The following is a 45,205-nucleotide window of genomic DNA, read 5'->3' on the forward strand; positions in this document are numbered from 1 at the left end:
AGATCTTCCATGCCGACGCTCATCGGCATCTGACCGAAGCCCTGGGGCCGCATGGCAGGCTTGGCCGCGCCCTTGCGGGCGAGGAGACCGGAGGAGAGGGAAGCGAAAGCTTTGAGTTCAGCCATCTTGCCCTCCCCTTACTGGCCGACCACGCGGCGGCCGAAGCCGCCGGCGGGACGCGGCGCGGAAGGATGGAGCGCCGGCGCGCCGGGAGCGGCGAATACGGTGCGGCGGAAATTCTTTTCGAGCCGATCGGAAATGTAATCCCAAAGCTCGGTCACCTCGGCGGCCGATTTGCCCTTGGGATCGATCTCCATGACCGTCCGGCCGTCGATCATCGAGGCCGCGAAATCGGTGCGGTGGTGGAGCGTCACAGGAGCGACCGTGCCGTGCTGCGAGAGCGCGACGGCGGCTTCATAGGTGATGCGCGCCTTGGGCGTCGCTGCGTTGACGACGAAGATGAGCGGCTTGCCTGCCCGCTCGCAGATATCGACGGTGGCGCCGACGGCGCGAAGATCGTGCGGGCTGGGGCGAGTCGGGATGACGACCAGCTCGGCGACCTGGATGACGCTCTGGATCGCCATGGTGATCGCCGGCGGCGTATCGATCACGGCAAGCTTGAAGCCCTGCTGACGAAGCACCTCGAGGTCCGAGGCGAGCCGGGCCACCGTGGTCTGCGCAAAAGCGGGCATTTCTGCCTCGCGCTCGTTCCACCAGTCGGCGAGCGAGCCCTGCGGATCGATGTCGATGAGGCAGACGGGTCCGGATCCGGCAAGCTGCGCCTGCACGGCCAGATGGCCGGACAGCGTGGTCTTGCCCGAACCACCCTTCTGAGACGACAGTGCCAATACGCGCATGATTTCCCCTCGGTTCGCGTGCCCTTTCCAACGGGATGCACCGGAGGCTGCTAAAATCTGGTTAACTCCGCCGCCCGCCGCACCGCATCGGATCGAACAGGTGCTAAGAGGACGTTAACCTTCATGGCGTAGCGTCTCCGCCGATCCAGACCGGGTTTCAGAGGAATGATGAGCATGCATATTGGTCGGCAAAAGCTTCTCGGTGCGGCGGCCGCATTGGCGGCGTTGATCGCAAGCCCGGTGCTTGCGGACGTGAAGACCGGAGTGGACGCGTGGCAGCGCGGCGATTTCGCAACGGCCGTGAAGGAATGGCGTCCCGCAGCCGACAAGGGCGACCCGGATGCGCAGTTCAACCTCGGCCAGGCCTACCGCCTCGGCCGCGGGGTTCCGGCGAACCTCGGAATCGCCCAGAGCTGGTTCCAGAAGGCCGCCGCGAAGGGCCATGAGCAGGCACAGGGCAATCTCGGCCTTATCCTCTATGAAGCGGGCAAGCGCCGCGAGGCATTACCGTGGATCCGGAAGGCTGCCGATCGCGGCGACGCCCGCGCGCAATATGTCTTGGGGATCGAGCTCACCAACGGCGACCTTATCGCGAAGGACTGGCCACGCGCCTATGCCCTGATGACCCGCGCGGCTGCGCAGGGGCTCCCGGCAGCGGCCCGGAGCCTCGGCCAGATGGAGCAGTTCGTGCCGGCGGACCAAAGAGCAAAAGGCATCGCCCTCGCCCGGCAGATCGAGCGTGGAGGCAGTGCTGCACCCGCCGTGGTGGTGCCGCAAGCCGCGCCGGCGGCGGCCGCCCCGAGGCAGGTCGTTGCGACAAGGGCCCCCCAGCCCGCTCCCGCACCTGTGGTGCAGGCAGCTCCCGGCGGCGGCTGGCGTGCGCAGCTCGGCGCTTATGGCAGCCCCGCCGCCGCTCAGGCGCAATGGGTTTCGCTCAGCAAGCGCATTCCGGCGCTCGGCGGCCTCAGGCCGTCCTATGAAAAGGCCGGCGCTTTCACCCGGCTCCGCGTCGGCCCGCTCGCCAATCGCGCGATGGCGGACAAGGTGTGCGGAGCAGCCAAGGCGGCTGGACAGGCCTGCATCCCCGTCGCGCCCTGAGCGGCGCCGGACGCAAGCTGCTTAACGGTTTTTTTGCCGCCTCTCATTAGGATCGGTCCGACAGACACTTCAGCTCGGGGACGGCAAATGGGTGCACGGCGAAGGATCACAAGCGCAGCGGCCATGGCCTCGCGCTGGCGCCGGCGCCGGATGTGCGTGCTGATCGCCGATCTGCCCGCTCCGGCCGCGCTTCGCGAAATCTCCGCAACGGGGGCGTTTCTCGAGACCAACGCCCGTCCGGAGCTCGGCGCAAGCATCGAGCTTCACCATCCCGAAGCAGGCGCGATCGGCGGCGTCGTCCAGGGCGTGTCCGGCGACGGGATCAGGATCGGCTTCCACTGCAGCGAGCAATCGGTGGCGTTCGCGCTTGCCGCGATCACCGCCGACATGAGTAGCCCCTCCGCCGCCTAGACCGGCTCCCATTCCGCGCGGGCATAGCCCTGTGCGTAGAGCAAACCGCTGAGGTCGCAATATCGGATGCAGGCGTCCGCCGCGGCGGCCGTCTTCGGCTTGGCATGATAGGCGATGCCAAGGCCGGCCGCCTCGATCATCGCGATATCGTTGGCGCCGTCGCCGACCGCGAGCGTATCGGCCAGGTCGATGTCGGCGGCGGCTGCGGCATCGATCAATGCCTGGCGCTTCGCCTCCGCGCCGACGATCGGCCCCACCACATCGCCGCTGAGCTTGCCATCCTCGACCCCCAGCTCGTTGGAGATCGCGCGGCTGAACCCGATCTCGGCTGCGACCCGGCTCGCGAACTGGGAGAAGCCGCCCGAAACGAGCAGGCATTCGGCCCCCGCACTCCGCATCGTCCGGACGAGCGCCTTGGCGCCGGGGGTCACCCGCACCCTTTCGTCATGGCAGCGGCCGATCGCGTCCGCACCAAGGCCCTTGAGGAGTGCGACCCGCTCCCGGAGCGCACCTTCGAACGGAAGTTCGCCGCGCATCGCCCGCTCGGTCACTTCGGCAACCTCGGCCTTCAGCCCGGCATAGTCGGCGAGCTCGTCGATGCATTCGACGGTGATCATGGTCGAATCCATGTCGGCGACGAGCAGCTTCTTGCGCCGGCCCGATTCGCCCTGCACCACCACGTCGACGCCCGGTACCAGCCCTTCGAGCGCCGCCCGCACCGGCTCCGGCGCGGAGGAGAAGAGGATGTCGCAGGCCTTGTCCTCCTGGACCCAGCTGCGCCCCATCAGATAGGTGCCGGCGGCGGCAAGCGCGTCCTCGGCGGCAGAAATATCGCCGCTCGACAGCCGATCCGCTGCTATCAGGGTCGCGATGAACAAAGCCGCCTCTCCGCTGCCGAAGCTGGCGCTTATCGCGGGGCCGACCGCAAGCGGCAAGTCGGCGCTGGCACTTGCGCTTGCCGAGCGGGAGGACGGCATCGTCATCAACGCAGACAGCGCGCAGGTCTATCGGGACCTTCGAATCGTATCAGCCCGGCCCTCTGCCGAGGACGAGGCACGGGCGCCGCACCATCTCTACGGCTACCGGGACGGGGCGGAAGCTTGCTCAGCGGCGGACTGGGCGGCGGATGCCAAGGCGGAGATCGAGGCGGCGCACGGAGGTGGGCGCCTGCCGATCCTCGTGGGAGGCACAGGACTTTACCTGCGCACGCTGCTCGAAGGCATCGCTCCGATACCCGACATCGATCCTGCCATTCGCCGGCAGGTGCGCTCCTTCTCAGTGGAGCAATCCTATGCCGCGTTGAAACGGGAAGACGCCCCGGCTGCCGAGCGGCTCCGCGCCACCGATACCGCCCGCATCGCCCGGGCGCTGGAGGTGATCCGGTCGACGGGACGGCCGCTTGCAGAGTGGCAGCGCGAGAAGGTGGGCGGCATCGGCCGCAGCGTCAGCCTCCGGCCCTTGCTGCTCCTGCCGCCGAGGCAGTGGCTCTACGAGCGGTGCGACGCGAGGTTCGGCGCGATGTTCTCCGAGCCGGGCATTTCCGAGGTGCGGGCGCTCCTGGACCGGGGACTGAACCCGTTGCTGCCGGTGATGAGGGCGATCGGGGTGCGGGAGATTGCCGGCTGTCTCGGGAGGTCGCTGAGCCGGGAGCAAGCGCTTGAAGCCGGCCGCACCGCCACCCGCCAATATGCGAAGCGCCAATATACGTGGTTCTCGCGCCAGCCGCCGGCGGACTGGCCGCGCTGGACCGCGGCGCTCGATTGCGGCGGTCTCGATGATGCCCTAGCGGCGCTGGAGCTTCAGGGGGCGAGATGAAGGTCTATTTCGACGCCGATGCCGATTCCGATTTGATCCGTCAGCGGACGGTGGCGGTGATCGGATACGGCAACCAGGGCCGCGCCCAGGCGCTGAACCTCCGCGACAGCGGGGTGAGAGTCGTCGTCGGCCTCCCGAGGGAGTCCGCCAGCCGCCCCCGCGCTTCGGCCGACGGCCTTGACGTCATGACGGCCTTCGAAGCCGCGGCCGAAGCGGACGTCGCAGTCATGCTTGCCGCGGACGAGGACCAGGCCCGAATCTACGGGGACGAGATCGCGCCCTCTCTTCGCTCCGGCGGAGCGCTCGTCTTCGCGCACGGGCTTAACATACACTTCAAGCTGATCGAGCCGCGAGCCGACCTGGACGTGGTGTTGGTGGCGCCGAAAGGGCCCGGCACCGCGCTCCGCGACGACTTCCTGAAGGGCAGCGGCCTCATCTCGCTGTTTGCGGTCGCACAGAATTCCACCGGTGCGGCTGAGGCTCTCGCCCTCTCCTACGCCTCAGCGATCGGCAGCGGCCGGGTCGGCATCCTTCCAACGAGCTTCGCCGAAGAATGCGAGGCCGACCTGTTCAACGAGCAGGCCGTGCTCTGGGGCGCGATCCCGGAGCTCATCCTCGCCGGCTACGAAACCCTCGTGGAAGCGGGCTTCTCGCCGGAAGTCGCCTATCTCGAATGCCTGACCGAGGTGAAGCTCCTCTCCGACCTCATCTACGCGCGCGGCATCGCCGGCATGCGCGAAGTCATCTCGAACACTGCGGAGTTCGGAGCTTTGAAGGGCGGCACGCGCATCATCAATGCCGATACCCGGACCGAAATGCGCCGGATCCTCCGCGAAGTCCGCAGCGGCTCCTTCGCGCAGGAGCTGCTCGCCGATGCCAGAGCCGGCTATCCTCGGCTCAAGGCAAGCAGGGCGCGAGCGGCTGGCCATCCGATAGAGGAGGTAGGCCGCCGGCTGTGCGGGCTTGTGTCGCGGGATTGACGCCCCCTCACCCGCTCTGGCGGTACCGATAGCCCAGGATCATCATCATCACGCCGATCCCGGCGAGAATGCCGGCAAGGGTGGAATCGAGCAGCAGGCCGATGGCGCCGAACACGAACGCAAGGCTTAAGCCGATCGGGATGCCTCGCTTCGCGATCATGCGTTGGGCGGGGGTTTCGGGTGTCACCTTGGCTGCTCCCTGGGAAATCTAGCAACAGCCTAGCTCCAGTGTATTGATGTGACAATACACTGCAGCCGATTTCTACTTTCTTCCGAACAGCTTCTCGATGTCGCCATGCCCCAGCTTCACCCAGGTGGGGCGGCCGTGGTTGCATTGGCCGGAGTGGGGGGTGACCTCCATCTCCCGGAGCAAGGCATTCATCTCGGCGACCGACAGGATTCGCCCTGCCCTCACCGAGCCGTGGCAGGCCATGGTGGCGGCGACGTGGTCGAGCTTTTCCTTGAGGCTCAACGCCTCGTCGAAGGCGGCGAGCTCATCGGCAAGGTCGGTCACGAGGCCGCGTATGTTGCCGTTGCCGAGCAAGGCGGGGGTCGCGCGAACGAGCATTGCCCGCGCGCCGAACCGTTCGAGCTCGAGGCCCATTTCGGCCAGCTCGGCGGCCCTTCCCTCCAGCCGGTCGCAGGCGGGCTCGTCGAGTTCGACCACTTCGGGAAGGAGAAGCGCCTGACGGTGGACGCCGCCATTCGCCATCGCCTTCCGCATCCGCTCCAGCACCAGCCGTTCGTGCGCGGCATGCTGGTCCACGAGGACCAGCCCGTCCTCGGCTTCAGCAACGATGTAGGTTGCAGCCACCTGGCCGCGCGCGACGCCGAGGGGGAAGGAGGAAGAGGCGGGGATCGCTTCCACAGCCGCTTCGGCACGGGCGGAGGGCGGAGGGGCATAGGCCTGAGCGGTCTCCCAGACGCTTCCCTGCGCCGCCGAGGGGAAGACCGGCCGCTGGAACGACGGCGCGAGCGGCTCGCGCTGCCAGCTTCCGAGCACGGCCGCCGGCTGGTGCGCGCTTCGGTGGCCGGCCTCCTCGAGCGCATTGCGGAGACCGCCGACGATCAGGCCGCGAATGCCGGCGGGATCGCGGAAGCGGACCTCGGTCTTGGCGGGGTGGACGTTCACGTCGACTTCGTCCGCCGGCACCTCGATGAACAAGGAGACGATCGGGTGCCGGTCGCGGGCGAGCAGGTCCTGATAGGCGGCGCGGACGGCGCCGATCAGAAGCCGGTCCTTCACCGGCCGGCCGTTGACGAACAGGAATTGATGGTCGGCGACGCCGCGGTTGAAGGTCGGCAGCCCGGCGACGCCGCCGAGGCGGACGCTGCCCCGGATATAGTCGATCCCGACGCTGTTCTCGGCAAGGCCGTGGTCGGTGAGCGCCGCGACGCGGGCGGGGCGATCCTCTCCCGGCTGGACGGCGAGGCTTCGGCGCCCCTCATGCTCGACGCTGAAGCCGATATCCGGCCGCGCCATTGCGAGCCGCTTTACAGCATCGAGGCAGGCGGCATATTCTGAGCGGGCGGAGCGGAGGAACTTGCGGCGCGCGGGCACGCGGGCGAACAGATCCTCGACGGTGATGCGGGTCCCCGGCGGAAGCGCCGCCGGCCCCTCCTCAACCACCCTGCCATTGTCGACGGTGCGAAGCCAGCCGTCCGCGCCCCTCACCCGGCTCTCCACCCGCAGCCGCGCGACGCTTGCGATCGACGGCAGCGCCTCGCCGCGAAAGCCGAGCGTCGTCACCGCCTCGATCGCATCGTCAGGCAGCTTCGACGTCGCGTGCCGCTCCAGCGCAAGCGCCATTTCCGCCCCGGTCATGCCGCAGCCATCGTCCGCGACCTCGATCCTGGTGGTGCCGCCTTCGGAAAGGCTGATCGCGATCCGGGTCGCCCCCGCGTCGATCGCATTCTCCACCAATTCCTTCAGCGCGCTGGCCGGGCGCTCGACCACCTCGCCTGCGGCGATCCTGTTAACGAGATGTTCGGGGAGGCGTCGTATCGACATCGCAACACCTCTAGACCAAGCGGCGGCATCCGGAAAATGGTTAACTGTCTTCTGGACGGCGGCGGCGGGGCGACCCTATAGAGGAAATATCAAACGGACCGGGGGGTTTCCGGCGACCGCGGCGATAGGAAGCGAGACCAGCTGACATGTCATTTTTGCGTTTCTTCAAGTTCCCGTCACACGACATGGCGATCGACCTCGGAACGGCCAATACGGTGGTCTATGTGCGCGGCCGCGGCGTCGTTCTGAACGAACCGTCGGTGGTTGCGATCGAAACGCTGAACGGCGTCAAGCGCGTCAAGGCGGTCGGCGACGATGCCAAATTGATGATGGGTAAGACCCCGGACCAGATCGAAGCCATCCGCCCCCTTCGCGACGGGGTGATCGCCGACATCGACGTCGCCGAGCAGATGATCAAGCACTTCATCCAGAAGGTCCACGGCAAGCGCCGCTTCCCGCGCTGGCCCGAGATCGTGATCTGCGTGCCTTCGGGCTCCACCTCGGTGGAGCGCCGCGCGATCCGCGATGCCGCTTCCAACGCGGGCGCCTCGCAAGTCTGGCTGATCGAGGAGCCGATGGCGGCCGCGATCGGCGCCGACATGCCTGTCACCGAGCCGGGCGGCTCCATGGTCGTGGACATCGGCGGCGGCACCACCGAAGTCGCGGTGCTGTCGCTCCGCGGCCTTGCCTACACCACTTCGGTGCGGGTCGGCGGCGACAAGATGGACGAGGCGATCTCCTCCTACGTCCGCCGCAACCACAATCTCCTGATCGGCGAAGCGACCGCGGAGCGCATCAAGCAGCAGGTCGGTATCGCCAAGCCGCCGGTGGACGGCGACGGCCTCACCGTTCACATCAAGGGCCGCGACCTCGTGAACGGCGTGCCCAAGGAAATCACGATCAACCAGCGCCAGATCGCCGAAGCGCTTGCCGAGCCGGTCGGTACGATCGTCGAGGGCGTCCGGATCGCGCTCGAGAATACCGCACCGGAGCTTGCCGCCGACATCGTCGACCAGGGCATCGTCCTAACCGGCGGCGGTGCGCTGCTGCAGGGGCTGGACGAGGTGCTTCGCGACGAGACCGGCCTTCCGGTCACCGTCGCGGACGATCCGCTCACCTGCGTCGCGCTTGGTACGGGCCGCGCGCTGGAAGAGGAAATCTTCCGCGGCGTCCTCCAGACAGCGTAAGCAGGGAAGGTCATGGCGCCGCCATCGAAACGGCGCCCGGGATTTTCCCGAAGGGCGCAATACGGACTGTTCCTCGGCTATGTGATTGCCGTGGCGGGCATATTGTTCGCCGTCATGCTGCTCGTCGTCGCCACCATCGATCCGCGTGGATTCGCTGCAATCCGGGGGGCGGCGCTCGATGCGACCACCCCGGTCTCGTCCGGCGGCCGAAGCATCGTGCGCCTGTTCACCGGCGGCGGCGAGAGCATCGGCAATTACTTCAACGCGGCCGCGACCAACGGTCAGCTGAAGCGTGAGCTCGCCGCGACCCGCCGCCGCCTCGTCGAGGCCCGGGCGATCGAATTCGAGAACCGGCGGCTGAAGCGGCTTCTGAAGCTCTCGGAGACGGTCTCCAACCGAGTGACAACCGCCCGCATCGTCGGCTCCAGCTTCGATTCCAGCCGCCGCCTCGCAACGCTTGCCGCCGGCTCCTCCGACGGGGTGCGCGCCGGCCAGCCCGTCCGCGCGCCTGAGGGCCTTATCGGGCGCGTGCTAGAGACCGGCCGCTGGGCCTCCCGGATCCTCCTCATCACCGACGGCGGCAGCAACGTGCCGGTGCAGCTGGTGCGGAACGGAACTCCGGCGATCGCGAGCGGCCGGGGCGACGGCCTCATTGACCTGAAGACGCTGGAGGTCGGCGAAAGCCCGTTCAAACGGGGCGACATCGTCGTCACCTCCGGCATCGGCGGCATCTATCCTCCGCTCGTGCCGGTGGCGATCGTCATCAAGGCCGATCGCGACGCCACGGTCGCGCGCCCGCTTGCCGATCCGGCGCGCATCGACTTCGCTATTGTCGAGACCATCTATCAGCCGGCGGCAAGCGCACCCGTCAACGAGGCGGAAGCGGCCCAGGCCGAGGCTTCGGAATGAGCCGGATCGCCCTCACCCGCGGCGACATGACGCGCAAGCACCTGCGCCGCCAATATGTGCCGATCGGCACCACGATCGGGGCCTCCCTGCTGGTATTGCTGCCGTTCGTGGTCTCCGGGCCGTATGTACCCGATTTCGGCTACCTCGCCTTCATCTCCTGGCGCCTGCTCCGCCCCGAGATGTGGACCGCCAAGACTTCGCTCGGCCTCGGCTTCTTCGACGATCTCGTCTCCGGGCAGCCGCTCGGCCAGTCGATGGCGCTCTGGACGATCACCCTCCTGATCCTCGATTTCATCGAGAGCCGCGCCGTCTTCCGCGACTTCTGGATGGATTGGCTGCTCGCCTCCTTCCTCATCCTGTTCCACACCGCGGGAGCCTGGCTCGTCGGCCTCATGATGGGCAGCTTCGTCCAGTTCCACGTGGTCTGGCCGCAGCTTGCCTTGTCGATCCTGGCCTATCCGGTGATCGCCCGGATCGTCGTGCTGCTCGATCGATGGCGGCTCACCCGATGAAGCGCCGCCGCGGCCCACTCATCACCGAGCAATCGCAAGCCTACACCTTCAGCAGGCGTACGTTCGTGCTGGGCGCCGCCCAGGGCGGCATCGCAGCGCTCCTCGCCGGTCGGATGGCCTATATCTCGATCGCCGAGAACGAGCGCTACCAGCTGCTTTCCGAAAGCAACCGGGTGCAGATGCAGCTCCTGCCGCCGCGGCGCGGCTGGATCGTCGACCGCAACGGGCAGCCGATCGCGATCAACAGAAGCGATTTCCGCGTCGATCTCATCCCCGATCTCCTAAAGGACGAGGATCGGATCCTGGCCGAGCTCACCAGGCTGCTCGAGCTTCCGCCGGAGGAGGTGGACCGGGTCAAGAAGGAGCTCAAGCACGCCGCCGGATACCAGCCGGTGCCCGTCGCCGAGAATCTGCCGTTCGAGAAATATGCGGCAGTGACGATCCGCCTGCCGGACCTTCCCGGCGTCTCCCCGCTCCGCGCTTTCTCCCGATTCTATCCGGAGGGCGCGGCGGTGGGCCACCTCGTCGGCTATGTCGGAACGCCCAACAAGGAAGAATATGAGGCCGAGAACAAGAACCCGCTGCTGATCACGCCCGGATTCAAGATCGGCAAGCAAGGCATTGAAAAGGTGATGGAGGAGCGGCTCCGCGGCCGCCCCGGCGCCAAGCGCGTCGAAGTCACTGCGCGGGGCAAGCTGGTGCGCGAGCTCTCCACCCTTCCCGACCGGAGCGGCAATCCGCTGCCGCTGACCATCGATGCCGGGCTCCAGGCCTATGCGGCACGGAGGCTCGGCAACGAATCGGGCTCCTGCGTCGTGATCGATTGCCTGACCGGCGATATTCTCTGCCTGGCCTCGATGCCGTCCCACGATCCCAACAGCTTTTCGGACGGGATCAGCAGCGTCGAATGGCAGATGCTGTCGGAGGACGAGCGCCGGCCGCAGGTGAACAAGACGCTGAGCGCGCTTTATCCGCCCGGCTCGACGATCAAGCCGAGCGTTGCGATGGCGCTGCTTGGCGCTGGCATCGATCCCGACCAGACGGTGAGCTGCGGCGGCGGCTATCCCCTCGGCAACCGCTTCTTCCGCTGCCTCGGCCGCCACGGCCCGATGAACATGCACCGGGCGATCGCCAAGAGCTGCAACACCTATTTCTACGCAATGGGCCGGCGCGTCGGCATCGATGCGCTCGCCGAGATGGAGAAAAGGCTTGGGCTCGGGCAGAAGTTCGACCTGCCGTTCGTCTCCCAGAGCTACGGCACCATACCGAGCGCTGACTGGAAGCAGAAGAAGTACAAGCAGGAATGGACGCAGTCCGACACGCTCAATGCGGCGATCGGACAGGGCTATGTGATCGTCAATCCGCTGCAGCTCGCCGTCTCCGCTGCCCGGATCGCGTCCGGACGCGAGATCGTGCCGCGCCTGATCGGCAAGGGCGGGAGCCCGAAGAAGCTGCCGATGCCCGACGAGCATTTCCAGACCGTCCGCTCCGGCATGTGGGAGGTCGTCAACGGTAACGGCACGGCCGGCCGCAGCCGGCTGATGCTGCCCGGCATCGAGATGGGCGGCAAGACGGGTACGGCGCAGGTGCGGCGGATCGCGGGCGCCCAACGCGGCCAGAGCGGTGAGTGGAAGTATCGCGACCACGGCCTGTTCATCTGCTTCGCGCCCACCGCGAACCCGCGCTACGCGGCGTCGGTCGTGATCGACCACGGCATGGGCGGAGCCCGTGCGGCCGCGCCGGTCGCCAAGGACGTGCTCACCTATCTGTTCGACAAGAACAAGGCGATGGAGGCCCTGCTCGAGCTCGAAAAGGGCTGGGGCGGCACGATCGCCGAACGAATGGAGCGGCAGACGCAGGTCTTCCTTGCACGCAAGGCCGCGAACGACCGCGCCAAGGCGCAGGCGGAAGCTCGCATCGGGCGAAGCGGCCGGGATCGCCAGGCATGAGCACGAGCTTCGTTCCGGCGCAGGTGTCCAGCCTTCCCTGGCGGATGCTGTGGATCGTGCTTGCGCTCGGCGGCGCCGGCGTCCTTGGCCTTTATTCGGCGGCTGGCGGATCGTTGTTCCCGTGGGCGCTTCCGCACGCGGTGCGCTTCCTCGCCTTCCTCGGCCTCGCCATCGTGCTGTCGCGCTTCCGGCCGCAGACGTTCCACGATCTTGCCTTCCTCGCCTACGGCGGCGGCATCGTTCTCCTGATCCTCACCTTGATGCTGGGCGTGATCGGCGGCGGCGCGCGAAGCTGGCTTGAGCTGGGATTCGTCCGGCTGCAGCCCTCCGAGCTCATGAAGCCGATCCTCGTTCTGGTGCTTGCCCGCTTCTACGCACATGTGCCGCCGAGGGAGATCAGGGCTTTCTCTGCGATCTGGCCGGTCGCGATATTCCTCGGGCCCCCGCTCCTCCTCATCATCCTCCAGCCGGATCTCGGCACCATGATGCTGATCATCCTGAATTCGATCACGATGATGTTCCTGGCCGGGCTTCCGCTGAGGCTGTTCGTCGGCGGCGGCCTCGCGGTCGGGGCCGCGCTTCCGCTCATCTACAATTTCCTGCTGCTTCCGCACCAGCAGAAGCGCGTGCTCATCTTCCTCAACCCCGAAGCCGACCCTCTGGGCTCCGGCTACCATCTCACCCAGTCGAAGATCGCGATCGGATCAGGCGGGCTGTTCGGCAAGGGCTTCCTCAACGGCACCCAGAGCCACCTCCAATATCTGCCAGAGCAGCATACCGACTTCGTCTTTTCCGCGATCGCCGAGGAATGGGGCCTTGCGGGAGGCGTCGTCCTCATCATCCTGTTCTTCCTGCTGGTGCGCTGGGGAACGCAGGTCGCGCTCGATTCCAAGGAGCGTTTCGAGCGGCTCGCAGCAGCCGGCCTGACGCTCACCATCTTCTTCTACATCGCGATCAACCTGATGATGGTGATGGGCCTCGCGCCGGTGGTGGGCATCCCCCTCCCCCTCGTCTCCTACGGCGGTTCGGCCATGCTGACGGTGATGATCTGCATCGGGATGCTGATGGCGATCGACCGCGAAACCCGCCGCAACCGCAGGCGCTGAGGCCCCGGTTCGAGCGCCGGGGCGCGAGCGCTTCGATTAAGGCAGCAGAGCCGTTGCATTCGCCGCCGACCCGCACTAGATGGCGCCTCTGCCCGACAGGCATGGACGCATAGCTCAGTTGGTAGAGCAGCTGACTCTTAATCAGCGGGTCCTAGGTTCGAGCCCTAGTGCGTCCACCACCTTCTTCTCAATGACTTACGCTAGTTGCTTACCACGAGATGGAGCCTCGGAGAGGCCCCATTGTGACCACTTTTGTGACTAGCCGTTTTCTGATTTTCCAAGGCCTTAGGCGAATCCGCCTTTGTGACCGGGAAAATCAGCTGATCGGCATAAGGCTGCAAGTGCTTCGCGGACATGTGTGCATAGCGGCGCACCATTTCTGAAGACTTCCAGCCCCCCAGCTCCTGAAGCACCCAGGTGGGCACGTCATTCTGCCGGAGCCACGTCGCCCAGGTGTGCCGCAGATCGTGCCAGCGGAAGTCCCTGATCCCGCAGGCCTTCAAAGCAGCGCGCCAGGCCCTCGTGTTCGCCGTCCGGAGCGGCTTGCCCCGATAGGTGAACACGTTTCGCCTGTGCTTGCCCTGCTGCCGTTCCAGCACAGCGACCGCGATATCATTGAGGGGAACGCCTAGAGCATCCCCATTCTTGGTATCGTGGCCCTCGATCGTCACGAGGCGCCGCGCCAGATCGACGCGGTCCCATTCCAGATCGAGGATGTTGCGCTGTCGTAGCCCCGTAGAGAGGGCAAACAGCACCACCTCGCGTTGATGCTCCAGCAGCCTCGCCAGAACCGCCTGTGCCTGCTCCGTCGTCAGATACCGCACGCGCACCTTGCCCCCCTCCGCATAGGTCCTGAACGCCGGCATGGTCTCGATCCACTCCCACTCCCGCATCGCCTTCCGGAAGATGGCGCGGATGAGCGCCACCTAGAGATCGTTCGTGCGATCAGAGCGCTTCGCGAGCTGCCTCGAGATCAACCGGTCGATCAGAGCCCGGCTCACCTGGTCAAGCGTCCTGCCCCTCAGGTGCTTCGTGAACCAACGGATCCGAGTCACATCGTCGCGGGACGACTTTTTGTGAGCCTTCTCCTTCAGCCACCTCAGCGCCGCCTCATCCCACGTCCGCTTCGGCTTCTGCTTGAGATATTTGAGATCCCAGAGCTGTGCCTTCAGTCGGTCGTGGGCCTCTTCGGCCTTTTCCCTGTCGGTCGTTCCAAGAGAGCGTCTAACGAGCGTTCCGTCAGGGCCTGTGAGCTTGACGTAATAAATTCCTGCACGTTTCCAGAGTGCCATATTGCCTCCTTCTGGTCGGCACTCAGCTGCACCCGTGCGCCCTGACCGTACTGGAGGCGCAGCCAGGCGACAATGTCAGCCTCCAGAAAGCGCCAGTCCCGACCCACCTTGGCCCCAGGCAGCCTCCCCTCTCTCGCGTGCGCGCGAACGGTGTTCGGATGGACGCTCAGAAGGGCGGCAGCTGCGCGGAGCGTGAGGACGCGCTCTCCGACCAGGGCGGCTGAGCGCCGATCCGTCGAAACGCGGCGAGGCTTCTGATCCAACTCCACCAACCTGCCGCAATGCTGAGTACCCGGGAGAATATTATTTGCACGAAACAGCGCCGGGAATGCAGCGTCCGACGCGCCAACGGCGTCTCTGAAGCATCTCGCCGGCTCGGGCCCGCTGATCCGGTCTGCTCAACGGGATTGTCCGCCGTCAGCGGCATAGCGCGGCAGCGCCGGATGAACTCCTTCAGGCTTCATTCCGGCTGAACTGAAGCCGCCATCGTCAGCCGGCGCACGTTCGAGATCAAGTCGGTCGGCCCCTCGCCAGGGAATCGGAAGAGGACGTCCCTGAGGACACTTCCCCCAAGGCGCTGGAAATTCTGGAGAAGCGGCGCCTCCCGGCTCCAGCAGCCAGTAGTTACCGCAGGTGATCGCCGAACCGCGAGAGGGTATGCTCGAGTCCCGGCGGGCGCGCCGGCATTCAAGGGGGGAGAAGCATGCGATATCTGGTGATCGCTTCGGTGCTTGCGGGCATTGCCGCGCCTGGCGGAGCGCAGGTCGTCGGGAAATCTGCCACGACGGCGGTGGAGCAGAGGCCGATCACGAGCGGCTGGAGCGCGGAATGGACGCTCAAGGCGAACCCCGCGTTCGGCAAATCGCTGCCGTTTGAAAGCGGAACCGACATCATCGACGACTCGGAGTTCGAGGCAGGGGCCAGCATCGCCCGGGCCGTGGGAGCCGGTGGAAAGCTTTCCTTTTCTTTCGGTGCAACGGCCAGCCCGAACCTGCTCGACGACGACGACCTCGCATCGGGTGCATTCTTTCAGGTCGGGCTTTCCGGAGCCGACCGCCTGACCGGGTATCGGGGAAGCAGCAATGACAATGAGGACACCGTGCGGCCGTTCCTGCAGTACCGGGCTACCCGCTCGTATCGGGAACTCTTCGAAAGCAGAAAGTTCGACGAGCACCGGCTGCGTGCCGGTGTGACTTTCCGGAACGTGCTTCGCGTCGTGTGCCGCGACAACGAAGATCCCTCAATCCCATACGCCTGCACAGGTGGATCGGGCGTCTACTGGGACATCGAGCCGGCCGTCGATCTCGTGCTGTCGAAGACCGGGGATCGCGAGCGCCTCACGCCGAAGGTCAGGACGGAGCTGAACGTCCGGGTCAGCCCGGGAATCAGCCTAAGCCTTGAAGCAAACGGGGAAGCACGCTTCTATACGAGCCAGCGGACCCAGGACGGGGAGAAGCGCGAAGACTGGAAGGCGAACGGCTTCATTGGCGCCGACTTCTCCGGAGCGCTTCAGCGCCTCATCTGCCTGCCGCCCGAATTCACCGTTAAGGCTGGAGCCCGGCTTGAAGGAAACTGGTCGAACCAGGACAAGGAAAGCTACGAGCGGGCTTATGCGGTGCCTTCCTTTTCCGTGAAGACGGCGTTCGGCCCCCGGAAGCCCCATGCCTGCAGCAGGGGCGGATGACCCTCATAACAAGGATGCTCCGGCCAACCTTGAAGAGGCTCATAATGCCGACCTTCGGCAATGCATGGTTGCCGACGGATGGGATGGCACCGGCCGGAGCCTTTGAACCTGAACGGAGAAGGATGGCCCGACCAATTCGCTGATCATGGAGAGCCCGAATGGTGGACTTCAAGGAACCCAGGGAGCTGATCCCGCTTCTGCCCGCGGCCAGGGATATGCTCGCCTCTGAGGCGCACAGGCTTCACCATGCCGCCTGGCATGACGTCCGAGGACAGTGGCAGGATCTTTCGGACGGCAAGAGGAATGCCATCCGGCACCTCGGCTGGCAGCCCGGCCACGGCATCGAACGTCCTGCTCTCAGCCGAGGTTCTCCTATCGTGGACAACGGGTCCGGCGAGGACTTCCTGTTCATGCACCGGCAGATGATCGGTGCGGTGCGCGCCCTTTACGACCAGGCCGGCGAGACACCGATTGCGTCCTGGAGAGCGATCCCGGCTCCGGGAGGGCCTCAGGACGATGGCTTTGAGATCCCGCCCAACTGGTCTCAACCGGACGAGCCGACCCGGCGCAGGCTGGAGGCCCTGAAGTCCGACACTTTCTTCTGGACCGCGATGCGCGGGTGGGACCGGCAGTTCAAGAACGCGGCCTACCTCAGCGGCCTCTCGCTCGGCGCCCTCGGGTCCATTCTCGAGTTCACGGTCCATAATGACATGCACATGCGGTGGAGCAGCGCGCCGCGAGACCCGGCAAGCGGAGATGTGGTTCCTGACGGCCGCTCCGCGACCGACTTCGACCCCAGATGGTCTCATCCCGGCTACGATTTCCTCGGGGAATTCTATTCCTCTCACGTCAATCCTGTTTTCTGGCGTCTTCATGGCTGGGTCGACGACCGCATCGACGACTGGTTTGCAGCACATGAAGCCGCGCACCCGGTGGATGTCGAGCGGACGACGATCGACGGCATCGACTGGTTCAAGCCCGGACGGTGGGTGAGTTCGCAGGAGCCCTGGGCCTCCCCGAAAGCTCCGGCCGACAGCACCCATCACGGACATCATGGCCATTCGCCCTCGGGCCCGCACGCGCACCTCGATCCGGAAGAGATGAAGAAAGTCATCAGCATTCTCTACGCCGACGAAGGCCCCAAGCTTCTCGCGCTCAACCGCTCGCTCCGGGCGCCGCCCCGCGCCACCTGGTTCCTTGAGGGCTGAGGATCCCATCAATTGCGGGTTCACGCAGCTGATGCGTCGCACTGAAACCTGCTATGTTCGGAATATCAACGCCTGTCCCGGAGTCGCGCTAATGAGCCTGCGCCGAATAATGTATCGGGTCCTTGCCTTTGGCGGTCTGATGATCGTCTCCCAGCTGGCGGTCGCCCATCCACAGGAATGGGAAAGCCTAATCGACGTGGAGGGGGTTGGCGCTGCAGCAACCGGGAGTGCCATCGCGGCAGGCTCCATCGACGCAGACGCGAAGCCTGATCTCATCCTTCTGGCCCACAACGCAAACGGCCTCCGCTACAAGGTCGGCCTCAACCTTGATGCGCAGGGCCGAGCCGCCTCGTGGAGCAGCGCGATCGACGCCGGTTCGATTGGTAGCGGCACCGTGCAGTCCGTCACTGCAACCCTCACGAACCTCGATGCCGACACAAAGCCGGACCTCCTCGTCGCTGCATATCTCAAAGACGGCGCGACTGCCGGGTTCTCATACAAGGTGGGGTGGAACCTTGATGCGACCGGAACTGCGGCCTCCTGGAGCACTCCGACGGCCGTGAGCGGTGTCGGTGACCCGTCCACGGGTGCCGGCGCTGGATTGATCAACCTTGACTCCGATGCGCGTCCTGAGATGATTCTGGCGGGCTACGCGACTTACGCGGGAGCAAGGCAGTTCCTGTACAGGATCGGCTGGAACCTGACTGAAGCCGGAGCAGCGACATCCTGGACCGACTGGCGCGTGGTGGGCGGCACGGTTCCCGCCGGCCGCGGAGTTGGTCTTGTGGTCGATGACTTCAATGGCAACAGCCGGCCGGACGTTCTGTGGCTGATGCACGATACGGCGTCGGACGAATTCCGGTACCGTCTGGCACATGATCTGGGGTCGGACGCGGTTCCGGTCTCGTGGACCCCGCTTGCCCGCGTTCCCGGCGGCGGCGCCACGTCTGAAGGCGCCGGCGCCGCGACAGTCGATCTGGACGGCAACGGCCGGAAGGAGCTTCTCGTGCTCGGCTATGACGGCGCGGGCACATCGCGGTTCAGGTATCGTGTGGGCCGGGATTGGGATCGTAGGCCGCCCCGGCTACAGGTCCGCCACACGCCGTTGAACCCGACAAAGGAGGAGGCCGTGACGATCACTGCTTCCGCTGCGGACCCGGACGGGATCAAGCAGATCGAGATCATGGTCGACGGAAACGTCGTGCAGACCTGCACCGCCCCGGCCAACGGAACATGCACCTTCTCCGCCGGCCCCTTCACCACGCGAGAGGGGCAGACGGTGAGCTATGGCGCCAACGCCGCGGACACGGCCGATGGCCGCGCCACGACCGGGCACCGCCTGTTCGCTATCGGAACACCGGTGGTGAATGGAAAGACCGCCAAGGTCATTCCGCTCTGGTATCATGGCACGGCGGGTCAGAAAGCAGACATCGTATTCGCCTACGACAAAAGCAGCTACGATGGCTCGATTCGGACCTGCCAGACCAGCGCAACCGACGATGAGCCGAACCAGAGCTATCAGTGCGGAGGAGGCGTTCAGCAGTTCCTGCGCGATGTGGAGAGTGTCATCCAGCGCTCCTACGTTGCCGATGAAGCTGTCGGGGCAAACATCAACAGGTTCAATTTCTGGTATCTTCCGGAAGCGGGCTCAGCGGACCGTGTGCAGGGCTCCTGCAACCTGACGGCGCCCGCCACTTTCAAGACCGACGCAACCTTCGCCAGCGGGCTCCCGATCGTTCACACAAAACCGTTCAGGGACTGCGCCAAGGGGCGAATATTCTCCTCCGAGCCCACGAGCCTGCGGACGTTCCTCCACGAGACGGGACACGGAGTGTTCGGATTGTCCGATCGCTACTGCTGCGACGGCGGCTATTCTCAAGGTTCGCCGTGGCCGCACGTATATTCATCAACTGCGAACTGTCAGTCCGATGCGGGGCGTCAGGGCTGGGCCGTCGCCGGTTGCTCCCAGATTCAGCGCATCAAGAACGGTCAGACGGAGACTGTGAACTGGTGGGCGAATGACCGGAACGATCTCATGGGCAGCTGCCTGGGCGGTTTCCCGAACTGCGTTCCGGGTGGGTTCAACTTCGATCGACCATCAAGGCGAAGGGTCGTGTGGGTGCTCGACCGTTATTGAATGGGAGGTGCGGATGAGAAGCCTTCGCGTCACTGCACTGGCGGCCATGCTTGTGCTCGCCGGCCCTGTCCCTCCCGACGAGGCGGTCGCACAGGTGTCGGGAGCCGTTCCCGGGGTGCCCGACCCCGGCCCAATCCCAACGTTCGAACTCGCGCCCAGCGACGGCACCAAGGTTGTGGCCCTGACAGGCCGGATCAAGAATAATGTGCTCGATGTTTCCAGTGTGGAGGTCCGGCCGGGCTTTGCTCCCGAAGACTTCGGGGGAGCCGAACGCATGACCATAGATCTGCTTGGCCCCGATGGGCGCACCGTCCAGGTCCAGAGCTTCATGGACCCCCGGAGGTACGAGGAGCTGGACGGAGGCCGTGCAGGGTCACGGGCTGAGACACCTTTCGAGGTCACGATCCCGTATCGGTCCGGAACCACCGACCTGCGCGTCAATCTGCCTTCGGGCGTCACACCGGCGGCAGACCAGAGGCTGTTCAACGGAGTGAATATGGTAAGGCATCTTGGTCCCGCCCCATCGATGCGGATCGATCTTCGAGGAGCATTCACGGAATATTGCCGGAGCGCAGCAACAGACAGAGACTGCCAGGTAGTTCTCAACAGGCGTTGAACCCATCTCTGCTTCGGGTCCGAACCGGTCAGGGCCGGCGGACGTTCGACCCCCCGGGAAGAACAACAAGGCACAACCGCTCAGAGTCGCGTCGGCGTCGCGACCGGCGATGCGCGCTCCAACCGCCTCGGTTTGGAGGACCTCGCTGCTATCCCGCCGGTACTTCAGCCAAATCCACGAATAAGGATGATCGAGGTGTCCGCTCCGGCACGCCGGTCGCCTGTGATCGCCTGATAGGCCGCCGAACTCTCCCAAGCCCTGAACGCGTCTTCATCCGGGAAAGCGATCAGCACGACCTTGTCCCTGTCCCAGGCACCCTCAACGACGATCGGCGACTCGTCGGCCGCAAGAAGTCGGCCTTGCGTACCGGCAAGGGTCGCCATGAAACGCTGCACGTAGCGCTCATAGACATCCCGCTGGTGGATGCGGAGCTGAGCGAGGATGTAGATCACCGAATGGTTTCCCTGAGTTCAAACGGGGAGCAGCCTGTCGGCCTCTGCCCACAGCCGAGCGGCGGCAGCCGATGCACCTTCGGTCGTCGCCATTGCCGCCGACTGCCCTGCCCAGGCCTGCAGCCCCGCCAGATCGTGCCGTTGGGTTGCTGCGTTTCGCATTGCCGCTGTGAGGCCCCGCTGGACGGGATAAGGTGCAGGCGGCGGGGCGCCCGGCGAGGCTGCGGCGCGTACGTAGTCCGTTTCCACGCTTCGGCCGGCGCGCCCGCTGAAGGCCCGGGTCAGGACCGCATCCTCCGGCGCTGTCCTGCCGAAAGCTTCTGCCCAGGCCGGGTCGATTGCAGCCTCGGGTGTTCGCAGGAAAGCAGTGCCTATCGCGACTGCGCTTGCGCCGAGCGTCAATGCCGCCGCGACGCCGCGCCCGTCCGCAATTCCCCCGGCCGCGATGACCGGCAGGTCCACTGCGTCGACGACGGCCGGCACGAGCGAGAACAGCCCAACGAGCCGCCGCTCGGCTTCGGCCGCATCAAAGGCGCCGCGATGGCCCCCTGCCTCGGCGCCCTGAGCGATGATCGCGTCCGCCCCTGCCGCTTCGGCCGCCCTCGCTTCGCGAACGGTCGTTGCAGTCGCCAGCCAGCGGATGCCTGCTTGCTTCAGGCGCTGCACGAAGGCGGGCGTGAACAACCCCATCACGGAAGATATCGCTGATGGGCGGGCTTCGAGCAGGGCCTCGCACTGGCTGTCGAAATCTGGCGGAACCGCGTTTCCGGCTTCGGCAGGCACCGGCGGGCCCCACTCCTCAAGAAACAAGCGCACCCGGGCCTCTGACGCCGCGTCTCTCGCCGGCGGGGGGTCGGGCACCCAGAGGTTCAGCTGGAACGCGCCGGATGCGCGCGCGCGCACCGTGCTGCACCATTCAAGGATTTTGTCGGGCTGCATCAGAAGCGCCCCGCACGCGCCCATGCCGCCCGCCTCCATGACTGCGGCGCTCAACGCGGGGGAACAGGCGCCTGCCATCGGAGCAAGCAGGATCGGAATTGTCAGCCCGTATTCCGCGGCGAAACTCAATGCCCGTTGCCTCGCGCCCGTCACTTGGAGAGCCTCCTCAAACCGCACCTCCGTACAACGCTATTCCGCGGCTCGCGCGCCCTTCCCAACCCAGCCCCACGATTCTCCCGCCACGTCCGAGCGGTACAGGATGGGGAGGACCTGCTCCGGCGCTTCGACGAGCACCTCTTCAAGCGGAACCGAAGGTCAGGTCGCCTCCCAAGTGTTTCCCGCCAATAGGAAGCGACGGCCGAGCGACCCTCGAGAACAGACGTGCCCGTAAGCTCGGCTGCGATCGGGCTCAAGAAAGTCATGTCCGCCTCCCGCAAGGCGAGCACGCCCTCAATGTCGTGCCTGTTCCATGCTTCAGTCCAGCGCCGCGCAAACTCGCGCACCTCATCCTTTTCGATCATCCTGTCACAAGGATCGCCGCCCCTCCGGCGGTCAATTCACTCTGCGGTATAGCTTGGCGCGACGAGCTACACTCAACGGTGAGTTTACCTGGTCCATCCAGCATGCTCTGCTTCATTCGTCAGGAGGAACAAGCCGATGACAGGACCCGCTGCCACAACGCGCGACCAGATCGTGGTCGCGGCCGACGAGCTCTTTTATGCCGAGGGATTGAGCGCGATCAGCATGGACCGGATCGCGGAACGCGCGGGAGTCACCAAGAAGACCCTCTATTATCACTTCCGTTCGAAAGACGACCTCATGGGCGCCTATCTCGAGGCGCGGCACTGGCCGGTGATGGAGCGGTACAGCAACTGGGCCGGCACGACCGGCAGCGTAGCGGACAGGATGGAACGCATGTTCCACAAACTCGGAGAAGCCTCGATGGACCGGCGCTGGCGCGGCTGCGGCTTTCTCAGGGCAGCGTGCGAACTGGCTGATTTCCCAGGGCACCCCGCATCCATCGCCGCACGCAGGCACAAGGAAAGCTTCGAGGCCTGGCTCCGCGGGATGCTCCTTGAGGAGGGACGCGCCGACGCCGATCTTCTGGCCCGGACGCTGATGATCCTCTTCGACGGCGCGATCGCGCAAATCCTCATTCACAGGAAGCCGGATTATGCAGAGGCTGCCGGAACGGCGGTCCGTCGCCTTTTGGGTGCTGTTTCCAGCTGCATCCAGGAGCGGAACGAGAAACGCGCCGATCTGCTGATCGCCGCCTCCGGAGGGTGAGCATCACTCCGGGTGTCGTAGTCAGAGGCCCCTGTTGCAGCGGGCGAGGGACTCTGCGTCCAAAGCACCCGTCGAGGTTTCGAACATTAGAATTCGTCCGGCGCGCGTGGCGAGGCTCCGGCAGAGGCGCAACTTGGCCGCGTTTCCATTGTCGGCAGGCCCGGAGCATGCCTGTCCGGCGCACCGCCAGATCCTGTCCTCGAGCACGATCTTGGGCTGAGGACGGTGAAGCCACTCGATAAGGGCCTTTCCGGTGATTTCGGGTGCCCTGGCCGCCACCGGATATACGGCGACACACAGGACGAACATCGACATGGCTGACCTCATCATCGTTTTCTCGAAGATTGTTGCCAAGCCAGTTCCACCCGCGGCGGAGGCAAGTGCAATTCACTCTGGGGTGTAGAATGAGCCCGTTTTGCTGTCGGCCGATGTAGACCGGCCGGTGAGTTGCCGGTGCCGAGCCGCAGCGCGAGAAGCCGAGCATGAGCGACCTGCCGACTTTCTTCTACGGCCTTTTCATGGACCCGTCATTACGGACTGCCGTCGCAAGAGGCCCGCGCCGAAGGGCCTGTCTTCGGGGTCACGCTCTGAAGGTCGAGCAACGGACGACCCTGATACCCCGATCAGGTTCCGAACGTGGGAAGGACCTGTCGAGCGCGCTCGTCGCCAGAGCCATTCGCGACGCGGGCTTCGATCCTCTTCGGGTGCTGAGGGAGGCCCGCTCGAGCGGGTGCAAGGGCCTGCTGAGAGCATGGACGGCCGAGGCCGAGGACCTTAGCGTATTCGGTGCCCCGACGTTCGCCGCGGGCGACGAGCTTTTCTGGGGTGACGACCGGCTTGAGGAGGCACTGCTCTGGGCCTTTGCTCGTCACCCGGCCCAGCGGGTGGCATGATGAGGGCGCCCTCCTCTCCCCTGCCGGCCACCACGGGCGGTCTTCCACTGACCCACCTGCTGCTGGCCTGCGCGGTTGTTGCGGTCTGGGGTACCAACTTTGTCGTCATTCATCATGGCCTCCGGCACTTCCCGCCCTTCCTCTTTGCGGCGCTGAGATTTCTCTTCGCCGCAATCCCAGCAATCTTCTTCCTGCCGCGGCCGGCTCTGCCCTGGCGGTTCACTATCCTCTATGGCCTCTTCATTGGTGTGGGCCAGTTCGGGCTGCTCTATATTGCCCTCACCCACGGGTTTGCCCCCGGACTGGCGTCGCTGGTGATCCAGGCTCAGGTCTTTTTCACGATCGCGCTCTCGATAGTTCTGGCAAGGGAGCGGATCAGACCGACCCAGGTGATAGCCCTCCTTCTCTGCCTGGTCGGTCTGGGCCTGATCGCGGCCCGGAGCGAAGGCGCTTCGGCATCCCTCGGGCTTGTTCTGGTGCTCCTGGCCGCGCTCAGCTGGGCCTGCGGCAACCAGGTCGCAAGGAGCGCCGGCAAGGTGCCGATGCTCCCGTTCGTCGTCTGGAGCAGCCTGTTCGCCTTTCCGCCGCTCGCTGCCCTCTCGCTGGTCGTGGAGGGGCCCATGCGCATCGGCAACAGCCTCGTTGCGGCCACCCCGGCCGCCTGGTCTGCGCTGCTGTGGCAATCGGTGGGCAACACCCTGTTCGGCTATGCCGCCTGGGCCTGGCTGCTCTCCCGGCACCCTGCCGCGCTCATCACCCCGACAGCCCTGCTCGTTCCGGTATTCGGAATGTCCGCCTCGGCCCTGCTTCTGCGTGAGCCGATGCAGGCTTGGAAGCTGACGGCTGCGGCACTGGTCGTTGCGGGACTCATGATCAACTCGCTCGCCCCGCGCTTCGGGCGCTCCTCAGGGCCCCAGGACCGTCATTTTGAAAGCAGGAACCAGGACGGCGGCTGAGATTAGCCCAGCTACGTCAAGGCCAGAACTTCGCTGAGCAGGAAGGAAGACGAGCATGACGCATGGAACGGCGAGGCAGGATGTGGGAGCGGCGCTCGGGCGCGCCTACCGGGAGTCGCTCTCATATCTGGAGGGGCTTGAGGGAGCGTCCGTCGCGTCGGTTCGGGACCTTGACGACGTTAGGCAGGCGCTGGGCGGGGCTCTCCCCCATAGCGGGCTCAATCCGGAAACGGTAATAGCATCACTTATCGAGGCCACCGCCGGCGGTCACCTCGGATCGGCCGGCGGGCGCTTCTTCGGCTGGGTGATCGGGGGCGCACTTCCCGCAGCGCTTGCCGCCGACTGGCTGGTCTCCACCTGGGACCAGAATGCTGCTTCCGTCGCCACGGGGCCGGCTGCTGCCGCCGTCGAGGAGGTTGCCGCAGGCTGGGTGAAGGAACTTCTCGGCCTTCCCGGCGCGGCGAGTTTCGCCTTCACGACTGGATGCCAGATGGCGCATGCAACGTGCCTCGCTGCGGCGCGAAGCGAACTGCTAGCGAGGCGGGGATGGGACGCCGACGAGCGAGGACTGGCCGGAGGCCCTGTCGTCCGGATCCTTAGCACCGATCAGGTCCACGGCTCCGTTGAGCGCGCGGCCAGGCTCCTGGGTCTCGGACGAGCCTCGATAATGACCGTGCCTGCGGACGCGGCGGGACGGATGCGGCAAGCCGATCTCGAGAAGCAACTCGCCTCCGACGCGCCCACCATCGTGCTGCTGCAGGCGGGTGACCTTAACATGGGGGCCTTCGACGATTTCGAGGCGTTGATCCCAATCGCCCGTGGGAGAGGCGCCTGGGTGCACGTGGATGGAGCCTTCGGTCTCTGGCTCGCCGCCAGTCCCAGGCACCGCCATCTCCTAGAAGGCGTCGCCCAGGCCGATTCCTGGGCAACCGACTGCCACAAGTGGTTGAACGTGCCATATGACAGCGGCGTTGCGATCATCGCTCACCCCGAGCCGCACCGGCGGTCTATGGCGACCCGTGCGAGCTATCTCACGCACGCGGAGGATGGGCGCGACGCGATGGACTGGACCGCGGAATGGTCGCGGCGTGCGCGCGCATTCCCGGTTTACGCGGCGCTGCGCCAGCTTGGCCGGCAGGGCCTGGCGGAGCTTCTCGAAAGAAACTGCAAGGCCGCCAGCGATATTGCCCGGCGGATAGGCGCGCTACCCGGTGCGGAACTCCTCTGGAAACCGGCGATCAACCAGGGGCTGGTGCGCTTCCTGAGCAGCGATCCGGACGCATCGCAGGCGATGCACGACAGACGCACGGAGGCGGTCATCGAGAAGATCAACGCTTCAGGGGAGGCCTTCTTCACCGGCACCAGCTGGAGAGGAATGCGAGCAATGCGGATATCCGTCTGCAACTGGCGCACATCCGAGGCGGACGTCGACCGGGCTGTCGCGGCGGCCGAGCAGGCTGTTTGCGAGCTTGGCGGCGAGCCCCCGAGAGCAGCCTGAAGCCCAGCGGCTTTTGCCACATCGCTATTGCCCCACCCGCGTCAGCACCTCCTTCACCGCCGAGATGACGACCTCGGGTTTTTCAACAGGGAAGTTGTGGCCGCTGTCGGGGACAGTGCGTTGCAGCCCGACGGCGGAAAGCCGCGCCGTCTCCCGGTGCACCGCCAGCCCCTGCTCCTGGCCAAGCACGTCCAGCGGATCCTCCGGGTCGAACTGCCCGTGCGTGAGGACGATCACCGGCTTTCGACCCATCATCCCCGACCGAAACAGACGTGAGTAGACCGCGTCGCTCCCGGCACCGCCGTAGATGCTGTCGATGATCTCGCTCGCCTGCGCCTTCTGATATGCAGCCGTCACCTGAATCCGCTGACGTTCGGCCGCGATCACCGGCCCGAGTTGAGCCCGCGGTGCGTCTGAGCAGCGGCGATAGGTGGTCGAATTCGGGTCCAGAGGGGCGCCCACCACCGCATCGCGGCACCGGGCGTAGCGCGCCGTGAGATCCGTCCTGAAGGATCGGTCGAGCAGCTCCGCTTTCGCTGCGAGCGACCTTCCAAACTTCTTCTCCAGCATCGGCCCGGTGCGCTCCCAATCGCGCTCCTCCGCCGGGTCGACCAGCACCAGCCCCGCCACCTCATCCGGGTAGAGAGCGGCATAGAGCTTCGCGTTGAAGCCGCCAAGCGAATGGCCGACGACAACCAGCGGCCGCTTGAGCCCGGCGGCCACCACCATCGCGTGCATGTCCTCGACGATGGCAATTGGCGAACGCGCGCCAGGCCCGGGATCGCTGTAGCCGAGGCCCGCGCGATCATAAGCGCAGGCGCGGGCGTGCCGCGCCACCTCCGGCTGAACCAGAGCCCAGATCACCGACCAGTCGCTGCCCCCCGCCTCGAACAGCACCGTCCGCTGGCCGGAGCCCATGCAGACGAGATTAAGCGCCCTCCCCGGCGCGACCTCCACCCGCTGCTGAGGATGGACGTAGGCTTCGAGGCTCTTGATGTCCGGACCCTCGGCGGAGGCGCCCGCGCTCAAAAAGAGTGCGGCCCCAGCCAGAAATCGAATTCGCATCTAGAGCTCCACTGCTTCGGTGGCGTTGGCTCGATCGCCTGTGTTCGGAGTGCCATTCGGGTCGATCAGCAGCAGCTTCACCAATCCCTTGCGGGTGGCGGGACGGTGCTCAACCCCCTTCGGCACGACAAGCAGGTCCCCGGGCAGGAGCGTCAGGACGTGATCGCGAAACGCCATCTCAAACTCCCCTCCGAGAATGAGGAAGAGCTCATCTGTCTCCTCATGCTTGTGCCAGACCCACTCCCCTTTCGTTTTCACCAGCCGCACTTCGTTGTCGTTGTAGCGCGCGATGATCTTGGGGGCCCCGACGTCGTCGAACGCGGCAAGGCTGTCGGCAAGGCTGATTTTCCTCGGCATGTTCGTCACGTCTGTTCTCCTCGACATAGCATGCCGAGCGAGCACTGAAGCACCAGCGCCTAATTGGCCAGACAACGGGAAGAATTCGCCACCCAGCGGTGGCAGGATCGCCATGGTTCCGGGCGGGTTTGCCACTGTTTCCCCTGAACGACTTCTTTTAGATCGACTGCATGAGGCTGGGATTCGCGGGTTTGGGTCTGATGGGTGGGCCAATGGCGGGGAACCTGCTGTCGACGTGGCCGGCGCTTGCCGTCTACAACCGCTCCGCCCCGGCAAGGGAGCGCATGCGCAAGGCCGGCGCCCAGGTTCATTCCGAGCCTGCGACCTTCTTCGGGGCGTGCGATGCAATCATCCTCATGCTCGCGAATGACGCGGCGGCTGACGAGGTGCTTGGCCGCGGAACCTCGGACTTCGGCCAACGCGTCGACGGAAAACTCATCGTCAACATGGGCACCCACTCCCTCGCCTGGTCCGAGGCGCTGGAGCGCGACGTCAGACGGGTCGGTGGTCTTTTCGTCGAGGCACCGGTCTCGGGTTCCCGCGGGCCCGCAGAGGCGGGAGCCCTGGTCGCCATGGTCGCGGGCGAACCACTGGCGGTGAAAGCCGCGCTGCCGCTGATCGCCCCGATGTGCCGCCAGGTCATTCCGACGGGGGCAGTGCCAACGGCTATGGCGTGCAAGCTTGCGGTGAACCTGTACCTCATCGCCTCTGTAGCCGCGCTCGCCGAAGCAGCTGCACTTTCTCGGAAGCTTGGACTGGCCGCACATGTCTTTGAGCGGGTGATCGACCAGGGGCCGCTCGGCAGCGAGGTCTCGCGCGCCAAGCTCGGCAAGATGATGAGCGGCGACTTTGCGCCCGAGGCTGCGATCCGGGACGTCTGCAAGAATGCAGCCCTCGTCGCAGCGGCAGCAGCGTCTGCCGCGATTGAGGCGCCAATGCTGGACGAGGCACGAAAGCGTTTTGATTCCACCCTCGGCGCCGGAAACGCGAAGCTGGATATGGCGGCCGTGTGCACCGCGTACGGAATGGAGGGCCTAGGACTTGAATGAACCACACCGGGCCCTGGTGGCGACCGACGCACCCGGACGGAGCACGACGAACTACCCGCCCGAATTCGCGGCGCGGGTAGCAGGTCGCTACAAGCGGCCGCTTGGTGACTTGTTCGGGATCGAAAGCTTCGGCGTGAACCTGACCACGCTTGAGCCCGGAGCCCAGTCAGCTCTCAAGCACCGGCACATCGTGCAGGACGAATTCGTCTTCATCCTGTCGGGTGAGCTGGTCCTGGCTCATGACGAGGGTGAGACGGTGCTCAGTGCCGGCATGTGCGCCGGGTTCCGGCACGGCGCCCTCGCCCACCACCTCATCAACCGGTCTGACGCCCCCGCAATCTACCTTGAGATCGGGGATAGACAGCCGGGCGACGGCGCCGAATATCCCGATGATGACCTTGTCGCCTCCCGTAGCGAAAGCGGTTGGCACTTCACCCACAAGGACGGGGCACCTTATTGATTCCGCCGCGGCTCGATGAGGACTGTCTGGATCGCGGTGCCGAACGGACCCTGCAGGTCGGACAGGCTGCTGAGACAGCTGGTCCGGCCACCCTGTGCACGCAGCCAGCGCGATTCGAGCAGGGTCCAGCTACCATTAGGCGGCCGTGCCAGGCTCACTGTCAGGTCGAGCGATGGGAATTCCCATGCCTCGAAGCTGAGCTCATGAGCGACCCCGCTCCCGAAATCGGCAGCCGCGATGCACCGCGCGACCGGCGAGGTATCGGCGCCAGCGACAAGGGAGGAGCCGAGCCGAAACCAGACGCTCGCCGGACCCAGCCGGCCAAACCCGCCACTGACCGGCACAATCGTGAACTCGGCGGAAAAGCCCCCGGGCATGGATTGATGGCGGGCAACGTCGGGCGGCGGGCGCATGGGCAGGCTCGAATTGGGATCCACGCTCCGCACCCTAAGGCCACTCGCTGTCGCCAGCAGGACACCTCCCGCCAGAAGGTCGGCGGTGACGAGTTGCACCCTGCTGCCCTGTCGGCCTTCATCGATCTTGATGCGCAGAGGCGTCGAGATCGGGACCGGCCGCACCAGGTCGATCGTGAAGCGGGCGAGGTCCATCGGCACCTTGAGGGGAAGATCCTCCAGGGCTGCTGCGAGGAGGGCTGCGGGAGCGCCCCCGTGGCAGTGCGTCGCACTCCAAGGTCCTGCGGCGGCAGCGGTCGCCTCATAGAGGCCGCTGTTGAGGTGACGAAAAATCGAGCTATCGAGAACCATAGGCCGCCATTCGCCATAACACTGCTTCGGCAGGGCCCCTCCCGTCCAGTGGCGGTCTTGCCATGCAAGGAGGTATCCCCGCCATGCTGCCGGTAACCGTGCTTGCGCTGGAGGGAGCGCTCGCTTCCAGCGTCACCCTCACCATCGACGTGCTTGCAATGGCCAACCGGGCCTGTCTCAATGCAAGCCGTCCGGCAGCCTTTGCCGTCCAGCTACGAGGTTCGGGGGCGCATCTTTTCCGGCCCTTCCTTGCTTTTCCGGAAGCGGATCACGGCGCGCCCGAACTGATGATCGTTCCGGCCCAGGGCCTGTCCAAGGCCGAGAAGTATCATGAGCGGCTTTCCGAGCCCGACGCTCTGGACGGCCGGGCACTGATCGAAGCCGCCGGCGCTGGCGGAGCGCATGTCGCCGGTTCGTGCACGGGCACGCTGCTCGTTGCCGCCAGCGGCCTCCTGGATGGCCATCGAGCAACCACCGCGTGGTGGCTTGCTCCGGTCTTCAAGGAGATGTTCCCGAAGGTGCGCCTCGATACTGCAGAACTTGTGCTGACGGACGGGCGCTGCACGACAGCCGGCGCCGCAATGGCCCAGATGGACCTGATGGTGGGTATGGTGGCCCGCTATGCGGGCGCGCAGATCGCGGACCTGTGCGCCCGCAAGATGGTGCTCGACGAACGCCACTCCCAAACCCCCTACATGGCTATCGGACTGCTGGCCGCCTCCAGCGAGAGCGTCGCCAAGGCCGCTTCCTGGGCGAGGCATCGGCTGGGCGAGGACATAAGCGTGAAGGATCTGGCACGTGCAGTCGGGCAGTCTCCGCGAACCTTCGCCAGGCGGGTGACGGCCGCAACCGGCCTGTCGCCCATCCAGTTCCTTCAGCAGCTCCGGGTCGAACGCGCAGTCGAGCTTCTGGAGTCGACGACGCTCCCCTTCGAAGAGATCGCCTTTCGAGTCGGCTATGCGGATTCGTCGAGCCTCCGGGTCCTCATCCGCCGACGCTCCGGCCTCGGGCCGAAGGACCTGCGGGTCAGAGCCCGCGTCGCGGATGCCGCCTTGGCTCCGCGATCCTTCGGCGTGGTTCCACAAATGGAGACGAGGTCATGAACGCACTCGACCTGAGGGTTTTCGCCAACGACTGGATCGATGCCTTCAATGCGCACGATGTCGAGCGCATCATGTCTCATTATTCGGACGAGGTGGAACTCATCTCGCCACTTTACCTGCAGTTCACGCAGGGTCAAACCGACGAGCTTCGTGGCATCGCCGCGCTGCGGCGCTACTTTGAGACGGCGCTAAGCCGCTATCCGGAGCTGCGATTCACCCTCCTGGAGGTGGCAGAAGGCTCCCGCGGCCTCTGTATCCGCTATCATACGAACCTCGGCGATCGAGTTGCGATGGAATGCATCGAGCTCGACGGTGCCGGCAGGGCGACACGAATCCTCTGCCATTATGTCGCCTGAGGAGGCAGGGAGAGTCGCGTTGGAAGGCTATGAGTATTTCACGGTGGATGTCTTCACGAAGCGTCGCTTCGGAGGCAATCCCCTTGCTGTCTTCCCGGCGGCGGAAGGCATCGACGATGCCACGATGCAGGCGCTCGCCGCCGAGCTCAATTACAGCGAGACGAGTTTCGTCCTGCCTCCTGCCGATAAGCGCAACACGGCTCAGGTGCGGATCTTCAACCGCAGTGCGGAAATGCCATTCGCAGGCCATCCCAACGTCGGCACCGGCTACGTCCTTGCGCGCCATGGACTCGCACCGGGTTCAACGCTGTGCTTCGAGGAGCAGGCCGGTCTGGTCGAAGTGCGCGTTGCAGAAGAGGCTGGAGTGGTCATTGGCGCGGAGATCGACGCGCCGCAGCCACTGAGCCTGCTTGGGGAGCTGCCGGCGGAAGGGGTCGCGGCATGCCTCTCGCTTGAACCGGCACAGGTCCTGACAACCGGCCACCCCCCGCTCCGCGCGAGCACCGGGGTCGATTTCGTGTTTGTCGCCCTTGAGTCCGAGGCATTAACGAATGCTACGCCGGATCTGCTTGCGTTCCGCCGTCTCGCCCTAAGCTGGCCGGCATTCGAGGGGCGGCTCTCGATCTTCGCATACGCGCGAAACGGGAACGACGTACGAGCACGCATGTTTGCGCCGCTTGCGGGAACCTGGGAGGATCCGGCGACTGGCAGTGCAAACGCCACCCTCGCGGCGCTCCGGCTCCATCTCTCCGGGGCAAGTTCGGTGGCATATTCCTCGACGCAGGGGGTGGAGATGGGGCGGAAGAGCCACCTCTCGCTTCGCGCGTGGCGCTCGGAGGATGGGGTGCGCGCCAGCGTCGGTGGACGATGCGTCGATGTGTTCCGAGGTTCAGTCATCATCTGACCGGATCGTAGATCCCGTGTGCTACTCCCGACTGTTCCAATCAGCTGCCCTGCCGCCGGCGGCGCGCGAAAGCCCGATCGCTTTCAAGAAAGCTCGCGAGCATCGCCGGCACGATTTCGTGAGTCGGCTCGGGCTGCCCGTAGGCCTCATGGTAGAGCGTCGCATAGTCGGTCAGCGCGCGGTTCAACTCCGGCGAGATGCTGATCGTGATCCTCACCGGCGTCCGGTCCGGCAGCTTCGGCAGTTTGAGCTCGGGAATCGTCAGCCTTTCCAAGGTGGCAGGACAAGGTCCTTGTGGATGACCGCTCGAAGCGGCCAGCCGGGGCGGACAGTGAGAGTCGGCTGCACGTCGAGATTGCGGGCGGTGATCCGATCGCCGGCTCGGGCGGCATTCTGCTGCGTCGCCTCGCGAACCGCCCGGAGGAGGTCGCTCTCGCCATTTCCCAGGCTGAGTTCGGTTCCAACACCGAGAAGCGTAGACAGAGCGATGCCCTTGAGCAGGCTCCAGGTGTGGAAGTCCACCCGGTCCTCGACCCCGGCATAGCCCGAAAGGTCGGTCGCGGGCCCGTTGTCGAGGTCGATTGAAGATCCGTCCGGGAAGACGATCCGCTGCCAGACAAGCAGGGCGCGGCGCTGTCCGAAGGCGACCTGTTTGTCATAGCTTCCGATAAGCCGCGAGCCCTGTGGGACCAGCACGGTCCGGCCGGTGGCGCTGTCGCGGACATTCTCGCTCACCTGCGCGACGACCATCCCGGGAAGGTCCGAGTTGAGCCCGGTGATGAGGCTCGCCGGGATGACCGTCCCCGCGCTCAGGGTCCGGGGTGAGCGAGCAGGGCGCAGCCCGGCCCGAACCGGGCTGCCGCGCTGCGCCGCCGCGAGCTCCGCCGCCGGCTTTGCGTCCGGGACCGCCCCGGTGAGTTTCGTGCTCGCTGCTCTGCCGTCCGCTGTGCGCGCCGCCGACTGCGGCGCCGGATTCGGGTCGGGCGGGGTTGGTGTACGCGAGCTGGACGATCACTGGGAGGAGCGCGCGGCCACCCTTTCGGCCAGCAGCCGCTGGCGCTCCGTTTCCGCCGCCGTTCGCACCCGCTCCGCGCCAGCATCCGACGAGCCCCTGCCTGAATTCTCGCGGCCCGCCTCAAGTTCGCGCTGATGCTCGAGGATCGGCCGCCCGAGGTCTCCGGGCAGCGGCGGACCGAGCCGGGGAACGTCCCCATATGTCGCTGGAGCGTTGGCAAGCGCATCGGGCGCTGCTTTCCCCAGAGGCTCTCCCCTTTCATCGCCGGCTGCGAGCCGGAAGCTCGGCGGCTCGAGAGCAAGCCAGGTGACCGCCACGAGGCAGGCCGAGACCAGCCCGGCAATCCCGATGACGAGACCGCGCCGGAACCGGACCACCGGCCGCGGGGTCCCTCTGAGGACGAGCGTCTCCGGATCGATCTTCGAAGGCGCCGCGGGCGTTTCGGGCGTGGGAGCCGTGTCGTCGTTCACGACGCCCTCCCCCGCCGGCGCGTGCCGGCCGGCGAACCGCCGTCGCGGACGATGCGGACCTTCTGCTGCTTCTTCTCGCCAAGGCGCAGCTCCGCCGAACCGAAAAGTCGGTCAACGACATAATAGGCCCCGCGCATGCGGTAGTTCACCAGCTCGATCTTTCCGCTGTCGCCGAGAACGAACAGGGGCGGCGCTTCCCCTCGCCCGATCGTCTCGGGAAACTGGATGAAGACCTGCCGGCCGTCGTCGAAGGCGCGGAGCGGCCGCCAGGGCGGCCGGTCGCCGCTGATCGAATGGCCGAAGTTGAGCCGCTCCATCGCCACTTCCTCGACGAAGGGCATGGCAGCCTCGGCGGCCGCGTCAGACCGCCGAAGTGCGAGCAGCGCATCTTCCGGGTAGGTCCAGGAGATGCCTGCCATGGAATCGCGCGCATTGCTCTCGAGCTGGAGATGGTAGACGCGCCGGTCGGTGCTCACGACGAGGTTGGTCCTGAGCCCGGGTGCGGACGGCTTCACCAGGATGTGCGCCCGGCGCGTGGCGCCCGAACCGCTGGTGGTGTCGCCGATCACCCAGCGCACGGTATCACCCGCAGCGACGGAGATCAGAGCCTCGCCGGGCTGAAGGGCGATGTCGCTGACCCGCTCCGGCGCCGCGTAGAGGCGGTAGAGCGCCCCTTCAGTCCAAGGATAGACCTGCACCGCGTTGACGTAGTCGCGGCGGCTGGGCTCGCGTACGGCGGCGCGGTTCGCCGCCTCCACCCGCGAGGCTGCCGACGTTTTCCCCGTCCTGTCCCCCGCCTCGGCCGCGGAGGCGCCAAGGAGGAGCAGACAGGTGGCTGCAGTGCATAGGGGCCGGTTCATCGGGAGGACCTTTCAACGGGAGGAAGAGCATCTGCCGCGGGCCCGCCGAGGTCCGGGTCAAGCGGAGACCCGAGCGGCAGCGAACGCGAAGGCGGGGCGGAAGGCAGCTCCGGCGGTCCCCGAGGCGCCGCGGGCGCCGGAACCTCGATCTCACGTGCCCAGTCGACCGCATCGACATAGACGCCGAGCGGGTTCCGGCGCAGCGTCTCTGCGCTTGTCGGAGGGCGCATGACGATGGAGAGGATTGCCGTCCAGCGGGAGGTGCCGGAAAGGCTGCCTCGCTCATATTCGCTCTCGGTCCATTTGACCTGGAAGGAGCGCTCCGAAGCGCGGACGACGCTCGTCACCTGCACCGAGACGGTCCGGCGGCCGACCTCCGCGAAAGGCATGGCCGCACGAGCATGGTCGCCGAGGAACAATGCTCCGCGCGCGGTCGCGAAGTCATAGGCGGAGAGCCAGTTCTGCCGCATAAGCACCGGGTCCAGCGAGACCGAGCGGACGTTCGCGATGAAGCGGCCGAGATGCCACGCAATCTGCGGGTAGGTCGGCCGGTACGCCTCGTCTGCAGGAGCCACCGCCCTCGCCTCTCAGGCGGTCCACCTCGACCACATAGGGCACGACCCGGCCCTGCATCGACTGCCAGAGCAGACCGCCGGAGAGGCCGGTGGAAAGGAGGAGGCCGCCGAAGGCCATCAGCCGCCAGTTGCGCGCCTGGACGCGCGCGGAGCCGATCCGCTCGTCCCAGACCTGCCCCGCACGCTGGTAGGGCGTCTCCGGCTCGGGCGTCCGCCCGTAGCGCTGAACCGCACGCCTGAACTTCATGTCAGTCCTCTCTTTCCTTGATGTCGGGGGTGGCGCCGGCGCCGCCGCGGTCGCCCTCGCGGACAGTCTGGAGCGCCATGTGCCGGCGATGGCGGCTCGTCTGCTCGGCGCGCAGCTGCCGCGCCCATTGCGGCGCTGCATCCGCCGCACCCGCCCGCGCACCACTCCCACTGCCGCCGCTCCTCGTGGCGCCGGCAAGGAAAGCGGCGCGCTGACCGCTTTCGGCCGCCGCCGCGATGCCGCCGACGCTCCTGAGCTTGTCGCGCGCTGCGGCGGCGCCCGCCGATGCCATGCCGCCGAGGCCGGCGGAGACGCTCGATGAACCCGATGTCTCCTGGCCCAGCCGGTAGGCGGTCGAAGCGGCGCTTCCCATCGAGGTGCCGGCTCGGATCGCGCCCAGGCCCGCGCCCCCGAGGGCGCGCGCGCCGCCGATCGCGGCGCCGCCGCCCAGTGCGACGGTCCCGGCGGCGGCTGCAGCCGTGCCGACCGCCGCTCCCGCGCCGAGCTGCGGCGCCCCGGCAACAAGGCCGGAGGCGATCCCGGGACCGAAGATGCCGAGCCCGAACAAGGCAAGGCTCGCAAGCACGAGGCTCATCGCCTGCCCGATCTCGGGTTCCTGCCCGTTGAGGGCGCCGACGAAGTCCTCAAAGAAGCCGGAGCCGATGCCGACGATGACGGCAAGAACCATGACCTTGATGCCGGACGAGATGACGTTGCCGAGCACGCGCTCGGCCAGAAAGCTGGTGCGGCCCCAGAGCGCGAAGGGCACCAGCACGAAGCCGGCGAGCGCCGTCAGCTTGAACTCGAGGATCGTGATGAAGAGCTGGATCGCCAGCACGAAGAAGGCGACGATCACGAACAGCCAGCGATCAGCAGGATGATGATCGTCAGGAAATTGTCGAAGAAGCTGGTGAAGCCCATCATCTCGCTGGCCTGATCGAGCAGAGGCCAGGCCGCTTCGAAACCGGTGCCGGCGAGGTGCCCCGGACGCAGGAGATCGTCGGCGCTCATCGTGCCGCCGCCCGCGGTAATGCCGAGGCCCGCAAAGGAGCGGAAGATGATGTCGGCCAGCGTTGAGAAATTGCCGAGGATCAGCGCGAACGCGCCGACATAGAGGATCTTCCTGAGGAAGCGGCCGATGACGTCGTCCTCGCCGCCCATCGCCCAGAACAGGCCGGCAAGCGTGATGTCGATGCCGACGAGAACCGTCGTCAGGAAGGCGACGTCCCCGCCCAGCAGGCCGAAGCCGCTGTCGATATACTGGATGAACGCCGCCATGAAGCGGTCGATCACGTTGAGGTCGCCCATCGAAGATCGTCCAGATCGGTATGGAAGAGATGCCGCGGGGCCCCCTCAGGGGGGACATGGAAGCCCCGCGGCGGGCGCCGGCGCGGTTCGCCGCCGCCCATCCGGTGTCGCGCCTATCGGGGGGAGTAGGCGCGGCCGGATCCGAGGAAGCGGCGAGCTGCCGCGCGAGCGTCGTGCTCGGCCTGCGCGCGGCGGGCCCGCTCAAAGCCCTGGCTCCTGAACTCCGAGGCCATCAAAGTCTGGAGCTGGAACTGCTGCTTGAGGCCAAGCGCGAGTAGCTGGTTGGTCGCCTGGGCGGCCTGGAGACTGCCGACCGCGCTTTGGCTCCGCTCCGCGAGCTCGGCCAGCACGGCCGCATCCTCCCGGACATTCTCCACGACCTGCGCCTGAACGGCCATGCTGTGCCGGAAGCCCTCCAGAGCTCCGTCGAGCCGGGCCCGCGCCGCAGCGATGCGCCGGTCCGACCTCAGCGCCTCGCCCGCCGCGCCCGGGAACATCGCCCGGAACCGCCGGTCAAGCTGATCCGCCCTGAAGTCGATCGCCTGCGCCTCGCTCATCAGACCGTCGATCCGCTGGAGAGCGCCCTTCACCCGCTCCAGCTGGGGAAAGTCGATCCGCTCGAGGTTCCTGCCCATGTTCCGGAGCATCGCCGCTTCGTTCTGGAGCGACTGGATCTGGTTGTTGACCTGCTCGAGCGCGCGCGCCGCCTGAAGGAGGTTCTGCGCATAATTGGTCGGATCGAACACCGGCAGGGATGCGGAAGCGGGGGCCGCCGGCAACACGACCGAGCCGGCGGTGACACAGCTTGCCGCCATGGTGAGCGCGAGCGCATGTGAAGTTCGTTTCATGTCGGGTCTCCTTCAGGGGTGGTGGGTTCCGGGAAGTCGTCGAGCGCCGCAGCGGCCCAGGCGAGATCCCGAGCTCCGAGGAAGCGGCGCGCGAAATCTGCCGGGCCGTGCTCGGCGAGGATCGCGTCGATAAGCCGCTGCGCGGCGGGATCCGAAGCACCGCAGAAGGCGAGCCCGATCCGGCCGAGACCGAGATCGAAAAGCCGGTTGCCGCGCCGGGACTGGAGGTAATAGTCGCGCTTGGGCGTGGCGCGCGCGACCAGCTCGACCTGTCGCTCGTTGAGGCCGAAGCTCTCATAGGCGGCGCGCGCCTGCGGCTCGATCGCCCGGTCATTGGGAAGGAAGATGCGCTGCGGACAGCTCTCGATGACTGCCGGCGCGATGCTGCTCTCCGAGATGTCCGCCAGGGACTGCGTGGCGAACACGACCGCCACATTCTTCTTGCGGAGGACCTTCAACCATTCGCGGATGCGCGCGGCGAACAGGTGATTGTCGAGGAACAGCCAGGCCTCGTCGAGGACGAGGAGGGTCGGCGACCCGTCGAACCGCTCCTCCAGGCGGTGGAAGAGATAGGTGAGCACCGGCAGGACGGCGCTCCCCTGCCCCATCAGGGTCTCGGTCTCGAAGCATTGCATGTCGTCGATCGCCAGCCGGTCCTCCGCGGCGTCCAGCAGCGCTCCGAAGGGTCCTTCCAGGGTGTAGGGAAGGAGCGCCGCCCGGAGCGCGTTGGACTGGAGGAGCAGCGACAGGCCCGTGAGCGTCCGCTCTTCAGCGGGCGCGCTGGCAAGGCTGAGGAGTGCGGTCCACACCGCGTCCTTGACCTCGGGCGTGACCCGCACCTTCTCATGCTCGAGGAGAGCGGCGATCCATTCGGCCGCCCAACTCCTCTGCCCCGTCTCATCGACCCGCCGGAGCGGCTGGAAGGCGAGCGCGCCCTCCCCTGCCCCGCCCCCGCCGAGAGCGTGGTGAGTGCCGCCGCAGGCGAGCACGGCCGCGCGCGCGGACCAGCCCTTGTCGAACATGTAGATGCGCGCGCTCGGATAGCGGCGGAACTGCATTGCCAGCAGCGCCAGCAGCACCGACTTTCCGGCGCCCGTGGGCCCGAGGACGAGCATGTGCCCGACATCGCCGACATGCGTCGACAGCCGGAATGGTGTCGATCCGCTCGTCCGGGCGAACAGCAAGGGCGGCCCGTCCAGATGCTCGTTCCGCACCGGACCAGCCCATACCGAGGACAAGGGCATCAGGTGCGCCAGGTTCAATGTGTGGACGAGCGGCTGCCGCACATTCGCGTAGACGTGCCCGGGAAGGCTCGATAGCCATGCTTCGACCGCATTCAGACGCTCGCGCCTTGCCGTGAAGCCGAGCCCGTTCACCACCCGCTCGACCGCGCGGACCTTCTCGTCGGCGGAGGCTGCCGTTGCGCCCGTCACGGTGATCGTCGCCGTCAGGTAGCCGAAGGCGACATAGTCCTGCCCGAGCGCCTGCAGGGCGAGGTCGGCGTCGACGACCTTGTTGTCGGCGTCGCTGTCGGTGAGCTGGACCGGCTGGTTGTAGATGACCTCGCGCAGCAGCGCGGTCACCGACTTCCTCTTGTTGAACCACTGGCGCCTCAGTTTCGTGAGGGCGTGCGCGGCATCGGTCCTGTCGAGCGCGATGAAGCGCGTCACCCAGCGATAGGCGAAATCCTGATGATTGAGCGCGTCGAGGATCCCGGGCCGGCTCATGCCCGGAAAGCCGAGCAGGGTCACGGTGCGAAGGTGCCGGTCACCCACCATCGGCTCGAGGCCGCCGGTGAGCGGCGTGTCGGCGAGGATCGCGTCGAGATAGACCGGCGTCTCCGGGACGGCGACGGTATGGCGCTTTTCCGACACCGCGTTGTGGAGGAAGGTCAGCGTCTCTGCGTGGCCGAGCGCCCGCACCTCGGGCATGAAGCCCGAGAAAAGGTCGAGCGCGCGGTCGGTCTCCGCCACGAACGAAGCGAGCGCCTCGCGCCAGTCCCGTCCCTTCGCGTGGCCACCGCGCTCAACCAGTGCGCGCTCCGGGCCCGCCTGGCTGTCCGCCGGCGGCAGCCACAGCAGGGTCAGATGATAGCGGCTCTCGAAATGATCCCGTTGGCCTTCGAACCCCGCCTGCCGCTCCTTGTCCACGAGCCAGGAGGCGGCGTCCGGGAAGCGGCTTTCCGCATAACCCAGCGCCTCCACCCGCTCGGCTTCGAAGAACAGGGCCCAGCCCGAGCCGAACCGGCGAAGGACATTGTTGACCCGCGCCGCCGTCGAGACCAGCTCGGCCTCGGTCGCGCTCTCGAGGTCGGGGCCGCAGAACCGGAAGGTGCGCTGGAAGCTCCCGTCCTTGTTCAGGACCACCCCCGGAGCGACCAGCGCCGCCCAGGGAAGATGATCGGTGAGCCGGTCGGCACGACTCCGATACTCGCCAAGCTTCAGCATGAGAGATGCCCCCGCTGACGCAGGTGACGGACCAGCACCGGCGCGAAATCGGGATCGCGCCTTGCCGCGAATACCGCGAGGCTATGGCCCAGCGCCCAGACGGCGAGGCCCGCGATCCACTGCTGGAGGCCAAGCCCCAGGGCAGCGGCGAGGGTGCCGTTCAGGATCGCAACGCCGCGCGGTGCCCCGCCGAGGAGAATGGGCTCGACGAGGGCGCGGTGGAGCGGCGCCTCGTAACCCTCTAAATGCGCGTTGCCGCCCGTCATGCGATCAGCGCTCCGCCGCCGAAGCTGAAGAAGGGGAGGAAGAAGGACGAAGCGGCGAAGGCGATGGAGAGGCCGAAGATGATCTGGATGAGCTTGCGAAAGCCCCCAGCCGTCTCGCCGAAGGCGAGCGTAAGGCCGGTGGTGATGATGATGATCACCGCTACGATCTTCGCGACCGGCCCCTGGACCGACTCCAGCACCTTCTGAAGCGGCTCCTCCCATGGCATCCCGGAGCCCGCTGCCTGTGCCTGCGCCGCCACGAGGAGGCCCAGACCGGCGGCGAACAGCGGCCGCGCCCGGCGCGGAATGCAGACGGGTGTGAAGCGCATCAGAGTGTCTCCTTGGAGTGGTGGTCGGGATCGTCCGGGGCGAGGACGGCCGTCGAATAGTCTCCGGCATCGTCCAGCCCGGCGACGCTGAGGATCGTGTCGAGCCGGCGGGCGGAGCCACGGCCGGAGATGAAGAGCACGAGGTCGATCGCCTCGGCGACCAGCCGGCGCGGCACCGTGACGACCGCCTCCTGGATGAGCTGCTCGAGCCGGTAGAGCGCGCTGAGCGCGCTGTTCGCGTGGACCGTGGCGATCCCGCCCGGATGCCCGGTATTCCAGGCCTTCAGCATGTCGAGTGCCTCGCCGCCGCGGACTTCGCCCACGATGATCCGGTCCGGCCTGAGGCGTAGCGTCGAGCGCACGAGGTCCGCCATTGTGACCACGCCCGGGCGGGTTCTAAGCGCCACCGTGTCGGGCGCGGCCGACTGGAGCTCGCGGGTGTCCTCGATGAGGATGACGCGCTCGCCCAGGGCCGCCACTTCGGCGAGCAGCGCGTTGGCGAGGGTTGTCTTGCCCGAGCTGGTGCCGCCCGCGATCAGTATGTTGCGGCGGCCGGAGGCGGCGAGGCTGAGCAGGCGCGCCGCCTCGGCGCTCATGACGCCGTCGCGGACATAGTCGAGCAGGGTATAGATCCGCGCGGCGGGCTTGCGGATCGAGAAGCAGGGCCCGGGCGCAACCGGCGGCAGGACACCCTCGAAGCGCTCGCCCGCCAGCCCGTCGCCGCGGGCCGGGAGCTCCGCGCTGACGATCGGTGAGCCGGCATGCACCTCATGGCGGGCCTGGCTGGCGACGAGGCGTATGATTGGCTCCACCTGCGCCGGCTCAAGCATCCGGCCGGTTTCCGTCCTCCCCTCCCCCAGACGGTCGAGCCGGATCAGGCCGTCGGGATTGACCATCACCTCGACCACCAGCGGATCCGCAAGCGCATCGGCGATGGCCGGGCCCATGGCGGTGCGCAGCATCGCACGGCGGCGCTCGGCGGCTTCATCGACGCTCATGCGATCGACATCCGTGCTCGGACCGCAGTCCGGTGAAGGCGCGCAGGCAAGCTGCGGGGATCATTGCCGGAGCAGCGGACGATCCGCCGGAGGCGCTCGGCGTGGAGTGCGAATGAGCGCCTGAACTTCGCGTGGCCGCCGAGGCGACGGCCGGTATGTGTCAAACTCATTCGCTCTTGCTCCCCCACGCAGCATTCCGCCGGGAGACAGAGGGATGGGTCATGGCCGCGAGTCGGCTCTACGACCTCTCCGACGCACGAACGTCCGTTTCACGGCACGCGCTTCCCGCCCTCGGCAGAAGCCGGAAAAACCTTGCCGAAATGGCGTCGACCGGCTGCGCGTTGACCTCCCGTGAGGGCTCAGCGGGTTTGAGATGCCGGCCGGGATAAGCGGCCGCCGAACTTGATCGTATCCCCGGGAGCGCCGTTCCCGTCGGAGTGGTCGTGCCCTCGGGCGCTGCTTCGGATTGCCGGCAGATGGCGAGCGGGTTTGCCCATCTTGCCAGCGGCACCGGAAGTAAGCAGTCTTGCGTAAAAGGCGGGGATGACATGCTGGCAAGACTGGAAGAAACCTATCTGAACGTTCTGCGTGTCGCCATTGTGGTGGTTGCCGGATTGGCCCTTCTCGCAGCCGCTTCCGCGCTCGCCGCCGGCATCTTCAACGGAAGCAAAAGCCTGCTTTCGTCGACCTTGGATGCAGAAGCGGGTCGCCTTGCCGAGTTCGTGGCTGAGAAGAAGCTGGCGGCCGAAGTGGCTGGCGACGTGCCGGCGGGTACGGGGCCTGAGCAGACCAGGGCCACGATGGCGGTGAGCCCCTCAATCGAACAGGCAGCCGCGAGCTTCGCTCAATACCTTAATCGGCGGGATCGGCGCACCATAACCAGGGACGAGCTGGTGCAGCAGTTGAACGAGCTCTGGCTCACGGTTCCCGATGGGCATCAGCACTCTTATGACAAGGCGGTCCTTGACCTCGCGGGTGAGTTGGCAGGGTCGACGGGTCGACCTCTCTCCCGGGATCGGGTCCTGGAACTCCTTCAGTGGCATCATCAATCATTCGTCGGCCGGCTGGGGCAGCTCGAACAGGAGCGGGCCGCTGCCTCCGCAAGCGCATGGATGTGGATAGAGCGGGCGGCCCAGGCTTTCCTCCTCTTCATCGCCATTGCCTTTTATTTCCTGTTCGTGCGCGTCGAGCGCCACCTGAGGCTGGTTCGAACGCAACCTGCGGAACCCGCAGCTGCTTCGCTGAACGATCCCGGCGCGGCTGGCTGAATGTCGCCTCGCGTCGCACTTTCCGCGCTCCTTCTCGCCTGCGCCGCGTGCGACCAGGCTCCCCAGGCGGTGGACACAACCCTCCCCTCGGAAGAGCCGGCGAAGTCGAAAGCACCTCCTAAGCCAGTGGGTAACCCGAAGCCGGCTTCGCAAGACCAGGCAGATACGTTCCCCTGCATGGGCGCCACGTGCCAGATCTTGGTTCCGCACGGCTGGGCGGGCATCCGTGCGGGCATGAGCGTGACTGCTGCGATGCGCGCGTCGGGCTTCTCGCTCCGGCGCCCCGGCCATTATGACGAGGCCTTCGCGGACGAGCCCGACCAACTGAAGGCCTGCAATATCTACGAACTCGACGGAGCTCCCGACAATCTGTCCGTGTTCGTGGAAAATGGGATCATAACTTCGATCGGTGTGGGAACCGGAGAAGGTGACGGCGAAGGGCGGGCTCCCCGCTTCGTCACCGACCGGGGAGTCGGCCTCGGTGATCCGGAAGCGGCGGTCAGGCGCGCTTATCCCAAACTGCACGAGGAGCCGGACATATACTCGGAACCGCCCGACAAGAAGCTCTTCTACAAGGCGCCCGGCGGCAACGGCATCAAGTTCAGCATCAACGACGGACGCGTCAGCGCAATAGGTGTAGGCGGTGCGAGCATCCAGTACGTGGAAGGCTGCCTGTGACCGGTGGGCGAGTCCCTGCGCTGCCGTTTGTTTCTGCCAGGGCCCGCCTTGAAGCAATCATCGCCTTCTCGATCATGCTCGCCGCCTGCGATGGCGGAAAAGACGCGGCGCCGGTGGACACGACCATCGCGGAACCTGCTCCTGCGCAACTCTCAGGCGAACTCAGCTACCCGAGCGATTATCTTCCTCAAGACCTGCGGGTCTGCGCCGAGCTCCTTTCCTCCGGCGCCTTGAGCTGCAACGCCAGGTTCCATGACAGCAAAGGGAAGCGGACCTATCGCCTCGAGGTGCCGGCCGGCCGTTACCATGTTTATGCGACCACCTCGGAAATGCCGGGATACAAGGCTTATTATACCGAAGCCGTTCTCTGCGGCCTCAGCGTGGAATGCACATCCCATCTGCCGGTGCCTCTGGAGCTCAGGCCCGGGCAGGTCAGGAACGGGATCGACCCGGGGGATTGGTACAATCTCGATTGACACCTGCCGGTCGGCCTTGCGACCGGCCGAACCAGGCCAATGCATTTAGCGGGCCGTGCCCGAGCGCCTCAGAAGCTAGGCACCAGGTCATCGCCGCGACCCGATCCTTCATTGACGGCATGAGCGGCGAGCACCGGCGCCAGCGGGCGGAGCGGTCCGGCGAAGCCGGCACCGTGGAGGTCGTCGTCGACCGGCTCGAGCAGCTCGAGCTGCTCGGGCGCCGGTGGCCTCGGGCGGCGCCGGGAAGGCAGAGCCGGCTGGCGCGCCTGCTGAAGGCCGCCTTCGCTGCCGGCTTCGCCTCCGCCGGCGGGCGCCGCCGGTCCGGAGCAGACGAACCCGACCCAGTCGTGAGGGCGCGGCGGCGGCGCGTCCACCGTGTCGGGCGCAATGGCGGGCGCGGGCAGCAGGCGCGGCGCGAAGTTCCGTTCCTCATAGTAACGAAGCTTGTTCGCGCGAATGGGCGGAAGCCCGGAGACGAGGACAAGCTCGTCGGCCGGCGGAAGCTGCATCACCTCGCCCGGGGTCAGGAGCGGGCGCGCCGTCTCCTGGCGGCTGACCATGACATGGGCGAGCCAGGGCGCCAGCCGGTGCCCGGCATAGTTGCGCATCGCGCGTTGCTCGGTCGCCGTGCCCAGCGCATCCGAGATGCGCTTCGCCGTCCGCTCATCGTTGGTCGCGAAGGCGATGCGGACGTGGCAGTTGTCAAGAATGGCGTTGTTCTCGCCATAGGCCTTGACGATCTGGTTCAATGACTGGGCGATCAGGAAGGCGCGGACGCCGTAGCCGGCCATGAAGGCAAGCGCGGTCTCGAAAAAGTCGAGCCGGCCGAGGGCGGGGAACTCGTCCAGCATCATGAGGAGCTGGCGCCTAGCCGTCCGTTCGTCCTGCAGCCGCTCGGTGAGGCGGCGGCCGATCTGGTTGAGGATGAGCCGGACGAGCGGCTTTGTCCGGGAGATGTCCGACGGCGGTACCACCAGGTACAACGACACCGGCCGCTCCGCTTCCAGAAGGTCGGCAATACGCCAGTCGCAGGCGGACGTGACCCGCGCCACGGTGGGATCCCGGTAGAGCCCCAGAAAGGACATGGCGTTCGAGAGCACGCCCGATCGCTCGTTCTCGGACTTGTTGAGGAGCTCCCGCGCGGCCGAGGCGACGACGGGATGGACCCGCGGAGCCTTGGGCGGTCCGAGATGGCTTGTGGTCATCATTACGCGGAGGGTGGCGACGAAGCTCCGCTCCGGGTCCGACAGGAAGGCGGCCACCCGCGCGAGGGTCTTCTCCTCCTCGGCGTAGAGGATGTGGAGAATGGCGCCGACGAGCAAAGAGTGGCTCGTCTTCTCCCAATGGTTGCGCCGCTCGAGCCCGCCTTCGGGGTCGACGAGGATGTCCGCTATATTCTGGACGTCGCGCACCTCATGCTCGCCGAGCGACCAAGGCCGGTAGAGCGGAATGCCGCGCAGCTCGAACCACGGACGGCCGAGCTCCGGCTGATAGGCCAGCATCGCCGCCGCCCATTGCGTGGCCCCCCAGACACCCAGCGCGATGATCGCGAACACGATCAGGAT

Annotated in this window: 48 protein-coding genes, 1 tRNA gene and 3 pseudogenes; 26 read left to right on the forward strand and 26 right to left on the reverse strand. The window is 66.4% G+C overall.

Features of this window, described 5'->3' with window-relative positions; translation table 11 throughout:
* Positions 1-137: 137 nt before the first annotated feature.
* Positions 138-857 (reverse strand): AAA family ATPase, encoded by a 720-nt coding sequence (locus VF662_RS01860; RefSeq protein WP_464137025.1) that lies wholly within the window; start codon positions 855-857, stop codon positions 138-140.
* A gap of 216 nt (positions 858-1,073) precedes the next feature.
* Between VF662_RS01860 and VF662_RS01865 the strand changes: the two genes are divergently transcribed.
* Positions 1,074-1,955 carry an SPOR domain-containing protein gene (locus VF662_RS01865; RefSeq protein ID WP_464137027.1) on the forward strand — a complete coding sequence of 294 codons (882 nt, stop codon included), beginning with the start codon at positions 1,074-1,076 and terminating at the stop codon, positions 1,953-1,955.
* 123 nt (positions 1,956-2,078) lie between these two features.
* Positions 2,079-2,366 carry a hypothetical protein gene (locus tag VF662_RS01870; RefSeq protein WP_464137030.1) on the forward strand — a complete coding sequence of 96 codons (288 nt, stop codon included), beginning with the start codon at positions 2,079-2,081 and terminating at the stop codon, positions 2,364-2,366.
* Here VF662_RS01870 and serB read toward each other — a convergent pair.
* Positions 2,363-3,244 carry a phosphoserine phosphatase SerB gene (serB, locus tag VF662_RS01875; RefSeq protein WP_464137032.1) on the reverse strand — a complete coding sequence of 294 codons (882 nt, stop codon included), beginning with the start codon at positions 3,242-3,244 and terminating at the stop codon, positions 2,363-2,365. The genes VF662_RS01870 and serB overlap by 4 nt on opposite strands.
* Here serB and miaA point away from each other — a divergent pair.
* Together miaA and ilvC are read left to right on the forward strand one after the other, a co-directional pair.
* Positions 3,237-4,181 (forward strand): tRNA (adenosine(37)-N6)-dimethylallyltransferase MiaA, encoded by a 945-nt coding sequence (gene miaA, locus VF662_RS01880; protein ID WP_464137035.1) that lies wholly within the window; start codon positions 3,237-3,239, stop codon positions 4,179-4,181. The two genes, serB and miaA, sit on opposite strands and share 8 nt — an antisense overlap.
* Positions 4,178-5,161 carry a ketol-acid reductoisomerase gene (ilvC, locus tag VF662_RS01885; RefSeq protein WP_464137037.1) on the forward strand — a complete coding sequence of 328 codons (984 nt, stop codon included), beginning with the start codon at positions 4,178-4,180 and terminating at the stop codon, positions 5,159-5,161. Before miaA ends, ilvC begins: the two co-directional genes overlap by 4 nt.
* 7 nt (positions 5,162-5,168) lie before the next feature.
* On the opposite strand, the gene VF662_RS01890 is transcribed toward ilvC, so the two are convergent.
* Complete coding sequence (locus VF662_RS01890; RefSeq protein WP_464137039.1) at positions 5,169-5,348, reverse strand: hypothetical protein; 180 nt, start codon at positions 5,346-5,348, stop codon at positions 5,169-5,171.
* Positions 5,349-5,423: 75 nt separating this feature from the next.
* The gene (gene mutL, locus VF662_RS01895) at positions 5,424-7,172 is read right to left on the reverse strand and encodes a DNA mismatch repair endonuclease MutL (protein WP_464137041.1); all 1,749 of its coding nucleotides are present in this window, start codon (positions 7,170-7,172) and stop codon (positions 5,424-5,426) included.
* A gap of 146 nt (positions 7,173-7,318) precedes the next feature.
* Between mutL and VF662_RS01900 the strand changes: the two genes are divergently transcribed.
* The 6 genes from VF662_RS01900 (at position 7,319) to VF662_RS01925 (ending at position 13,014) form a co-directional block, all read left to right on the forward strand.
* Entirely contained in the window at positions 7,319-8,359 is a 1,041-nt protein-coding gene (locus VF662_RS01900) for a rod shape-determining protein (RefSeq protein ID WP_464137042.1), read from the forward strand.
* Between the two features lie 12 nt (positions 8,360-8,371).
* On the forward strand, positions 8,372-9,268 hold the full coding sequence (gene mreC / locus VF662_RS01905; RefSeq protein ID WP_464137045.1) for a rod shape-determining protein MreC: 897 nt from the start codon (positions 8,372-8,374) through the stop codon (positions 9,266-9,268).
* The gene (gene mreD, locus VF662_RS01910; protein WP_464137048.1) at positions 9,265-9,780 is read left to right on the forward strand and encodes a rod shape-determining protein MreD; all 516 of its coding nucleotides are present in this window, start codon (positions 9,265-9,267) and stop codon (positions 9,778-9,780) included. The genes mreC and mreD overlap by 4 nt, the downstream gene beginning before the upstream one ends.
* Complete coding sequence (gene mrdA, locus VF662_RS01915; protein ID WP_464137050.1) at positions 9,777-11,729, forward strand: penicillin-binding protein 2; 1,953 nt, start codon at positions 9,777-9,779, stop codon at positions 11,727-11,729. The genes mreD and mrdA overlap by 4 nt, the downstream gene beginning before the upstream one ends.
* Positions 11,726-12,835: a rod shape-determining protein RodA gene (gene rodA, locus VF662_RS01920; protein ID WP_464137051.1), complete on the forward strand. Its 1,110-nt coding sequence runs from the start codon at positions 11,726-11,728 to the stop codon at positions 12,833-12,835. The genes mrdA and rodA overlap by 4 nt, the downstream gene beginning before the upstream one ends.
* A 103-nt stretch (positions 12,836-12,938) precedes the next feature.
* A tRNA-Lys gene (locus tag VF662_RS01925) sits at positions 12,939-13,014 on the forward strand.
* Positions 13,015-13,035: 21 nt separating this feature from the next.
* On the opposite strand, the gene VF662_RS01930 is transcribed toward VF662_RS01925, so the two are convergent.
* From VF662_RS01930 to VF662_RS01940, 3 genes and pseudogenes are all read right to left on the reverse strand, one after another.
* Complete coding sequence (locus VF662_RS01930; RefSeq protein WP_464137053.1) at positions 13,036-13,761, reverse strand: site-specific integrase; 726 nt, start codon at positions 13,759-13,761, stop codon at positions 13,036-13,038.
* Entirely contained in the window at positions 13,762-14,127 is a 366-nt protein-coding gene (locus VF662_RS01935; protein ID WP_464137131.1) for a hypothetical protein, read from the reverse strand.
* A 68-nt stretch (positions 14,128-14,195) separates the two neighbouring features.
* Positions 14,196-14,396 (reverse strand): annotated as a pseudogene (locus VF662_RS01940) (helix-turn-helix domain-containing protein); the annotation flags it as partial.
* A gap of 434 nt (positions 14,397-14,830) precedes the next feature.
* Here VF662_RS01940 and VF662_RS01945 point away from each other — a divergent pair.
* From VF662_RS01945 to VF662_RS01960, 4 genes are all read left to right on the forward strand, one after another.
* Positions 14,831-15,811: a hypothetical protein gene (locus VF662_RS01945; protein ID WP_464137055.1), complete on the forward strand. Its 981-nt coding sequence runs from the start codon at positions 14,831-14,833 to the stop codon at positions 15,809-15,811.
* Between the two features lie 158 nt (positions 15,812-15,969).
* Entirely contained in the window at positions 15,970-17,019 is a 1,050-nt protein-coding gene (locus tag VF662_RS01950) for a hypothetical protein (protein WP_464137058.1), read from the forward strand.
* Between the two features lie 139 nt (positions 17,020-17,158).
* A complete protein-coding gene (locus tag VF662_RS01955) occupies positions 17,159-19,156 on the forward strand; it encodes an Ig-like domain-containing protein (protein WP_464137062.1) in 1,998 nt (665 codons plus the stop codon).
* A gap of 13 nt (positions 19,157-19,169) precedes the next feature.
* Positions 19,170-19,772, forward strand: a complete 603-nt coding sequence (locus VF662_RS01960; RefSeq protein ID WP_464137064.1) for a hypothetical protein — start codon at positions 19,170-19,172, stop codon at positions 19,770-19,772.
* A 164-nt stretch (positions 19,773-19,936) separates the two neighbouring features.
* Here the strand turns inward: VF662_RS01960 and VF662_RS01965 are convergent, their stop codons facing one another.
* From VF662_RS01965 to VF662_RS01975, 3 genes are read right to left on the reverse strand one after another with little or no spacing between them, the layout of a single operon-like run.
* Positions 19,937-20,224, reverse strand: coding sequence for a DUF1330 domain-containing protein (locus VF662_RS01965; RefSeq protein ID WP_464137067.1), 288 nt, complete (start codon positions 20,222-20,224; stop codon positions 19,937-19,939).
* Positions 20,225-20,242: 18 nt separating this feature from the next.
* Entirely contained in the window at positions 20,243-21,292 is a 1,050-nt protein-coding gene (locus tag VF662_RS01970) for an NAD(P)H-dependent flavin oxidoreductase (protein WP_464137069.1), read from the reverse strand.
* 20 nt (positions 21,293-21,312) lie between these two features.
* On the reverse strand, positions 21,313-21,684 hold the full coding sequence (locus tag VF662_RS01975) for a YybH family protein (protein ID WP_464137071.1): 372 nt from the start codon (positions 21,682-21,684) through the stop codon (positions 21,313-21,315).
* Between the two features lie 136 nt (positions 21,685-21,820).
* On the opposite strand from VF662_RS01975, the gene VF662_RS01980 reads away from it, so the two are divergent.
* Entirely contained in the window at positions 21,821-22,450 is a 630-nt protein-coding gene (locus tag VF662_RS01980; protein ID WP_464137074.1) for a TetR/AcrR family transcriptional regulator, read from the forward strand.
* Positions 22,451-22,471: 21 nt separating this feature from the next.
* Here VF662_RS01980 and VF662_RS01985 read toward each other — a convergent pair whose 3' ends face one another.
* Positions 22,472-22,780 carry a CC_3452 family protein gene (locus VF662_RS01985; protein WP_464137126.1) on the reverse strand — a complete coding sequence of 103 codons (309 nt, stop codon included), beginning with the start codon at positions 22,778-22,780 and terminating at the stop codon, positions 22,472-22,474.
* Between the two features lie 152 nt (positions 22,781-22,932).
* Between VF662_RS01985 and VF662_RS01990 the strand changes: the two genes are divergently transcribed.
* The 3 genes from VF662_RS01990 to VF662_RS02000 are packed head-to-tail and all read left to right on the forward strand — an operon-like array spanning position 22,933 to position 25,797.
* Positions 22,933-23,343, forward strand: coding sequence for a DsbA family protein (locus VF662_RS01990; protein ID WP_464137077.1), 411 nt, complete (start codon positions 22,933-22,935; stop codon positions 23,341-23,343).
* Positions 23,340-24,299, forward strand: coding sequence for an EamA family transporter (locus tag VF662_RS01995; protein WP_464137079.1), 960 nt, complete (start codon positions 23,340-23,342; stop codon positions 24,297-24,299). Before VF662_RS01990 ends, VF662_RS01995 begins: the two co-directional genes overlap by 4 nt.
* A 55-nt stretch (positions 24,300-24,354) precedes the next feature.
* Positions 24,355-25,797: a pyridoxal phosphate-dependent decarboxylase family protein gene (locus VF662_RS02000; protein ID WP_464137083.1), complete on the forward strand. Its 1,443-nt coding sequence runs from the start codon at positions 24,355-24,357 to the stop codon at positions 25,795-25,797.
* 24 nt (positions 25,798-25,821) lie between these two features.
* Here the strand turns inward: VF662_RS02000 and VF662_RS02005 are convergent, their stop codons facing one another.
* A complete protein-coding gene (locus VF662_RS02005) occupies positions 25,822-26,862 on the reverse strand; it encodes an alpha/beta fold hydrolase (RefSeq protein WP_464137085.1) in 1,041 nt (346 codons plus the stop codon).
* Positions 26,863-27,333, reverse strand: coding sequence for a cupin domain-containing protein (locus VF662_RS02010; RefSeq protein ID WP_464137087.1), 471 nt, complete (start codon positions 27,331-27,333; stop codon positions 26,863-26,865).
* A gap of 56 nt (positions 27,334-27,389) precedes the next feature.
* Here VF662_RS02010 and VF662_RS02015 point away from each other — a divergent pair, with 56 nt between their 5' ends.
* Together VF662_RS02015 and VF662_RS02020 are read left to right on the forward strand one after the other, a co-directional pair.
* Entirely contained in the window at positions 27,390-28,268 is an 879-nt protein-coding gene (locus VF662_RS02015; protein WP_464137089.1) for an NAD(P)-dependent oxidoreductase, read from the forward strand.
* Complete coding sequence (locus VF662_RS02020) at positions 28,261-28,728, forward strand: cupin domain-containing protein (RefSeq protein ID WP_464137092.1); 468 nt, start codon at positions 28,261-28,263, stop codon at positions 28,726-28,728. The genes VF662_RS02015 and VF662_RS02020 overlap by 8 nt, the downstream gene beginning before the upstream one ends.
* On the opposite strand, the gene VF662_RS02025 is transcribed toward VF662_RS02020, so the two are convergent.
* A complete protein-coding gene (locus VF662_RS02025; protein ID WP_464137094.1) occupies positions 28,722-29,492 on the reverse strand; it encodes a thioesterase family protein in 771 nt (256 codons plus the stop codon). The two genes, VF662_RS02020 and VF662_RS02025, sit on opposite strands and share 7 nt — an antisense overlap.
* Positions 29,493-29,575: 83 nt before the next feature.
* On the opposite strand from VF662_RS02025, the gene VF662_RS02030 reads away from it, so the two are divergent.
* From VF662_RS02030 to VF662_RS02040, 3 genes are read left to right on the forward strand one after another with little or no spacing between them, the layout of a single operon-like run.
* A complete protein-coding gene (locus tag VF662_RS02030) occupies positions 29,576-30,595 on the forward strand; it encodes a GlxA family transcriptional regulator (RefSeq protein WP_464137095.1) in 1,020 nt (339 codons plus the stop codon).
* Complete coding sequence (locus VF662_RS02035) at positions 30,592-30,951, forward strand: nuclear transport factor 2 family protein (protein WP_464137097.1); 360 nt, start codon at positions 30,592-30,594, stop codon at positions 30,949-30,951. The genes VF662_RS02030 and VF662_RS02035 overlap by 4 nt, the downstream gene beginning before the upstream one ends.
* 19 nt (positions 30,952-30,970) lie before the next feature.
* Entirely contained in the window at positions 30,971-31,855 is an 885-nt protein-coding gene (locus VF662_RS02040; protein ID WP_464137099.1) for a PhzF family phenazine biosynthesis protein, read from the forward strand.
* 40 nt (positions 31,856-31,895) lie between these two features.
* Here VF662_RS02040 and VF662_RS02045 read toward each other — a convergent pair whose 3' ends face one another.
* From VF662_RS02045 to trbB, 11 genes and pseudogenes are all read right to left on the reverse strand, one after another.
* On the reverse strand, positions 31,896-32,129 hold the full coding sequence (locus tag VF662_RS02045) for a DUF2274 domain-containing protein (RefSeq protein ID WP_464137101.1): 234 nt from the start codon (positions 32,127-32,129) through the stop codon (positions 31,896-31,898).
* The gene (locus VF662_RS02050) at positions 32,117-32,695 is read right to left on the reverse strand and encodes a TraB/TrbI/VirB10 family type IV secretion system protein (protein WP_464137129.1); all 579 of its coding nucleotides are present in this window, start codon (positions 32,693-32,695) and stop codon (positions 32,117-32,119) included. Before VF662_RS02050 ends, VF662_RS02045 begins: the two co-directional genes overlap by 13 nt.
* Before the next feature lie 171 nt (positions 32,696-32,866).
* Positions 32,867-33,340 (reverse strand): hypothetical protein, encoded by a 474-nt coding sequence (locus VF662_RS02055; RefSeq protein ID WP_464137102.1) that lies wholly within the window; start codon positions 33,338-33,340, stop codon positions 32,867-32,869.
* Complete coding sequence (gene trbG / locus VF662_RS02060; RefSeq protein WP_464137104.1) at positions 33,337-34,200, reverse strand: P-type conjugative transfer protein TrbG; 864 nt, start codon at positions 34,198-34,200, stop codon at positions 33,337-33,339. The genes VF662_RS02055 and trbG overlap by 4 nt, the downstream gene beginning before the upstream one ends.
* Positions 34,197-35,022 (reverse strand): annotated as a pseudogene (trbF, locus tag VF662_RS02065) (conjugal transfer protein TrbF). The gene trbG and the pseudogene trbF overlap by 4 nt, the downstream one beginning before the upstream one ends.
* A gap of 1 nt (position 35,023) precedes the next feature.
* Positions 35,024-36,330, reverse strand: a pseudogene (gene trbL, locus VF662_RS02070) (P-type conjugative transfer protein TrbL).
* Positions 36,331-36,443: 113 nt separating this feature from the next.
* The gene (trbJ, locus tag VF662_RS02075) at positions 36,444-37,178 is read right to left on the reverse strand and encodes a P-type conjugative transfer protein TrbJ (protein ID WP_464137106.1); all 735 of its coding nucleotides are present in this window, start codon (positions 37,176-37,178) and stop codon (positions 36,444-36,446) included.
* The gene (gene trbE / locus VF662_RS02080) at positions 37,175-39,625 is read right to left on the reverse strand and encodes a conjugal transfer protein TrbE (protein ID WP_464137109.1); all 2,451 of its coding nucleotides are present in this window, start codon (positions 39,623-39,625) and stop codon (positions 37,175-37,177) included. The genes trbJ and trbE overlap by 4 nt, the downstream gene beginning before the upstream one ends.
* The gene (locus VF662_RS02085; protein WP_464137111.1) at positions 39,619-39,891 is read right to left on the reverse strand and encodes a VirB3 family type IV secretion system protein; all 273 of its coding nucleotides are present in this window, start codon (positions 39,889-39,891) and stop codon (positions 39,619-39,621) included. The genes trbE and VF662_RS02085 overlap by 7 nt, the downstream gene beginning before the upstream one ends.
* Positions 39,888-40,220 carry a TrbC/VirB2 family type IV secretion system protein gene (locus VF662_RS02090; RefSeq protein WP_464137114.1) on the reverse strand — a complete coding sequence of 111 codons (333 nt, stop codon included), beginning with the start codon at positions 40,218-40,220 and terminating at the stop codon, positions 39,888-39,890. Before VF662_RS02090 ends, VF662_RS02085 begins: the two co-directional genes overlap by 4 nt.
* Positions 40,220-41,218: a P-type conjugative transfer ATPase TrbB gene (trbB, locus tag VF662_RS02095; protein WP_464137116.1), complete on the reverse strand. Its 999-nt coding sequence runs from the start codon at positions 41,216-41,218 to the stop codon at positions 40,220-40,222. Before trbB ends, VF662_RS02090 begins: the two co-directional genes overlap by 1 nt.
* Positions 41,219-41,766: 548 nt before the next feature.
* Between trbB and VF662_RS02100 the strand changes: the two genes are divergently transcribed.
* The 3 genes from VF662_RS02100 to VF662_RS02110 all read left to right on the forward strand — a co-directional run bounded on the left by VF662_RS02100 (position 41,767) and on the right by VF662_RS02110 (position 43,640).
* Entirely contained in the window at positions 41,767-42,486 is a 720-nt protein-coding gene (locus VF662_RS02100; protein WP_464137117.1) for a hypothetical protein, read from the forward strand.
* 234 nt (positions 42,487-42,720) lie between these two features.
* A complete protein-coding gene (locus tag VF662_RS02105) occupies positions 42,721-43,164 on the forward strand; it encodes a hypothetical protein (RefSeq protein WP_464137119.1) in 444 nt (147 codons plus the stop codon).
* A gap of 113 nt (positions 43,165-43,277) precedes the next feature.
* On the forward strand, positions 43,278-43,640 hold the full coding sequence (locus VF662_RS02110) for a hypothetical protein (protein ID WP_464137121.1): 363 nt from the start codon (positions 43,278-43,280) through the stop codon (positions 43,638-43,640).
* A gap of 68 nt (positions 43,641-43,708) precedes the next feature.
* Here the strand turns inward: VF662_RS02110 and traG are convergent.
* The coding region (gene traG, locus VF662_RS02115) for an IncP-type conjugal transfer protein TraG (protein WP_464137123.1) at positions 43,709-45,205 on the reverse strand (1,497 nt) is incomplete at its 5' end.

The sequence above is a fragment of the Allosphingosinicella sp. genome, from assembly GCF_036387215.1.
Lineage (GTDB): Bacteria > Pseudomonadota > Alphaproteobacteria > Sphingomonadales > Sphingomonadaceae > Allosphingosinicella.

Coding starts and splice junctions, on each gene's coding strand:
- mrdA (WP_464137050.1), top strand. CDS start 9,777: ATGAAGCGCCGCCGCGGCCCACTCATCACCGAGCAATCGCAAGCCTAC.
- trbJ (WP_464137106.1), bottom strand. CDS start 37,178: ATGAAACGAACTTCACATGCGCTCGCGCTCACCATGGCGGCAAGCTGT.
- VF662_RS02100 (WP_464137117.1), top strand. CDS start 41,767: ATGCTGGCAAGACTGGAAGAAACCTATCTGAACGTTCTGCGTGTCGCC.
- VF662_RS02105 (WP_464137119.1), top strand. CDS start 42,721: ATGAGCGTGACTGCTGCGATGCGCGCGTCGGGCTTCTCGCTCCGGCGC.
- VF662_RS01955 (WP_464137062.1), top strand. CDS start 17,159: ATGATCGTCTCCCAGCTGGCGGTCGCCCATCCACAGGAATGGGAAAGC.
- mreC (WP_464137045.1), top strand. CDS start 8,372: ATGGCGCCGCCATCGAAACGGCGCCCGGGATTTTCCCGAAGGGCGCAA.
- VF662_RS02030 (WP_464137095.1), top strand. CDS start 29,576: ATGCTGCCGGTAACCGTGCTTGCGCTGGAGGGAGCGCTCGCTTCCAGC.
- VF662_RS02035 (WP_464137097.1), top strand. CDS start 30,592: ATGAACGCACTCGACCTGAGGGTTTTCGCCAACGACTGGATCGATGCC.
- VF662_RS01960 (WP_464137064.1), top strand. CDS start 19,170: ATGAGAAGCCTTCGCGTCACTGCACTGGCGGCCATGCTTGTGCTCGCC.
- VF662_RS02000 (WP_464137083.1), top strand. CDS start 24,355: ATGACGCATGGAACGGCGAGGCAGGATGTGGGAGCGGCGCTCGGGCGC.
- ilvC (WP_464137037.1), top strand. CDS start 4,178: ATGAAGGTCTATTTCGACGCCGATGCCGATTCCGATTTGATCCGTCAG.
- VF662_RS01945 (WP_464137055.1), top strand. CDS start 14,831: ATGCGATATCTGGTGATCGCTTCGGTGCTTGCGGGCATTGCCGCGCCT.
- VF662_RS02015 (WP_464137089.1), top strand. CDS start 27,390: ATGAGGCTGGGATTCGCGGGTTTGGGTCTGATGGGTGGGCCAATGGCG.
- rodA (WP_464137051.1), top strand. CDS start 11,726: ATGAGCACGAGCTTCGTTCCGGCGCAGGTGTCCAGCCTTCCCTGGCGG.
- VF662_RS01990 (WP_464137077.1), top strand. CDS start 22,933: ATGAGCGACCTGCCGACTTTCTTCTACGGCCTTTTCATGGACCCGTCA.
- VF662_RS02005 (WP_464137085.1), bottom strand. CDS start 26,862: ATGCGAATTCGATTTCTGGCTGGGGCCGCACTCTTTTTGAGCGCGGGC.
- VF662_RS01900 (WP_464137042.1), top strand. CDS start 7,319: ATGTCATTTTTGCGTTTCTTCAAGTTCCCGTCACACGACATGGCGATC.
- mutL (WP_464137041.1), bottom strand. CDS start 7,172: ATGTCGATACGACGCCTCCCCGAACATCTCGTTAACAGGATCGCCGCA.
- VF662_RS01860 (WP_464137025.1), bottom strand. CDS start 857: ATGCGCGTATTGGCACTGTCGTCTCAGAAGGGTGGTTCGGGCAAGACC.
- mreD (WP_464137048.1), top strand. CDS start 9,265: ATGAGCCGGATCGCCCTCACCCGCGGCGACATGACGCGCAAGCACCTG.
- VF662_RS01985 (WP_464137126.1), bottom strand. CDS start 22,780: ATGATGAGGTCAGCCATGTCGATGTTCGTCCTGTGTGTCGCCGTATAT.
- miaA (WP_464137035.1), top strand. CDS start 3,237: ATGAACAAAGCCGCCTCTCCGCTGCCGAAGCTGGCGCTTATCGCGGGG.
- trbG (WP_464137104.1), bottom strand. CDS start 34,200: ATGAACCGGCCCCTATGCACTGCAGCCACCTGTCTGCTCCTCCTTGGC.
- VF662_RS02025 (WP_464137094.1), bottom strand. CDS start 29,492: ATGGTTCTCGATAGCTCGATTTTTCGTCACCTCAACAGCGGCCTCTAT.
- VF662_RS01975 (WP_464137071.1), bottom strand. CDS start 21,684: ATGATCGAAAAGGATGAGGTGCGCGAGTTTGCGCGGCGCTGGACTGAA.
- VF662_RS01870 (WP_464137030.1), top strand. CDS start 2,079: ATGGCCTCGCGCTGGCGCCGGCGCCGGATGTGCGTGCTGATCGCCGAT.
- VF662_RS01995 (WP_464137079.1), top strand. CDS start 23,340: ATGATGAGGGCGCCCTCCTCTCCCCTGCCGGCCACCACGGGCGGTCTT.
- VF662_RS02085 (WP_464137111.1), bottom strand. CDS start 39,891: ATGACGGGCGGCAACGCGCATTTAGAGGGTTACGAGGCGCCGCTCCAC.
- VF662_RS01950 (WP_464137058.1), top strand. CDS start 15,970: ATGGTGGACTTCAAGGAACCCAGGGAGCTGATCCCGCTTCTGCCCGCG.
- VF662_RS02010 (WP_464137087.1), bottom strand. CDS start 27,333: ATGGCGATCCTGCCACCGCTGGGTGGCGAATTCTTCCCGTTGTCTGGC.
- trbE (WP_464137109.1), bottom strand. CDS start 39,625: ATGCTGAAGCTTGGCGAGTATCGGAGTCGTGCCGACCGGCTCACCGAT.
- VF662_RS02090 (WP_464137114.1), bottom strand. CDS start 40,220: ATGCGCTTCACACCCGTCTGCATTCCGCGCCGGGCGCGGCCGCTGTTC.
- VF662_RS01935 (WP_464137131.1), bottom strand. CDS start 14,127: ATGGCACTCTGGAAACGTGCAGGAATTTATTACGTCAAGCTCACAGGC.
- trbB (WP_464137116.1), bottom strand. CDS start 41,218: ATGAGCGTCGATGAAGCCGCCGAGCGCCGCCGTGCGATGCTGCGCACC.
- VF662_RS01980 (WP_464137074.1), top strand. CDS start 21,821: ATGACAGGACCCGCTGCCACAACGCGCGACCAGATCGTGGTCGCGGCC.